The sequence below is a fragment of the Gallintestinimicrobium propionicum genome (genome assembly GCF_025567525.1).
Taxonomy (GTDB): domain Bacteria; phylum Bacillota; class Clostridia; order Lachnospirales; family Lachnospiraceae; genus Gallintestinimicrobium; species Gallintestinimicrobium propionicum.
Genome location: NZ_JAOQJY010000005.1, coordinates 114,791 through 172,461 on the forward strand (window position 1 = coordinate 114,791; position 57,671 = coordinate 172,461).

Below are 57,671 nucleotides of genomic sequence, written 5' to 3' on the forward strand. Positions count from 1 at the left end.
TTACAGCCTGATCGACACAGAGGAAAAGTTTGCCGCCTGTGTCAACGAACAGGCGCGGCTTTCGTTTTATGCGGACTTTCTGTATCCACTGGCGTCGGATTCCACCCTGGAGCAGTATTATCAAGAGACGCCCGAGGGTGAGTTTACACCGGAGCTGAGAGCCTGCCGGGAAAAAATCTGGGCGGCGCTGCATCCCTATCAGATGAAGCTGATCCGGATGTCACCGGCGGCATTTATCCATTTTGGGACGACCCGGGAGCTGCTGCATCTGATGACGGAGGGGATGGAGCAATTTACGCATCTGGGCTGGCAGGCGCGGATCAACACCAACAGTCAGGAAAAAAGCTATGGGGCTGGAAACAGCTATATCAGTCTGCGCGCAAACGTTGGCGCGGGAAGCTATATCGAGGACAGCTATTTGCATCATGGTACGGTTGTCGGGGAGCGCTGCGTGATCTCCGGCGTGACGCTGGACGGACAGAGCGTTCCGGCGGATACGGTACTGCATGGGCTAAAGCTGCAGGACGGCAGGTTTGTTGTCCGGATGTACGGTGTATGCGACAATCCGAAGGAAGCGGCATTATTTGGAAAAAAGATCGGCGAACCGTTGTGGACGGCGGCAGTTTATCCGATTCGAAATACGATTCAGGAAGCAGTATCTGCGACACTGCGTGCATATGAAGATGGTTTTCCAACACTGGAAGACGGGATTTCTTTAAAAGACAGCTTCAACCAGGCGGATGTAACGGCGATTCTGCCCTGGCAGGATAAGCTGGAGGATAAGGTAAAAATCGAATCCCTGTTGGAGGCCATCGATAAAAAGGATAACCTCCATGAGGCGGTGAAGGTGTTCAACGGGGAGATCAATGCGCGCGTAATCCGGCAGCTTTGCGGTCTGGCGGAAAAGCTGGACGAACAGGAGCTGTTCGAATTTTCCCGGAAAATCCGGATTTATTATGCGTTGTCCTGTCTGACGAAGCAGGATAAGTATCTTGACCTGTGCCTGGATACGATCCGAAACGCGATTCTTGTCGGGGCGGTGGCAGGGCTTTCCTACGATCCGACGGCAAAAATGGAGCAGGAGGAAGTGGTGGTACGCCTGCCCGTGCGCGTCAACTGGGGCGGCGGCTGGAGCGATACGCCTCCATATTGCATGGAGCACGGCGGAACGGTGCTGAATGCGGCGGTGAAGCTGGATGGACAGAATCCTGTCGAGGCAGTTGTGAAAAAGATTCCGGGCAATCAGATCGTGCTGGCCAGCGCGGACAGCGGTGCAGAGCAGGCATTTTCTGAAATCAGTCAGCTGCAGGATTCCAGCAATCCTTACGATCCCTTTGCCCTGCATAAGGCGGCGTTGATCGCCTGCGGCATCATTCCGTACCGGGAGCAGATTTCTGTCGAAGAGGTGACGAAAAATCTCGGCAGCGGGCTCTATTTGTCCACACAGGTGATTCATATCCCGAGAGGCAGCGGCCTCGGTACGTCCTCGATTCTTGCGGGCGCATGTGTCAAGGCGATTTACCGGATGCTCGGAAAGGAGCTGTCCCAGGAGGAGCTGTACAACCGGGTCCTGTGCATGGAGCAGATTATGTCCACGGGCGGCGGCTGGCAGGACCAGGTGGGCGGGCTTGCGCCCGGAATCAAAATGGTGACCAGCGATGCAGCGATTGTACAGGAAATCGGCTGCAGTCCATGCAGCATCAGCACAGAGACGCTGCAGGAGTTAAACGAGCGATTCTGCCTGATTTATTCCGGACAGCGCAGGCTTGCAAGAAACCTGCTGCGCGATATTGTAAGCCGCTATGTGAGCGGTAACCCGGATACGGTGGAGGTGCTTTATGAGATCCAGCGGATAGCGGTTTTGATGCGCTTTGAGCTGGAAAAGGGAAATGTAGACGGCTTTGCACAGCTCCTGAACCAGCACTGGGAGCTTTCCAGACGGCTGGATGGCGGCTGTACCAATACCTGTATTGATATGATCTTTAGTTCCGTGGAGGATCTGATCGACGGAAAGATGATCTGCGGCGCAGGCGGCGGAGGCTTTTTACAGGTTATCCTGAAAAAAGGCGTGACTGCGGAACAGGTGCAGAAGCGTCTGAGAGAGGTATTCCAGGACAGCGGCGTGGAGGTATGGCGCTGCAGCCTGGTGTGATGACAGCGCGTGCGGCGAAAATACGGCGTAGCAGGCGCGCTGCTGCAGAATAAGTTTAAGGGGATATTCGATATGTTGAAGGGAATTTCACCACTGATTTCACCGGAGCTGTTAAAGGTTCTTGATGAAATGGGACACGGAGACGAGATCGTGCTGGCGGATGCGAACTTTCCGTCCAGCAGCATCGGACAACGGGTGATCCGGGCGGATGGAATCGGTACGGCAGAGCTTTTGGCGGCGATTTTGCCTTTGTTTCCGCTGGATCAGTACGATCCCGAGCATTTCGTCCTGATGGAGGTCGTGCCGGGAGATACGGTTGTACCGGTGATCTGGGAGGCTTATAAGGCTCTCCTGAACTATTATGAGCCGGACACAGAGGTGCATAAGATCGAGCGGTTTGCCTATTACGAGCGCGCCAAAAAGGCGTACTGCGTGGTAGCGACCGGAGAAAAAGCTCAGTATGCCAACATTATTTTGAAAAAAGGTGTTGTGAAGTAGGGGCTGGAAAAAGGTTGGCGGGGCAGGCAGATACATAAGAAAAAGATTCAAATATAATATTTTTATAAATACGATAAAATCTGTACATTATTACGATTTGCCTATATTAGAAAGGAGGAAGGTGAATGAGGCGAAAACATTATTTTGTATGGATGCTCACAACAGCGCTTACGGCTGCTTCGGTTATGCCGATGACGGTGTATGCACAGCCTGCTTTTGCAAGTGGCGGCGAAGTGAAGGTCGTAGAGGGAGATGTAAACGGAGAGCTGCAGGGAGGCGTGATGTCGCCGGGAGCCATGGCGATCGAAGGCTCTGATCTGAAGGTGAACGGAAACGTTTCGGGCGGTCTGGTTTCAGACGGTTCTACGGTAACCGTAAACGGAAATGTGACAGGAAACGGAATCGATACGGTTATTGCGAAAAAAGGGACTGTGACGGTAAACGGAACGGTAACAGCAACGGATTTAAGCGAGAAGACGGGTGTTCTGGCGTCAAACGGCAGCAACCTGACGGTCGGGGATACGGAGGTTGGCGGAAAAGAATCGACCGGCGTGATTGCAGAAAGCGGGTCGAAAGCGACAGCCGGAAATGTGAAAGTTTCCGGGGAGTACATGACAGGAACTTCGGCATACGGAGACAGCACGGTTCATGTAAAAGGTAACGTGACTGCGGATGGAAACGGTATGACGGGAGTAAGTGTACACGACGGAGATAAGTCATCGCTGATCGTGGATGGAGATGTGACTGCAACCGGTGAAAACTCGGTCGGCATTTATGGAGAAACCGGCATAATAAAAATCGGAGGCGATGTCTCAGGGAGAGAAGCGGTCATTACAAAAGGAAAGGCTGACGTAACGGTAGGCGGTTCCGTAAGCGAAACGCTTGTTGGCATTGTAGCGGGTGGAAACGCAGCGGTAAGCGTGAAAGGAGATGCAGGGACGAAGACCGGCGCCGGCATGTTTGCGCAAGAAAATGCAACGGTTACCGTCGATGGAAATGTGACAGGCGGAACGTTCTACGGAGAACTGGAGGACTTTGAAGACGTGTATCCCGCTATTATTGCAGGGACCGGCGCGACTGTCATCGTAAAAGGGACGGTATCGACAGCAGAAGGAAACGGTGTTGCCGTGGGCATCAATTGTAAGGATATCGGAAGCCAGAAGGGAACGTTGATCATTGAGAAAGCGAAAGCCGGCGGAGAGGCGAGCGCGATTTATGTGGATACAATCCCGGGCGTTTCACAGGAGTATATTCTGAACAGTCTGCCGGATATCGTGGTGGGAGAGCTGGCTGCAAAGAATGAAAATTTTATCTGGAACAGTTATGACAACGATCTGTATCAGAACAATCCGGAGGATGAAACAATCGGGGAGCTGAATGAAAAGATTTATGCTGCGATCCGGTATATGATCCGGTGGAACAATTCGGAGGGCGGCAGCTTTTCGGTAGACGGAACCTCCAAATACGGGGAGTATGATGTCGCGCAGGAAAATCAGGAGCTTGGGATTACGATTCAGATTGCAGAAGGGTACGAGCTGGAATCCATTTCCGGAGGAAAAGCACAGGTCCTTCAACGGCCAGATGGAACCTGGTCGGTGATCGTTCCGCGTGGCGGCGGTGTGAATCTGTCCGCAGTGCTGAGACGGATCATAAAGGAAGAAATGAAAAACAGCCGCGTTTCTAATCCGGGTGCTTCCGGTTCGGAAGAGCAGACGACAGTACAGAAAAGCTCCGGCTATGTCGAGTTCCAGAAAGCGGTGCGCAGACAGATCAAAAATGCAGCACCCGGAGCAGTTCTGGAAGTGGACGGAAAGAACTGGATGAGCTTTGACCGCAGCACGATGGAGGAGCTGAGCAAACGAAATGACCTGACGGTTGTTGTGCGTTTTCGGTATCTTGGAAAGCGTTGGAGAGTAGTAGTTCCGGCTGGCTATGCGGTGCAGACGCTGCTGAATCAGGAGGGATACACTGGATTTTTATACCTGAGCGCAGTTTTCGGTGCAGTGCCGGAAGAAGCATAATGGATGGAAAAAGTCGCCCAGGGCGGCAGCTGCCACCGTCCTGCGGCGGTTTGTGGAGATCGTCATCGACCCGCAGACCGCAAGGGAATTGGCACAGAAGAACAGCGGGAAACAATAGAATGCACGCTCTGTGAGCATTCTATTGTCATGAATAAAAATAAGTAAAAAAGAGCTCCTGTTGGAATCATACCACGAAAGCAAGTGTGGTTTCCAACAGGAGCTTTTTGCTCGATAGGAAATAGATGCTATTTTTAGTTCCAGATATGCGCTGTAAGCGCGTTAGTTTGCATTTCCATCATCGACAGGGACATTGTCGGCTGCGCTGCCGTCGGAAGACGGTGCAGCTGCGGCAGACTGTGTCTGGACAGAGGTTTGTGCGGCATTTAACTGATTGATCTGTGCGTTGAGGCTGTCGATGCGGCTCTGTGCCTCGTCAACAGCGCTCTGTGCAGCCGCTTTTGCATTGTCATCGGCAGCCGCTGCAAGCGCTTGATCTGCAATCGCCTTATCCTCTACTGCGGTCTGGAGCTGCTGCTGCAGGCTTACGAGCAGAGCTTCGTACTGTGCAGAGTTGCTGCGCAGCTGAAGCTCGAGCCGTTCCTGCTCGATGATCTGATCTGCACCGGGGGTTGTCATGAAGACGGAGCTGTGCTCGCAGACCCTCTGGGAATCCTCGGAGGTCACCTGACCGGTCAGGATACGTTCGTTTTCCGGAAGCATTTCCAGAGTACCCTCTGTTGCAAAGGGGCAGGCATCTGCTGCGGGAAGACCGCTGTAGGCGCAGACACTACCCTGATAGTGTACGTCACAGGTTTCGGTCGGAACCGTATCTGCAGCAAAATATTCTGTCTTTAAGGTTTCACCGCAGAGTGCGGTCGGCAGCTTACCAGACTGCGCGCAGACAGTCTGAGCGACGATATCGGCAGGCTGGGAGAAGGATTTGTTTTCCAGACCTTCATGCACCTGACTCATGACTGCTTTCCAGAGCTTCTTTGCAAGGCTTCGTTCTTCGCCCTTGCGCAGCTTTGTGTTGTTGTCATAACCTGTCCAGGTCGTACAGGTGTAGTACGGTGTGTAGCCGGAGAACCAGATATCGTTATAATCGGACGTCGTACCGGTTTTACCGGCGATGGACATGCCGCCGAAGTTGACAGCAGTACCGGTACCGGAGGTGACAACATCCTGCATTGCGCTCGTTAAGAGGAATGCGGTGGAGGGCTTGATGACCTGCGTACCCTCGGTGCTGGTGTTATCCAAAATAACGTTGCCGTCGTGATCTTTTACAATCGTATACAGCTTGGGCCTGATATACTGCCCGCCGTTTGCGATGGTGGCATAGGAGGCGTTTAATTCGATGTTTTTTACACCATATGTGATACCTCCAAGGGCGAGGGCCTGCTGGACGTCGGAGAAAATCTTGCCGTTTTTCTCTACGCCGTCTACCAGCGTGGTAAAGCCGAATTTCTGTAAATATTCATAGCCCAGACGGGGGGTGATTTGCGTCAGGACCTTTACCGTAACGATATTTAAGGAGTCCCGGATACCATCCCGCAGGGAACAGATGCCGCGGTAGCCGCTGGAATACCAGTTGGATACCGGTCTGCCATTGTCATAGTTGAAGGGACCGTCGACCTCGACATCCGCGAGAGTCATGCCGGCGCTGTCCAGAGCGGGCGCATAGGTGGAGACGATCTTAAAGGTGGAACCCGGCTGACGAACCGCATCGGTGGAGCGGTTCAGGGTCAGGTTTCCTTCCTTGGTGCCGCGGCCGCCGATCATGGCAACGACATAGCCCGTGGACTGATCCTCGATCGTTAAGGAAATCTGGGGCTGGGGCGACAGGGTGATGGATTCGCCGATAATTTCCGCACTGTCGGGAATCGTAGCAGCCTTATAAGCCTCGATCGCTTCATTCGCCTCTTCCTGAGAGCTGTACAGGAGGTTGAAGTTTTTGTCGCCGTTTTCCTGATAATAGGATTTGTACTTTTCCGAGCTGATGTTGACGATGCCGCCTTCCTCCTCAGAATCAGGATCGCGGTAGGTCAGCTGGTAGCTTAACAGCCAGCGCGTGCCGTCCGGATAGAGGGATTCGTCAGAAGCAACGGAGTCACAGATCGCCTGAATATCGGGATCCATGGCGGAGAAAATGCTCAGACCGCCGGAATAAACCATGACGTAAGCCTGGGTTTCGGTATAGCCGGCTGCGATCAGGTCTTCGGTTACGGCTTCTTTGACTGCATCCGCATAGTAAGAGTCTACGGAAGAATCTCCGCCGACTTCGAGGTTGGCGGTCTGGATTCTGCGGTATAAGCTGTCAGTATCCGCTTCCGCCTCATCGTACTGCGCCTGTGTGATATAGCCCTGCTCAAGCATGTTGGTCAGCACCTTTTCACGGCGATCCTGGTTTTTGTCAGGATGGGTCAGCGGATTATACTTGGACGGGTTCTGGGTGATTCCGGCGATGGTCGCGCATTCGGAAAGGCTTAACTCCCAGACGTTTTTGTTGAAATAACGCTTGGAGGCAGCCTGTACGCCCAGCGTGTTCTGTCCCAGGTTGATCGTGTTCATGTATTGTTCCAGGATCTTGGATTTGTCGTTGGTATCTTTTTCCAGCTGAATCGCAAGATACTGCTCCTGAACTTTTCGCTTGATTCGTTCGCCCAGCGTCTTTTCCTGAGTCCAGGTCGTCAGGACGGTATTTTTGATCAGCTGCTGGGTGATGGTGCTGGCACCCTCCTGCCGTTTGAAGCCGGTCTTTACAGCGGTTACGCCGGCACGGAGAATCCCCATGATGTCGATACCGTTGTGCTGGTAAAAACGCTCATCCTCGATGGCGACAAAGGCGTTTGCCAGATCGGTGGGAATCTGATCCATCGTAACGGGGACACGGTTGGAGTCCTCGGCGATCAGCTTCGCCATCTGGTTTCCCTTGCTGTCATAAATAAAGGAAGAGTATCGGGTGGGAGTTGCATCCTCCAGTGTGATGGTAGGTGCAGAATCTATAATCCCCTTGAAAACCCCCAGTCCGGCGCAGATGCCGATAATCCCGATTGCAATGACGCATAAAAGCAGCACCTTGGAAAAGGTGAGCAGGCATTTGCGTCCGAGCTTCGAAGATGTGGACTGGAGTGCTTTCTTTTTCTGTTTTACACTCTTTTTGCCATAATTCATGCAATGAAACCTCCTTGGTTTTGGACATTACCTCCCCTGATTATAGCAAAATCGGGCAGGTAAATAAAGGTTTTTCTGCCATATTAAGATATTGTTCACAAAAAGAAATGCTGTTATACTGGTTGGGAAGCGGGAAACGCCTGTCAGGGGACAGATGAGAAACCGCAGGGCAGCTGTAGAATGGAGAATTTTTATGGAAGAAAAAGAAACGGTCAGGGAGCCTTACCGGATGGTGCTGGAGGGCGGTCAGGCAGAGCTGGTGGAAAAAAAATCGCGCTTTATCGCAAACGTCCGTCCGGTCGAATCCGAAGCAGAGGCGGTTGCGTTTATTGATGAGATGAAGAAAAAATACTGGGACGCCCGGCATAATTGCTCGGCGTTTGTCATCGGCACGAAAGCGGAGCTGACGCGCTGCAGCGACGATGGCGAGCCCTCCGGGACGGCGGGACGTCCGATGCTGGAGGTGCTTTTAGGCGAGGGCGTAAGAAACGTCGCAGTCGTTGTGACACGGTATTTCGGCGGCGTGCTGCTGGGCACCGGCGGACTGGTGCGCGCCTATTCCGGCGCAGTAAAAGAAGGAATTGCCGCGTCCAAAATCGGGACGATGCGTTACGGCGTCCGTTTAAAAATCTACACAGACTATAATGGAATCGGAAGGATTCAGTACATCCTGCGCCAAAACGGTCTGGAAGCGGAGGACACGGTTTACACGGATCAGGTGGAGCTGACGGTGCTGCTTGCGGCAGAGTGTGTGCCCGGATTGAAAAAAGTAATTATAGAGGCAACCGCAGCGAAGGCTGGCATCGAAGAGGTGGAGAAGCTGTATTTCGTGGCACCGGATGCGTAAACAGTTGGGCGGCTGAACATAGTTGTAATAGAAATGGAGAATTGGGATGAAATTGATTTCATGGAATGTGAATGGGCTTCGCGCCTGTATGACAAAGGGCTTTATGGATTTTTTCAACGAGGCGGACGCCGATATTTTCTGTTTGCAGGAGACGAAGCTTCAGGCGGGGCAGATCGAGATGAAGCTGCCGGGCTATGAACAGTTCTGGAATTATGCGGAGAAAAAGGGCTATTCCGGGACGGCGATTTTTACAAAGCAGAAACCTCTGTCGGTCGCATACGGCATCGGAATTGAGGAACACGATCACGAGGGCAGAGTAATCACGCTGGAATACCCGGACTATTATGTGGTTACAGTGTATACACCCAATTCCCAGGACGGTCTGGCTCGGCTGGATTATCGGATGAAATGGGAGGACGACTTTTTCGCGTATTTGAAGAAGCTGGAAGAGAACAAGCCGGTGATTTTCTGCGGAGATTTGAATGTTGCGCACAAGGAGATTGATTTAAAGAACCCGAAAACCAACCGTAAAAACGCGGGCTTTACGGATGAAGAGCGCGCAAAGATGACAAAGCTGCAGGAGAATGGCTTTATCGATACGTTCCGGTATTTTTATCCGGATCAGGAGGGCATCTATTCCTGGTGGTCGTACCGCTTCCAGGCGCGCAGCAAAAATGCTGGATGGAGAATTGATTATTTTATGACGTCAGAAAGTTTGAAAGACAGACTGGAGGATGCGAAGATCGACACAACGGTTCTGGGATCGGATCACTGCCCGGTGGAGCTGATTTTGAAGGATTAAAAAATTTCTGCTGGGGATAAAAATATGAAAAATTTTGGAATCAGTTGATATTCCAGGATGTTTTGTGTATAATATAAATACCAAGAGAAAACTCTCTTCCTGGAAACAGGACACGAAGCATAAGGTGTTTGCTTCCGTTGCACTGGCAACGTTAAAACTTTGCATTTACTCTTCAGCCAGAGAATAATAAGGTCGGACGGGTGAAAGGCTCGTAAAGTGGTGGCAAAGCACCGGAACGAAACCAGTTTTGCAGGTAAAATGGAGAAACCTTTGTATCAAAGGTTTCTCTTTTACGTTAAGGAGAATAATGAAATACGGCATAAAAAACGAAAAAATATTGACGTCGGAAGAGGTGTTGGCGATCCTGCATCGCAGTGCCGTCCGATATTCCGAATATGCTGATACGACACTGCTATTTCTGTTTCGGGAAAAGAAAACGGAAGGTTATAATTTTTATGAGGTCAGATTTGGAAAGCATAATTTCATGCACCTGGCGGGAATGAAAAGTGAAATGTTCAATGCGGTCGAATTTTATGAAGCATGTCTGAATGGAATGGTGACACAAAAGGCATGCACTCCGCGGAGAGACAGGAAAACGATGTATTCCAAGCTGGCTGTTTTGGAGCAGATGTTGGATTTACGAAACAGCAAATGTTATAAAATTGGAGAAAAAGATTTAGTAACACGCGAGAATGATTTTGAAATGGCTACCGGAAATGCGAACGGAGTCATTGGGTATGATGCGCGCATAAAAATAAAAGGAAGCGATAAAGTGGACAGAGCCAAAGCGGCGATTCCGACCACTTTACTGAACGCTCCGATCACAGCATATTGCTCCAGACCAGACAAGATTATGTTTATTCTGCAAAAATCAGATAGGGAAAATACATATAGCAGATTGTTTTATGAAATCAAAAAAGGGCTGTTTCAAACCGAAAAGGAAAGAATTAAGGAACAGTTAAAGATAGATTTATAGTAGTAAAAAAGGAACTTTTAGAAATAGCGCCCTAAAAATAGAACCTTTCAAATTTCCTTATGGAAATTTGAAAGTAGCGCAAAAAAGGGAACCCACCATGAGGTTCCCTTTTTTGCGCTACTTGTTCTGGATTGCAGCACGCTTGCGCATGGTGTGATCCAGGATTTTTTTACGGATTCTGAGAGACTTGGGAGTTACCTCCAGAAGCTCGTCTGTGTCGATGAAGTCCAGTGCCTGCTCCAGGCTTAAAATGCGCGGAGGGGAAAGGCGCAGGGCATCGTCGGCGCTGGAAGAACGGGTGTTAGTCAGCTTCTTGGTCTTGCAGACATTGACTTCGATGTCTTCACTGCGACCGGTCTGACCGATAACCATTCCGGCGTAAACCTTTTCACCGGCTCCGATAAACAGTGTGCCGCGCTCCTGTGCATTGAACAGACCGTAGGTGATGGCATCGCCTGCCTCGAATGCGATCAGGGAGCCCTGCTTGCGGTACTGGATATCGCCCTTGTAAGGCGCATAGCTGTCAAATATAGCGTTCATGATACCGTTGCCCTTGGTGTCGGTCATGAACTCACCACGGTAGCCGATCAGACCGCGGGAAGGAATCATGAATTCCAGGCGGGTCGTGCCGCTGTGGCCGGGGGTCATGTTGACCAGTTCGCCCTTTCTCTGACCGAGCTTTTCGATAACGTTTCCGGCAAACTCTTCCGGAACATCGATATATACCTGTTCCATAGGCTCGAGCTTGTGCCCCTTTTCATCATAATGGTACAGAACTTCCGCCTTGCTGACTGCAAACTCATAGCCCTCACGGCGCATGTTCTCGATCAGGACGGACAGATGCAGCTCGCCGCGTCCGGATACCTTAAAGCTATCGGTGGAATCTGTTTCTTCCACGCGAAGGGAAACGTCAGTATTTAATTCGCGGAACAGACGCTCTCTCAAATGACGGCTGGTGATGAATTTTCCTTCTTTGCCGGCAAGGGGAGAGTCGTTTACCATGAAGTACATTGCAATGGTAGGCTCGGAAATTTTCTGGAACGGAATTGCGTTGGGCGCATCGGGAGAGCAGAGCGTGTCTCCGATGTGCAGGTCTGCAATACCGGAAATTGCAACGATGGAGCCGATACCCGCCTCGCGGACTTCTACTTTATTCAAACCGTCAAACTCATAAAGCTTGCTGACCTTTACGCGCTTGGTGGAGTCGGGATCGTGATGGTTGACGATGACAACCTCCTGATTGACGGAAACCTTGCCATTATCCACTTTGCCGACGCCGATTCTGCCGACGTATTCGTTGTAGTCAATGGTACTGATCAACAGCTGCAGACCAGCATCCGGGTCGCCCTCAGGAGCAGGGATGTAGTCCAGGATCGTGTCGAACAGAGGCTTCATATCCTTATTCTTAACGGTCAGGTTCGTCGTCGCACTGCCGTTTTTCGCGGATGCGTAAACAAAGGGGCAATCCAGCTGCTCGTCAGTAGCATCCAGCTCTAAGAACAGCTCCAGAACTTCATCCTGTACTTCCAGCGGACGCGCTTCGGGACGGTCGCACTTGTTGATGCAGACGATAACGGGAAGCTGCAGCTCCAGAGCCTTGCGCAGAACGAAACGGGTCTGCGGCATGGGACCTTCGAATGCGTCTACAACGAGGATAACGCCGTTTACCATTTTCAGGACACGTTCTACCTCGCCGCCGAAATCGGCATGTCCGGGAGTGTCGATGATATTGATCTTTGTGCCGTTGTAGGTAACGGCTGTATTTTTAGAAAGGATGGTGATACCGCGTTCGCGCTCAATGGCATTGGAGTCCATCACGCGTTCTGCCACTTCCTGATTGGCACGGAACACACCGCTTTGTTTTAACAGCTCATCAACCAGCGTGGTTTTGCCGTGATCGACATGGGCGATAATGGCAACGTTTCTCACGTCTTCTCTTTTCTGTCTCATTTTTTCCTCACATTCCGCCGCCAAAGCGGCTTGTACTGCGGCATTCCGGCCGCGTATTTCATCATTTCCGGGTTTAAACGGTACAAGTATAGCACCGCTTTTTTTCTGATGCAACCATTAAAACGCCCAAAGAGCTGTTTTTCGACACAAAAATAAGGAAAAAACTGCCGGAAGCGGGTGCAGATGTCGGGAAAAGGAGAATTGTGCGCCTCCGTATATTCATAAATTAGGAAGAAACCCCATAAAATGGAATTACATGACAGGAAAAAATTCTTGTAACAAGAAGGGAGAACTTTAAAATGACAGATAAGGTAATTGAAAACAACCAGGCAGCAGTAATGGGCAAAATTATCAGCGGATTTACGTTTAGCCATGAGATTTTCGGTGAAGGCTTTTACATGATGGATGTGGAAGTCGCGCGGCTGAGCGAATCCTATGATATCATCCCGGTTATGGTATCGGAGCGCCTGATCGACGTGGATGCGAATTACGAGGGGGAATATGTAAGCATTTACGGACAGTTCCGTTCGTATAACCGCCATGAAGAACGCAGGAATAAGCTGATTTTATCTGTGTTTGCAAGGGAGATCACATTCGTGGATGAGTTGGAGGAAAGTGCGCGGACAAACCAGATTTATCTGGACGGTTATATCTGTAAGGAGCCGGTTTACCGTAAGACGCCGCTGGGGCGGGAGATCGCGGATGTGCTGCTGGCGGTCAACAGACCTTACGGAAAATCGGATTACATTCCCTGCATCTGTTGGGGCAGGAATGCCAGATATGCAGGCAGCTTTGAGGTTGGCGCCCATTGTGCGGTATGGGGACGGATCCAGAGCCGGGAATATATGAAAAAGCTTTCCGAGGATCAGCTGGAAAAGCGTATCGCTTATGAGGTATCAGTCAGCAAGCTGGAGCGGATGGACTGATATAGTTGCAGATTAGGGTAAGGTATGCTAAAATATCGACATCATATGATATATCTGCGGCATCAAATGTTTACGAAAAGACAAATCGGGAAAGGAATTCCGACTATGGGCAGAGTTCAGATTTTTACAGGGGACGGCTATGGAAAAACGATGGCGGCACTCGGGGAAGCGTTGATTGCTGCCGCATCCGGCAAACGTGTAGTAGTGATTCAGTTTTTGAAGGGGAGAGGCCTGACGGATTCTACATTTGAGCGGCAGCTGGAACCGGAGATCAAAATCTTCCGGTTTGAGAAATCGGATGCTGACTTTTTATCTCTTCCGGAAGATAAACAGAGGGAAGAAGCACAGAATATTCGAAATGGTATCTGCTTTGCGAGAAAGGTGCTGACCACTGGTCAATGCGACCTGTTGGTACTGGATGAGGTGCTGGGGCTTGTGGACTGCGGGATCGTGCAGGAGCAGGAGTTGAGAGAACTGATCTTTCTGCGCGGTGCAGATACGGATGTGACATTGACTGGAATTCGGATGTGTGACAGCCTTTTGGGAATCGCTGACCATGTATCTGATATCGAACAAATTAAATAAAAACAGACCCGCGCTGGATGGAGCTTCTCTACAGCGCGGGTTTTGTTTTTCCCTGTTGATTGACAGTCAAGGCGCAGGGTGCTATGATAATTCTATATAAAATCTGTTAGAAAGCAAGGCGGCCGGACGGCTCGCAAGGAGGTTTATATGGCAATTTTTGAAGGTGCCGGAGTAGCGATTATCACCCCGTTTCATACGGATGGTTCGATTGATTATGATAAATTTGGCGAAGTGATTGAACAGCAGATCGCAAATCAGACAGACGCGATCATTGTGTGCGGCACAACCGGTGAATCTGCGACGATGACGCATGAGGAGCATCTGGATGTGATCCGCTATTGTGTGGAGAAGGTGGCACATCGGATTCCTGTTGTGGCAGGAACCGGCTCTAACTGCACGGAGACGGCGGTTTATCTTTCCCAGGAAGCGGAGAAGATCGGTGCAGACGGGCTGCTTGTTGTAACTCCTTACTACAATAAAGCGACTCAGAATGGTCTGTATCAGCATTTTAAGATGGTTGCGGATTCTGTAAAGCTGCCGATCCTGTTATATAACGTTCCGTCCCGCACCGGTACGACGCTGCAGCCGGAGACGATCGTGCGCCTGTGCAGAGATGTGGAAAATATCGTCGGTGTCAAGGATGCAACGGGGAATATCAGCCAGACAGCTCATCTCATGAGCATCGCAGATGGCTGTGTGGATCTCTATTCCGGTGAGGATGCGATTATTGTTCCGATGCTTTCTCTGGGAGCAAAGGGCGTGATTTCTGTTTTGTCAAATGTTGCGCCGCAGGAAACACACCAGATCTGTAGCCTTTATTTTGAAGGAAAGGTAAAAGAAAGCTGTGAGTTGCAATTAAAGGCAGTTCCCCTTGTAGAAGCGCTTTTCTGTGAAGTGAATCCGATCCCGGTCAAGAAGGCGATGCAGTTAAAGGGCATGTGCACCGGAACCCTGCGGATGCCGCTGACAGAGATGGAAGAGGCAGATGCGGCAAGACTGGAACGTGAAATGAAAAAATTTGGTGTATTATAAGGGCTTTTTGACAGGCCGGGACATAAAGTGCTCCGGTCTGTTTTACATTTCAGGATTGCGAGGGTTACAGCAGAGCAATCCACAGAGAAAAAATCCAGGTTCAGAACAAGGAGGATAACATGGTCAGAGTAATTATGCACGGCTGCAATGGCCGCATGGGACAGGTCATTACGGAGATGATCGCAAAGGAAGCAGAGATGGAGATCGTTGCGGGGGTGGATGTGAGTGATTCTGTCCATAATACCTATCCGGTATTTAAAACCCTGAAGGACTGCGATGTAGAAGCGGACGTTGTGATCGATTTTGCAAATGCAAAAGCAGTGGACGGGCTGCTGGATACCTGCGTCGCAAAAAGTCTTCCCTGTGTTTTATGTACGACCGGACTTTCGGAAGAACAGCTTGCGCATGTCAAAGAGGCTTCCGGCAAGGTTGCGATCCTGCGCTCTGCAAATATGTCCATGGGCATCAACCTTTTGATGAAGCTGTTAAAGGATGCGGTTCCGGTGCTGGCAGCGGCTGGCTATGATATGGAAATCGTGGAAAAGCATCATAACCAGAAGCTGGATGCTCCCAGCGGCACGGCGATTGCGCTGGCGGACGTCATGAATCAGGCGGCTGGCGGCGATTACGAATATGTTTACGACAGATCGACCCGCAGGGAGAAGCGCCCGGAAAAGGAAATCGGTATTTCTGCAGTGCGCGGCGGGACGATTGTCGGCGACCATGACGTGATTTTTGCAGGTCAGGATGAGGTCATTACCTTTTCCCATATGGCATATTCCAGAAAGCTGTTTGCGACAGGCGCAGTTTCTGCGGCAAAGTTCCTGGCAGGTAAGCCTGCAGGTATGTACGATATGAGCCGCGTGATCGAGGGAAAATAAGACAGAAAGCAACTGTTGACGGTGAAACCGGGGGAGCCGCCAGGCGGCAGATAGAGAGGGTATATGGATAATAATTTTGAGTACAGGGTTTATTTGAAAAGCTTGTCGAAGCAGTTTCCGACCATTGCGGACGCTGCGACGGAGATTATCAACCTGCAGGCGATTTTGAGTCTGCCCAAAGGCACGGAGCATTTTCTGACAGATATTCACGGAGAATACGAGCAGTTTAACCATGTGTTGAAAAACGGCTCCGGATCCGTGCGCAGAAAGATCGACGAGGAGTTCGGCAACACGCTGAGTGTCAAGGACAAAAGAAGCCTTGCGACGCTGATTTATTATCCTCAGGAAAAGCTGGAGCTGGTCTGTCAGGAGGAAGAGGATCAGGATGTGCTGGAGGATTGGTTCAAGATCACGATTCACCGGCTGGTGCAGATGACCAAACGCGTTTCTTCCAAATATACCCGCTCCAAGGTGCGCAAGGCGCTGCCCCACGATTTTTCCTATGTCATCGAAGAGCTGATTACCGAAAAAGAAGAAATTCAGGACAAAGAGCTTTACTATAACGAAATTATCAATACGATTATCCGGATCGGCAGGGCACCGGAATGTATTATCGCACTCTGCAATCTGATTCAGCGCCTTGTCATCGACCACCTGCATATCGTCGGCGATATCTATGACCGCGGCAAGGGACCTCATGTCATCATGGATACCCTGAGTGCATATCATTCTGTGGATATCCAGTGGGGAAATCACGATATTGTGTGGATGGGTGCAGCCAGCGGGCAGACGGCATGTATGGCGACGGTACTGCGGATTTCCGCTCGTTACGGCAATCTGGACACGCTGGAAGAGGGCTATGGTATTAACCTGATCCCCCTGGCGACCTTTGCACTAAAGACCTATGAAAATTCGGACTGCAGCGTATTTTCCATCAAATACGGGGCAGATTACGATGTCAAGGACTTAAAGCTCGACATGATGATGCACAAGGCGATCGCCATCATTCAGTTCAAGCTGGAGGGACAGCTGATCCTGGCACATCCGGAATATCACATGGATGACCGGCTGCTGCTGGATAAGATCGACTTTGAAAAAGGAACTGTCCGCATCGGAGATAAGGAATATGAAATGCTGGATTCTGATTTCCCGACTGTCGATCCGAAGGATCCGTATCGTCTGACGGCAGAGGAGGAGCAGGTAGTAGAGCGCCTGCGGCATGCCTTTGTTCATTGCGAGAAGCTCCAGAAGCATGTGCGCTTCCTGTTTGCCAAGGGCAGCATGTATAAGATCTTTAATTCCAATCTGCTCTATCATGGCTGTGTGCCGATGGACGAGGACGGAAATTTCGAACAGATCAATGTGTACGGCAAGCTCTGCAGCGGCAAAAAGCTTTACGAGGTGCTGGAAACCTATGCCCGCAAGGGATATTACTCTCAGGATAAGGAAGAACGCAGAAAAGGGCGTGATACCCTCTGGTATATCTGGGCGGGTCCGAAGTCTCCGGTATTCGGCAAGGATAAAATGGCGACCTTTGAACGATATTTCATCGCAGATAAGGAAACACATAAGGAAACGAAAAACGCTTATTATCGCCTGTATGATAACGAGGAGATTTTAAATAAGATCCTGCGGGAATTTGGACTGGATGAGCATCGTTCCCATATTATTAACGGTCATGTTCCGGTGGAGATCAAGCGTGGGGAGACGCCGATCAAATGTAACGGAAAGTTACTGATTATCGATGGCGGCTTTTCCAAGGCTTATCAGGGAAAAACTGGAATCGCAGGCTATACCCTTGTTGCCAATTCTCACGGCATGAATCTGGTGGAGCACAGGCCCTTCGTTTCCGCAGAGGATGCGATCCGAAACGAAACGGACATGGTATCGGACAATATCCTGATCGAAACGGCAAAACGAAGAATTCTTGTGGCAGATACGGATATCGGACGCGAGCTAAAGGAGAGTATCGGGCATCTGGAAAAGCTTCTGAACGCTTATCGGGATGGTATTCTGATCGAAAAAGGAATCTGACCGGACAGACGCCATATCGTCCGGGTGTTTGGTGGACTTTTCGCTCTGACAGGAGGAAGCCTGCAGAATGATGCCTGTAAGCAGCAACAGGAGGATGGGACGGATGGGATAATTGCGTTTCATGAAATTCCTCGTTTCTGGGTGGATGTTAGTTTGAAACATAAGCGTGGTCACTTATGCTTCTCACAGCTATGGATCGCACGCGGTTTTTTTGGCACAAAGCGCCTGCGGAATAGGGATTAAAATGCGGGACGCAGCGGCAGTGCCTGTATGCAGTATCTGCATGAAGACGGATTTTATACCCGGCGCGAAGCAAAACGTCCGGTCGGTTGGAGCATGAACAGCGCCGCAGACAGCGGCAGAATGGGAGTATCATGGAATTAAGACCCTGTATTGACATTCATAACGGCAAGGTAAAGCAGCTGGTGGGCGGCAGCATTCAGGATCAGGGAGACTCTGCGCAGGAGAATTATATTTCCAGCCAGGATGCGGCGTGGTACGCACGCCTGTTTCAGGAAAAGGGCTTGAAAAATGGTCATGTCATCCTGTTAAACAGCAAAGACAGCGCTTATTACGAGCAGACCAGGCAGCAGGCACTTTCTGCGCTGCAGGCATATCCGGGCGGACTGCAGGTCGGCGGCGGGATCACCGCAGAAAATGCCCGGGAGTATTTGGATGCAGGTGCATCCCATGTCATTGTGACATCCTATGTATTTCGAAATGGTGATATTTCATTTGAAAATCTGAACCGCATGATGGATGCTGTCGGCAAAAAGCGTCTGGTTCTGGATCTGAGCTGCCGCAAGAAAGACGGGAAGTATTATATCGTGACGGATCGCTGGCAAACTTATACGAGGGTCGCGCTTTCGGAAGAAATTCTGACGATGCTGTCTTCTTTCTGCGATGAATTTCTGATTCACGGAGTGGATGTGGAGGGGAAACGCAGCGGAATCGAGCAGGAGCTGATCGGGTTGCTGGGAAGATGGAACCGGATTCCGATCACCTACGCCGGAGGTATCCGCAGTCTGGAAGATATCGAACAGATTCGAAAAGCCGGACAGAATAAAATTCATGTCACAGTCGGCAGCGCTCTGGACTTGTACGGCGGAGACCTGCTGTTTGAAAAAGTGCTGGCGGCGTGTGAACAGTAATGATGTAGAGACGCAGTTCGCCTGCGCCATTTGCAAAATCCCGTCTTGGATGCTTCCCGCTGTGCTGCAGGAGGAAATTGGAAAAATTTCAAACTGGGGATTGACTTTTTGACTGTAGTGAGGTACAGTATAGAAAACAAAGAGAAACCGATGAGAAAGAGGAGTACTCAGAGTCGCGAACATTACAGAGAGCTGCAGGCGGTGGGATTGCAGTATGGGAACATTTGAGGAATGGACTTTCGAGGCTGGCCCCGAACCAACAGTAGGTGCCGGCGGGATCCGGACCCGTTATCCGACCGGCGCATATGATAGTATGTGAACAGAGTGGACTGAAACAGTCAATTTGAGTGGCACCGCGATAATGAAACATTACCGTCTCAAGCAAAATGCTTGAGACGGTTTTCGTTTGTCTGGGAATAAATTCCCAGACAAACGAAGCCCTCTGGGCGGGAAGCTTCTCAAGCCACCACACTCGCATCCCCTTCCTTTTCTTCTTTGTTTCAATCATCGTTTTTTTAGAAAAGGAGAACAACACAATGAAAAAGAAAGCAATGGCACTTACCGTAGCAGCAATGATGGCAGCAGCAATGATCACAGGATGCGGACAGACCGCAGCAACCACTGTTGAGACCGCAGCAGACACAACCGTACAGACAGAAGAGAGCACCGCTGATACGGAAAGCACAGCAGCAGATACAGCGGCGGCAGACGGCGAAAGCTACACAATCGGTATTTCCCAGTTCGCAGAGCACGGTTCTCTGGACAACTGCAGAACCGGTTTTCTGGAAGGCTTAAAAGAAGCGGGCATCGAAGAGGGCGTGAACCTGACTGTTTTGTTTGACAATGCGCAGGCAGACACAGCGACAGCGAGCATGATTTCCGATAACTACGTTTCTCAGAAAGTGGATCTGATCTGTGCGATCGCAACTCCGTCCGCAATGAGCGCATACAATTCCTGCCTGGACAGCGATATTCCTGTTATTTACACCGCTGTATCCGATCCGGTCAGCGCAGGACTTGCAAAAGAAGATAAGACACCGGAGGGCAACATCACCGGTACTGCAGATACGCTTCCGGTAGAAGCACAGCTGAAAATGATCCGCGAGGTGCTTCCGGATGCAACAAAGATCGGTATCCTGTATACAACAAGCGAAGCAAACTCTCTGAGCACGATTGAAACCTACAAAGAGCTGGCTGACGATTACGGCTTTGAAATCGTAGAATCCGGCATCAATACACTGGCAGACGTCGATATGGCAGCGGCTGACCTCGCAGCAAAGGTAGACTGCATTTCCAACCTGACAGATAATACCGTAGTACAGGGTCTGCAGACCGTTCTGGCAAAAGCGAGCGCAGCGGGCATCCCGGTATTTGGTTCTGAAGTAGAACAGGTAAAGAACGGTTGCCTGGCAGCAGAAGGTATCGACTATGTAGCACTTGGCAAACAGACCGGAGCGATGGCAGCAAAGGTATTAAAGGGCGAGGCAGAGGCTTCCGACATGCCTTATGAAGCATGCGAGGGTGCAAACCTTTATATTAACACAGAAGTAGCAAGTGATCTTGGCATCACTTTCCCGGAAAACTACGAAGCGGACGCTGCAGAGGTTTTTGAAACCGTTACAGTAGAATAGAAGGACAGAAAGAAAAAGCAGGAGGTTCTGACATGGAACTGGTCATCAGTACACTCGAACAGGGTATGATCTACGGGATCATGGCGCTGGGAGTATATATCACTTATAAAATACTGGATTTCCCGGATCTGACGGTAGACGGCAGCTTTCCGATGGGAGCAGCGATTACGGCAGTCATGATTACAAATGGGGTTCCTGCAATTCTTACGCTTCCGGTGTGTTTCCTTGTAGGAGCGCTGGCAGGTGTACTGACTGGTCTGATCCATGTAAAACTCAAGGTAAGAGACCTGCTGAGCGGCATCATTATGATGACCGCTCTTTACACCGTCAATTTGCGGATCGCAGGCAGGGCGAACCTTCCGTTTTATAAAGAAGTAACTGTATTTGATAATAGTCTGGTCAACGGAATCTGCCAGGGAGCACTGGCGTCCTGGAAAATCGTACTCGTGATGGTTGTCATTACAGTTGCGGTAAAAGTGCTTTTAGACGCTTATCTAAAAACCGGATCCGGCTTTCTGCTCCGCGCAGTTGGCGATAACGCGTCGATTGTAACGGCGATGGGACGTGACCGTGGTAAAGTAAAAATTCTCGGACTTGCAATTGCAAACGGTCTGGTTACGTTGAGCGGATGCCTGTTTGCACAGCAGCAGCGCTGCTTTGAAATTTCGGTCGGAACCGGAACTGTAGTGGTCGGACTTGCGAGTGTAATTATCGGAACGAGTCTGTATCAGAAGTTAGAAGGAATCGGATCGATTTCCAAGGCGCTTCACAACGTGCGGGTTGGCATGGTAACGTTCAGCGTTGTGATCGGATCAATCCTTTACAAAGCCTGCGTTGCGATTGCACTTCGCATGGGATTAAAATCTACAGACTTAAAGCTGATTACGGCGGTACTGTTTTTAGTCATTCTGGTTGTCAGCATGGAACGAAAGGGGCGGAAAAATGCTTGAACTTTCCCATATCGATAAATATTATAATCCGGGCTCAGTCAATGAAATGTGCCTGTTTCAGGATTTTAACCTGACGATTCCAGACAGCCAGTTCGTGTCGGTGGTCGGCAGCAACGGCTCCGGCAAAACCTCCATGCTGAACCTGATCTGCGGCAGCATTTCGGCGGACGCAGGAAAGGTCATCGTAAACGGAACTGATATCACCGGTCAGAAAGAATATATGCGCCACCGCAAAATCGGCAGAGTATACCAGAACCCTTCTGCCGGGACGTGCCCGAATATGACGGTGCTGGAAAATATGGCGGTTGCGGATCTGAAAGAAAAAGGTTACGGATTGAACCGCTGTGTCAGAAAGAGCCGGGAAAATGCGTACCGCGAGATGCTTTCCGGTCTTGGACTTGGGCTGGAAGACAAGCTGGAAACAAAGGTCGGTTCCCTTTCCGGCGGACAGCGTCAGGTACTGGCGCTTCTGATGGCGACGATGACACCGATTGATTTCCTGATTCTGGATGAGCATACGGCGGCACTGGATCCCAGAACAGCGGAAATTGTCATGAAGCTGACGGATCAGATCGTCCGGGAAAAGAAAATGACGACGGTTATGGTAACGCACAACCTGCGCTATGCATTGGAATATGGGGACCGTATCCTGATGATGCATCAGGGAAAAATCGTTCTGGATAAAGTTGGGGAAGAAAAGAATCAGCTCAACACGGACGAGATCATGGGTATTTTCAACCGAATTAGCGTAGAGTGCGGAAACTGAGGCTGTTCGGATCAAAAAAAGGCAGGACAATGAGAGGCAATATCAAAAACTCATTGTCCCGCCTTTTTTTATGGCAATAGATTGTTTACAGAGTTTGCATTCGTATTACTACCGTATTTTTCACCGTTGACGGCGCATGCGCGGGACGATATAATACGGATATCGAAAGGTTTTTGGGCGTTCTATACAATAGCGTGTACCCTTGGCGGACATTCTATTGTCCTGTATAATCGCTGGCGGCGTTCTGTCGCAGGCTGCGGATATTCTGACCGCAGGGAAATTCAAAGAGCAATCATTGTTCCGGTCTTTGGAGAGAGACGGGAGGACGGATGGCGTATATCACGTCGTGGTATTGGAATAAAGGAGATTTTCGCAAGGTAAATGAGGATTCTTTTACGCTGCAGCGAGTTCGTGCACGCAAAAAGGAGCTCATATTTGCTGCGGTTTGCGACGGAATCGGCGGACTGCGGGCAGGAGAATGCGCGAGCGGTCTGGTTGCAGAGCAGCTGACGGAATGGTTTTACCGGGAAGGTTTTTGGAAAATGCGCTCTCTTTTCTGGACAAAACGGATGAAAAAGCGGGCACTCGACGCGCTTTTAGACATGCAGGAAAAGCTGGAGCGCTGCGAGCGGGAGGAAAAAATCTGCAGCGGAACGACAGTAACGATGGTGTTTGTTCGCGGACGCAGATTTGTACTGGTGCATCTCGGGGACAGCAGGGCGTATCAGCTTTGCCGCAAACGCTGCTTAAATCGGGAAAAACAGACCGGAACCAGGCAGCTTTCACAGGATCATGAAGAGGGCGGCGTGCTGCGCCGCTGCGTCGGGGCGTTTGGGCTGGAAGTGCCGCAATTGTATACAGGAACGCTGGACGACGGGGACATGCTGTTGTTGTGTACGGACGGATTTTATAAAAAAGCGCCTCCGGATTTTTTCCGAATCTGCCTGTACGAGGAACGGGAAGCAGGGCAACTGTATCGGCGGCTGAAAGGAATTGGGAGCTTTTTGACGGCCCAGGGGGAAAAGGACAATATGACAGCGGTACTGATCGGATATGAAAAGGAGGAATCTGTCTGGAAAAAGAACGAAAAATCGGTGAAAAATACATTTTAAAAGGAGAAACAGCGAGCGGGGGAACCGGAACCGTTTACCGGGCGTATGATCTGCGCCTGCAAAAGATTTGGGCGGCAAAAAAGGTCGGACGGGATTTTCCGATCCGGGAAGAATTTACGATGGGAAAGCTGGCAGATTCGGCGTTTCCGGGGATTGTGGATGTAGTAGAACAAGAGGAAGAGCGCTTTTTAATTATGGAATGGATTGAGGGGGAAACGCTGGCGGCGCAGATGGAACGAGACGGCGCCTTTGCAGAAGAAACGGTGATCGAGATCGGGATCTGTCTGGCAAAAGCGATTCAGAAGCTTCACCAGATGCAGCCACCGCTTTTGTATTTGGACTGCAAGCCGTCAAATGTGATGAAGGATTCCGATGGAAAAATCAGGCTGATCGATTTTGGCAGCGCGCTGGAAGCGCATACACCCGTGACAAAAGGCATTTCCGCGAGTCCTGGCTATGCGGCACCGGAGCAGCTGAGCCGGGAAATCGAAAAGCGCTGTGTGGATGTCCGGACAGATGTGTTCGGTCTGGGACGGACACTGTATGCGCTTTTGTGCGGGGCAGACCTTTCCAGACCGCCTTATGCGTTTGCGTCCCTGAAAAGCCGCTGTCCGCAGGTTGGCGATGAGCTGGAACAGATTATCATGCGTGCCACAGCCAGGGAGCCGGAAGCACGGTTTCAGACGATGGAGGCTTTTTTGCAGGTGCTTTTGGCGTTGCAGGAGGCTTGCACGGTAGATGATACAGGAAAGAAAGCACCGTTTTGGCAAAAAGTGCGTCGGAAGAAGACGGCGGACTGTGAAGTGCTGCAGAGCGTTCTCAGGACGGCAAAACCGCCGGGGAGGTGGATGTTTGCACTGCTGGCGGCGGTTCTGATGCTGCAGGGGGCGACCGTAGCTGCGAAGGCGGCAGGCGTAGATCGTGCAGCCGGTAAAATTCCGATCACCCTGCGGGATAGCAGTCTGCGAAAGCTCCTGATAAAAGAAAATGCCGCACTGTATACAGAAAAGCCGGTGTTTCTGGAATTAAACCCAAACACCCTTGGATGCGGGGACGAGGTGCGGGTTATGCTGAGTCTGTACAGTAGAAACGAAAAAATCGGAGAGTATGAGCTTGTGATGGGGCAGAAGCGCTGATGCGAAAAAGGTGCAGGGGCTTCCTTAAACCGGATGCATTTCGGGTGATGCACAGCTGTAGCGAGACGGCATTTTCGGGAGAAGTCTGCACGTCGGGCAGCAAAATTCGTTCGCCGGAAACCGATTGCACTGCCTGTGGGGAAGTGTTAAAATAAAAATAACTGGGCTTTTGAACAAAAAGAACGCGGAAGCGATAAAACGGAGGGCATTATGTACAGAGATCATACCAAAGTCGTAAAAATTGGAAACCGTGTAATCGGAGGCGGCAATCCGATCTTGATTCAGTCGATGACCAACACGCCGACCGAGGATGTGGCGGCGACGGTTGCGCAGATTCACAGACTGGAAGAGGTTGGTTGTGAAATTATCCGCTGCACCGTACCGACGCTGGAAGCTGCGAAAGCGATTTCTGAGATCAGAAAGCAGATTTCCATTCCGTTGGTTGCAGACATTCATTTCGATTATAAGATGGCAATCGCCGCGATGGAAAACGGAGCGGATAAAATCCGGATCAATCCCGGAAACATCGGCGGTGCAGACCGTGTAGCGGAAGTAGTGCGTGTTGCAAGGGAACGCAATATTCCGATCCGTGTCGGCGTAAACAGCGGTTCCCTCGAAAAAGATCTTGTAGAAAAATATCATGGCGTAACGGCAGAGGGGATTGTAGAGAGTGCGCTGGATAAGGTGCATATGATCGAAGACCTTGGCTATGACAACCTGGTTATCAGCATCAAGTCCTCCGATGTTATGATGTGCGTGCATGCGCATGAGCTGCTGGCAGGAAAGACACCTTATCCGCTGCATGTCGGCATTACGGAATCCGGTACGGTTCTTTCCGGTAATATCAAGTCTGCGATTGGTCTGGGACTGATTTTAAATCAGGGAATCGGCGATACGATCCGTGTATCCCTGACAGGGGACGTTGTAGAAGAGATCAAATCTGCGAAGCTGATTTTGCGGACGCTTGGACTGCGCAAAGGCGGTATTGAGGTTGTCAGCTGTCCGACCTGCGGACGCACGAAGATCGACCAGATCAGCCTCGCGAATCAGGTAGAAGCGCTTGCAGCGCAGTTCCCGAACCTGGATATCAAGGTTGCAGTCATGGGCTGTGTCGTAAACGGACCCGGCGAAGCAAAGGAAGCGGACCTGGGTATTGCAGGCGGCATCGGGGAAGGTCTGCTGATCAAAAAAGGGCAGATCATCCGCAAGATTCCGGAGGCAGAATTTATTCCGACTCTGCGGTATGAACTGGAGCACTGGAACGAACAGTAATCGTTTTTGGTGTAAAAGTATTTACGAAAATGGAGAGTAAAATGACCAAAGGTTTCATGGAAGTATTTCCGGAGCTTGTTCTGGAACAGGAAGTACGGGCATTGTTTGAAAAAGTAAAGGTAGAACGGGTGACGACCACGCGGCAAAAGGATCTGATCAGGGTGTATATCAGCTGCGGACGCCTGATCCCCAAAACAGTTATTTTCCGGGTAGAGGAAGAGATTGCAAGGCAGCTGTTTCCGAACTGCAATATCACGATCAAAATTCAGGAAAAATTTCAGCTGTCCGCCCAGTACAACCTAAAGAGCCTGCTGGAAACCTATCAGGAGAGCATTTTACTGGAATTAAAGGAATGCAGCCCGGTGGAATACAGTCTGTTCAAATCAGCCAATATTTCCTTCCCGGATGAGGGGAAGCTGGTGTTGGAAGTGCCGGATACGGTAATCGCGCATGAACGCTGTCCCGAGCTTGTCCGTATTCTGGAAAAAATTTGCTGTGAACGGTGCGGAATCCCGATGGAGGCGGTCGCACATTACTGTCAGCCGAAGGAAAATCCGAGAAAAGCGGAGGAAGAGATTGCACTGGCAAGAAAAGTGGCGATGATTGCCGCGAAAGCGGGTGCTCGTCCGGCTGCGACGGACTATGGCATGAGCCAGGAGCAGTTCGCCAGCGTAATGAGCGGCGGATACAGCGCGTCCGGTAACGATGGGCAGCCGCAGTATGCAGGCGGACAGGATGGCACCGCATGCAATGCTGCACAGAACGCAGACGGAAACGCAGCGCAGTATGGTGCAGCGGGGATCGCAGGGCAAAATGGTGCGATGCCGGGTGACAGGGCAGAAGGCAGCATGCAGGCTGGCGGTATGGATGCCGGCTATGAAGCATACCTTGCGTCCATGGGCGCAGCTGCGCAGGAAGCTCCGTTTGAGGGCGGAACGATGGTTCCTGCGGAGGCAGCGGCAGCAGCGAATCGGATGCGCCCGGATGCACCGGCAGCAGGGCAGAGTGCTCCGGCAATGGGACAGACGGCAGCTTTTGCGGCAGGCACGAACGGTACCGCATCGGCTGGCGGCAGAAATGCGGGCGGACAGAGCAAATACGGCAAAGGCAAATTCAACCGGGAGGGGCGTGGCGATTATCGCCGCGGCGTTAAAAAAAGTGACAATCCGGATGTGCTTTACGGACGGGATTTTGACGAAGAAGCAATCCCGATCGAGGAGATCATCGGTGAGATGGGAGAGGTTGTTATCCGCGGCAAAATCATCGCAATGGATCAGCGTGAAATTCGCAACGAGCGGACAATCCTGATTTTTGACGTGACGGATTTTACTGACACGATGACCATCAAAATTTTTACCTTAAATGAACAGCTGGCAGAGGTAAAAGAGGGGATCAAGCCCGGCGCTTTTGTCAAAATCAAGGGTCTGACGATGGTGGACAAGTTTGACGGCGAGCTGACGGTCGGTTCGATTGTCGGGGTAAAAAAGATTTCGGATTTTACCACGTCGAGAATGGATCATTCCGTGCGCAAGCGTGTGGAACTGCACTGCCACACAAAAATGAGCGATATGGACGGTGTATCCGAGGTAAAGGATATTGTCAAGAGGGCGTATCAGTGGGGACATCCGGCGATCGCAATCACGGATCACGGCGTCGTACAGTCATTTCCGGATGCAAACCATCTGTTGGATGACCTCTGGAAAGCGGAGAAAGAAAAGCGTAAGGCTGCAGGAGACGAAAATCCGGACAGAAATGATTTCTTTAAAGTAATTTATGGATGTGAAGCGTATCTGGTGGATGATTTGAAGGAAATCGTAACCGGAGATAAGGGTCAGGTATTACGGGATTCCTATGTGGTATTTGATATCGAGACAACCGGCTTTTCGCCGGTTAAAAACCGGATTATCGAGATCGGTGCGGTCAAGGTGGTGGAAGGAAAGATTGTGGACAGGTTTTCCACCTTTGTCAATCCACGTGTGCCGATTCCGTTTCGAATTGAGCAGCTGACAAGTATTAACGATGAAATGGTCATGGATGCGCCGGGGATTGAAGAAGTGCTGCCGGAGTTCTTGAAATTCTGCGAGGGTACGATTTTTGTCGCCCACAATGCGAATTTCGATATGAGCTTTATTATGGAAAATGCGGCGCAGTTAAATATCGAGCTGCATCCTACCTATGTGGATACAGTCGGCATTGCGCGCGTGCTTTTGCCGCATCAGGCGAAGCATACGCTTGATGCGGTCGCAAAAACGATGGGTGTTTCCCTGGAAAATCATCACCGCGCAGTGGACGATGCGGAAGCAACGGCGGAAATTTTCGTAAAATTTATTCCGCTTCTGGAGCAGCGCAACTGTCACACCCTTGCGGATGTGAACCATTTGGGAGATTCCAGTCCGGATATTGTAAAGAGACTGTTTTCCTACCATGCGATTATCCTTGCGAAAAACGATGTGGGGCGGGTAAATCTGTACCGGCTGGTATCGGAGTCTCATCTGACTTACTTTCATAAGACACCGCGAATTCCGAAGAGCTTGCTGATGAAGTACCGGGAGGGACTGATTCTGGGCAGTGCGTGTGAGGCAGGCGAGTTGTACCGTGCCCTGCTGGATGAAAAGTCGGATGCGGAAATTGCGCGGATCGTGAAATTTTATGATTATCTGGAAATCCAGCCGACCGGCAACAACATGTTCATGATCCATTCCGACAAGATTGAAAATGTCAACTCGGTGGAGGACATTCAGAACATGAACCGAAAAATCGTCAGGCTGGGCGAGCAGTTCAATAAACCGGTTGTAGCAACCTGCGACGTGCATTTTCTGGATCCCGCAGACGAGGTATACCGTCGGATTATCATGGCGGGAAAGGGCTTTAAGGATGCGGACGACCAGGCACCGCTATATCTGCGCACGACGGAAGAAATGCTGGAGGAGTTTCAGTATCTCGGCAGTGAAAAGGCAGAGGAGGTTGTCATTACCAACACCAATCGGATTGCGGATCAGATAGAGACGATTTCTCCGGTGCGCCCGGATAAGTGTCCGCCGGTTATTCCGGACAGCGATAAAACCTTGACGGAAATCTGTTACCGCAAGGCGCATGAGCTTTATGGGGAAGAGCTGCCGCAGATCGTTGTGGACCGTCTGGAAAAGGAACTGAACTCTATTATCAAAAACGGATTCGCCGTAATGTATATCATTGCGCAGAAGCTGGTTTGGAAATCGGTGGAGGACGGCTATCTGGTTGGCTCCAGAGGTTCTGTCGGTTCTTCACTGGTGGCGTTCATGGCGGGGATTACGGAGGTAAATTCCCTGAGCGCCCATTATCGGTGCCCGAAATGCCATTATTACGATTTTGATTCTCCGGAGGTCAAAGCCTTTGCCGGAAACGGCGGCTGCGATATGCCGGATAAAATGTGCCCGGTTTGCGGAGAGCCGCTGATTAAGGACGGTTTCGATATTCCGTTTGAAACGTTCCTTGGATTTAAGGGGGATAAGGAGCCGGATATCGACTTGAACTTTTCCGGCGAATATCAGAGTAAGGCGCATAAATATACGGAAGTTATTTTCGGCGCAGGACAGACGTTCCGTGCCGGTACGATCGGCACACTGGCGGATAAGACGGCGTTTGGTTATGTGAAAAATTATTTTGAAGAACGCGGAAGCAAGAAACGAAACTGCGAAATCAACCGGATTGTACAGGGCTGTACGGGCGTGCGCCGAAGCACGGGACAGCATCCCGGCGGTATCGTCGTTTTGCCGGTGGGAGAGGACATCAACTCCTTTACGCCGGTGCAGCATCCCGCAAACGATATGACAACAGATACGGTTACGACCCATTTCGATTACCATTCCATCGACCACAACCTGCTGAAGCTCGATATCCTCGGACACGATGATCCGACGATGATTCGTATGCTGCAGGATCTGACTGGGGTTGACCCGACGAAGATCCCGCTGGACGATCCGCAGGTTATGAGCCTGTTTCAGAATACGTCGGCTCTCGGAATCACACCCGATCAGATTGACGGCTGCCCGGTTGGTTCTCTGGGCATCCCGGAGTTTGGTACAGATTTCGTTATCCAGATGCTTCTGGACACCAAGCCGCAGTGCTTTTCCGACCTGATTCGAATCGCCGGATTAGGACATGGTACGGATGTGTGGCTGGGCAACGCACAGACGCTGATTCAGGAAGGCAAGGCGACGATTTCCACGGCGATCTGTTGTCGAGACGATATCATGATTTATCTGATCAACATGGGCATGGACCCGAGCCTTTCCTTCACGACGATGGAGAGTGTGCGGAAGGGGAAAGGCTTAAAGCCGGAAATGGAAGAAGCGATGAAGGCGGTCGGTGTGCCGGACTGGTATATCTGGTCGTGTAAAAAGATCAAGTACATGTTCCCGAAAGCCCATGCGGCGGCTTACGTTATGATGGCGTGGCGAATCGCTTACTGTAAGGTAAATTATCCGCTGGCTTATTATGCGGCGTATTTTTCGATTCGTGCATCCGCCTTTTCCTATGAAATCATGTGTCAGGGACAACAGCATCTGGAAGCGGTCATGGCGGATTACAAGAAGCGTTCGGACAGCCTTTCCCAGAAAGAGCAGGCGTCGTTAAAGGATATGAAGCTCGTGCAGGAAATGTATGCGCGCGGTTTTGAATTTTTGCCCATCGATTTGTTTAAAGCACATTCCCGAAATTTCCAGATCATGGACGGTAAAATCATGCCGTCGTTAAACAGCATTGACGGTCTGGGCGAAAAGGCGGCGGACGCCATCGTGGAAGCGGCGAAAAAAGGTCCGTTTTTGAGCAAGGATGATTTCCGGGAACGTTCCAAGGCGAGTAAGACGATTGTGGAGCTTCTGGATACGCTGGGCATTCTTGGGGATCTGCCGGAGTCCAACCAGATCAGTCTGTTTGATTTTATGGTTGGCTGACGGAAGCTGGAAGAATGAAAATGGAAGAATATATCAGAGGAATCCCGTCCGGGCTGCTGACTGCACAGCTTGGGGAGCGGGAAATTCAGGTGGTCGGGATTTCGGAAAACGGATTTGAGTTTCGACTGGAAAAAAAGGCGGCAAGGCAGCTTTTGACAGATGCTGTGCCGGCACAGCACCAGGTTTTGCGAGATGCCGCACCGCCGCAGCACTGCATAGTGACACCGTTTTGTAAGGTGTGCTTTTACGATCTGGAGCAGGCACTCTGGCAGGAACTTGTGCTGACAGAGTATGGGCTGGAAAAAGCACCCGCTTTGTCACAGCAAGGGCACAGGGAGAAGCTGTGCGCTGCCTCCTTTTATCAGCTTTATCGGGTCTGCGTAACTTCGCCGGAGTTTCGGATTGCTGTGCAGAAGCTTCTTTTGCAATATACCCGCTACATCCATCTGAAGCTGGAAGAGGATGACGCTAGGCTTGCAGAGGCAACGGTTGGTTATCCGGTGGAATTAGAGGATTGCTTTGCCGACAGCCTGGAAGAACAGAAACGAAAATGGTTTGCGCAGACGGACTGGGAGGCGGTTTTGCGGCCGTATCCGTCTTACGCGCTGGAGCTGGACAGACCGGAATGGTATGAGACATATTTAAAAGAAAGCCTGTCGGATTTTATGGCAGATTACTGGAAGGAAAACAACGTTGCCAGCGCGTTTTACGCAAAACGCCTGCCGGATCGGATTTACCTTGGAAATCAATTCTGCCGTCTGCTCTTTCCAAAGAAAGAAATCCTGTTTGCCCTGCTCGAAAAGGCGCGGAGCGAGAGGCTTGGCGTGACAGTTTCGTTTGCATGCCAGCCGGAGGTTAGTTTAAAGGAAGCGGAACGGCTTCTGGAAAGCCTGCGAAGCTGGTGTCAGAAAAACGGATCGATCGAGATCGTCGTCAATGACTGGGGGATGGCGCAGCTTGTAGGCAGATATCCGGAGCAGTTTGAGCTGTGCATGGGAACACTTCTCAATAAACGGAAAAAAGATCCGCGGCTTTCCTATTTAAAAAGCCGCCTGCCGGACAAGGACACCGGACTTTTGGCAGAGAACAGCCTGAATGCAGATTTTTATCAAAAGGCACTGGAAAAAAGCCTTGGATTTGTGCGCTATGAATGGGAAAGCTGTGGGTATCCGCAAAGATTCCCGGAAGGAAAAAACAGCCTGCATCTTCCGTTTTATCAAACGAACACATCGCAATACTGTACCCTTTATGCGCAGTGCAGGGAGCACAACAGGGGACGGCAGTATCTACAGACGGAATGTCCCGGATACTGTCAGACGAAAACGTTTTTATACCCGGAGCATCTGCATATGACAGGAAGATACAATTCGTTGTTTTCGCTGGATCAGACGGTTTTGCTGGCGCTGGAGACGGGCAGTGTGGAAAACGCAGTGTTTGGGGAAGCAGAACAGGAGGTGCAGCCTGACCGCGCGGTGCTGAATCTGCTTTGAGTGCAGTGCGCGGCATGGAGGTCACACATGGAACTTACAGCGGGGCTTGGCTCGGTTGACGATTATATCCGATATATCGAAGCGGGAGCGGACGAATGCTTCTGCGGTTACATTCCCTATGCGTGGGACAGAAAGTACGGGACGGTTCTGTCCTTAAACCGCAGGGAGGTGCGATGCTGCAGCGTGCAGCTGGGTGCATTTTCGGAGCTGGAAATTCTGGCGGCGATGGTGCGGGCGTATCAAAAGCCCGTGCAGCTGACGTTTAATTCGCTGTACTATCTTCCACAGCAGTATCCGGAAATCGCAGAGATAATTCAAAAATGTATGAAAATTGGTTTTGAGGATTATATTATCGCAGACCCGGCGCTGATTTTATATCTTCGGCAGCAAAAGATCGGCTGTCGGATTTCGTTAAGCGGCGAGGTTGGAGAAATCAACAGCGCGATGACAGGATTGTTTGAGCAGATGGAAATCAGCAGAATCATCTTTCCAAGGAAGATGCGACCGAAGGATATGGCGGTTGTGGCGCAGGCATGTGCCAAAAGAAGTCCCGGATTGGAAAACATGAAATATGAAGCGTTTGCATTAAATGAGCTGTGTCAGTTTTCCGGGGCATTCTGCAATTCCCTGCACTGTGACGAGATGGGATATTTGTGCCGCGTGCCGTATCGGGTCGGTGTAGGGAAGAGCCAGCGGAAGGACAGCATCCTTATCGATCACAAAGAATGGGACGATACCGCGTCTTCAAGGGAATATACCTCAGAGGCCAGACAGTGCGGCGGCACATGGGATTCACCGGAATCAGATTTCGATGCTCCAATCCTGGGCGAAAGTGGCTGTGGGCTGTGTGCGCTCTATGATCTGGGTCAGGCGGGAATTACCCATCTGAAAATTGTAGGCAGAGGAAACCACCCGGACCGGATGGTGGAAGACATCCGGGCGATGAAGCGTGCGTTGGAGATCCTGGATGCCTCCAAAGACCGGGAAACCTATCAAAAACGGATGAAGCAGGAGTTGTTTTTAAGCGGCTGCAGCAAAAACTGTTACTATCTACCAGCAAATTTATAAAATTTGCAAAAAACACTTGCATTTTGGAAAAAAGTATTGTATAGTAATCAAGCGTCAGTTAAGTGACACAAAAGAATGGCTAGTTGGTCAAGCGGTTAAGACGTCGCCCTCTCACGGCGAAAACAGGGGTTCGATTCCCCTACTAGCTGTTTGCAGAAACGGATTTCTGCAAAGGATAAAGATTTCCTGAGCTTCAGGAAGAACAGGATAACAGTTATGGCTAGTTGGTCAAGCGGTTAAGACGTCGCCCTCTCACGGCGAAAACAGGGGTTCGATTCCCCTACTAGCTGTTTTCGAGAACCGGAATTCGTAAAGGATTCCGGTTTTTGCGTTACAGTTCCCTCGAAAATTCCTGTGCATAGATTTGTGCTTGCACAAACATCTATGTGTGGGTGAACTGCAACATTTTTGCCGGAACCCCTTGCATTCCAGTCGGGAACATGTTAGAGTAAAGAGGATGATACATGTTACTGGAGCAAGAGTGGGCAAAAACCCACTCTTGTTTGTTATCGCGACGAGGAAAATATCCATCGTGCTTGCACGAATGGATATTTGACGACCGCTAATCAGCGCGAGCTCCGCGAAGCGAACCGCGCGCTGGTATAACACAGACAACTGAATAAGGAAGGTGAAGGAATGTCAAAAAGAGAAACATACGAAGCGAAGACAGAAGAAATTCTGCTTCCGATCGCGGAGGAAAACGGCGTGGAAATCTACGACGTGGAGTATGTGAAAGAAGGCAGCGACTGGTATCTGCGTGCCTACATCGACAAACCGGACGGCGTCAACATCGGTGACTGCGAGGCAGTAAGCCGCGCGTTGTCCGACAAACTGGATGAAGCCGATTTTATCGAGGACGCCTATATTTTGGAAGTGAGCTCACCGGGGCTGGGCAGGACGCTGAAAAAGGATAAGCATCTGGAAAAGAGCCTGGGCGAAGAAGTAGAAATCAGATTGTATAAGCCGGTGGATAAATGCCGGGAATTTACAGGCGTATTAAAAAGCTACGATGCGGACAGCATTACGATTGATACAGCAGAAAAGGAAATGACATTTGCCAGAAAAGAGATTGCACTGATCCGTCTGGCGCTGGATTTTTAAACAGACGACAAAGCAGCGGAATGGAGGATGAAATGAATAAGGAATTAAAGGAAGCGTTGGATGTACTGGAGAAAGAGAAAGAGATCAGCAAAGAGACTCTGTTCGAAGCGATCGAAAACTCTCTGCTCACAGCCTGCAAACAGCATTTCGGCAAAGCGGATAATGTAAAGGTGGAAATCGACCGGGATACCTGCGATTTTCTCTGCTATGCGGAGAAAGAGGTTGTTCCGACACAGGACGACGTGGAGGATGAATGCCTGCAGATCGCTCTGGAGGATGCAAAGCAGATTTCCCACAGAGCGCAGGTTGGAGACATAATCCATGTGGAGATTAAGTCTAAAGAATTCGGCCGTATTGCAACACAGAATGCGAAAAATGTCATTCTGCAGAAGATCCGGGAAGAAGAGAGAAGCGTTGTATACAATCAGTATTTCGAAAAGGAAAAAGACGTCGTAACCGGCGTTGTACAGCGTTATCTGGGCCGCAACATCAGCATCAACCTGGGCAAGGCGGACGCAATCTTAAACGAGAGTGAGCAGGTAAAGGGCGAAGTGTTCAAGCCGACCGAGAGAATTAAGGTTTATATTCTTGAAGTAAAGAACACTCCCAAGGGACCTCGTATTTTAGTCAGCCGTACCCATCCGGAGCTTGTAAAACGTCTGTTTGAAGAAGAAGTAACAGAAATCCGCGACGGCGTTGTAGAGATCAAGAGCATCGCCCGTGAGGCTGGCAGCCGTACCAAGATCGCAGTATGGTCGAACAATCCGAACGTAGACGCAGTCGGCGCCTGTGTCGGTATGAACGGTTCCCGTGTCAATGCGATTGTAGATGAGCTGCGCGGCGAAAAGATCGATATCGTAAACTGGGATGAAAACCCCGGCAACCTGATCCAGAACGCACTGTCCCCTGCAAAGATCGTTGCAGTATTTGCAGATCCCGACGAGCGCACCGCAAAGGTAGTCGTACCGGATTATCAGCTGTCCCTGGCGATCGGCAAAGAAGGACAGAACGCACGTCTGGCAGCGCGTCTGACCGGCTACAAGATCGATATCAAGAGCGAGACACAGGCAAAGGATGCTCCTGGCTTCCGTTACGAGGATTATCTGGATGACGGATATGACGACGAGGAAGAAGAGTACGAGGACGATTACGAAGAAGGCGCTGAGGAAGCACTGGAAGATACACAAGAGCCTGCAGCAGCCGAGGAAGACGGCGAGGGCAGCGATGAATAAAAAGATCCCCATGAGACAGTGCGTGGGCTGCGGCGAAATGAAAAACAAGCGCGAAATGATGCGCGTGCTCAAGACGCCGGAGGGACCGATCGTGCTGGATGCGACGGGAAGGAAGAACGGACGCGGTGCCTATCTGTGCAAAAGTCTGGACTGCCTGAAAAAGGCGAGAAAGAACCGCGGACTGGAGCGTTCCTTCCAGATGAGTATTCCGGATGAGGTTTACGACAGCCTGGAAAAGGAGTTTGGTGAGAGTGAAACCGAATAAGGTATTTTCCCTGCTGGGGCTTGCGACGAGAGCAGGACGGACGGCAAGCGGGGAGTTCATGACAGAAAAATCTGTCAAGAACAAAACCGCAGCGCTGGTGATCGTCGGCACAGACGCTTCAGCGAATACAAAGAAAAATTTCCGGGACATGTGCAGCTTTTATCATGTACCGTATTATGAATACGGGACGAAGGAAGAGCTGGGACATGCGATGGGAAAAGAAATGCGTGCATCCCTGGCGGTAACAGACGCCGGGTTTGCCAAAACCTTAAACCGGTATCTGGAAACGGAAATGAAGGAGACGGAGGGAAATGAATGGCAAAAATAAAGGTGCACGAGCTCGCAAAGGAGCTTGAAATAAAGAGCAAAGACGTCATTACCTTTTTACAGGAAAAGGGCGTGGACGTTAAGGCAGCGCAGAGCTCAATCGAGGGCGATGCGGTAGAATGGGTAAAAAAGAAGTTCGCAGCTGCAAATAAGGAGCCGTCCGATCAAAAGGACAGCAGCAGGATAGGGCAGGCAGCGCAGACAGAAAGGAAGGCGCAGGTGGAGAAAGCGGAAACGGCAGAAAAGACGACGCAGACTGCGGCAGTACAGGCTGAGGGCCGGGAGGAACAGACAACGGATAAACAGGATATGAACAAAGAAGTTGCAGGACAGGACAGTCAGGCAAAGGCACATAAAAAAGCAAAGACGATCATTGTAGTGAACAATCCCCAGAATAGCCGGATGAAGAACGGCAATTCCGGAAACAATGACAGAAGAAATAATAATGGAAACGGTGCAAAAAATGACGGGCGCAGAAATGATGGAAACAGAGGAAGCCAGAACCGTCAGGGTAACAGAAACAACAACGGCATGCGTATGGAAAGCAGACCGCTGATCAAGCCCCTGACTAAGCCTTCCCAGCCCGTTATGCCGGATGAGAAGCTTTTGAGCAGAGAGCGTGCGGCCAAGGAAGCGGCAGCAAAGGCTGCAGCAGAAGCAGAACGTGCAGCAAAGGCTGCTGAAATCGAAGCACAGAAAAAAGAAGAGGCTGCGGCAAAGGAACGTCTGGAGAAGAGCATGGAACGCCCTCAGAGAACCGAGCAGCGCGACAACCGCACTGAAAGAACAGACCGCACCGAAAGAACAGACCGTTCCGATAACAGAAATTCCGGAAACAGAAACGGAGACAGACCCGGTTACAACCGTGACAACAGAAACGGAGACAGACCTGGCTACAACCGCGACAACAGAAATGGAGACAGACCTGGCTACAACCGTGACAACAGAAACGGAGACAGACCCGGTTACAACCGTGATAACAGAAACGGTGACAGAAACCAGTCCGGCCGCAGAGATGGTCAGGGTCAGGAAAGGACATCCGGTTATGGAGCAAGAAGAGACCAGAACCGTCCGGGTAATAACGGCGGTGCAAGAGATAATCAGGGCTATAATCGCCCTGCAGGCGGTGGCCGCCCTGGTGCGGGCAATAACCGTCCTGGTTCAAATGGCGGACGCCCTCAGAACGGCGATGGACGGCAGGACAATCGATTCCGCAAGCCGGCAGCAGGCAAAGGCTTTGCAGCAGAAGCTCCGGCAAAGGATACGGAAAAGCGCAGAGACGATCGCCGTCTTAACCAGCAGGAGCGCGACAAGAAATCGAGAAGAGACGCGATTTACGAAGAAGACGGCGCAGCAGCACTGAAAAATGCAAAGAAGGCAGGCCGCTTTATCAAGCCCGAACCCAAGCCGGTTGAACCGGAAGAGACCATCAAGGTAATCACCGTCGGCGACAACATCACGATCAAAGAGCTGGCGGAAAAGATGAAGATGCAGCCTGCAGCCATCATCAAGAAGCTGTTCCTGGAGGGCAAGATTGTAACTGTGAACCAGGAAATCTCCTATGAAGACGCGGAAAACATCGCAATCGACTACGACATCATCTGCGAGAAGGAAGTCAAGGTTGACGTCATTGAAGAGCTGTTAAAAGAGGATGAGGAAGCAGACGAGGATATGGTTTCCAGACCGCCTGTCATCTGTGTTATGGGTCACGTTGACCACGGTAAAACCTCCCTGCTGGATGCGATCCGTAAGACGAACGTAACAGACCGCGAGGCAGGAGGCATCACGCAGCATATCGGTGCGTACACCGTACAGATCAATGGTCAGGCGATTACCTTCCTGGATACACCCGGACATGAAGCGTTCACTGCAATGCGTATGCGCGGCGCGAATGCGACCGATATTGCAGTTTTGGTTGTTGCGGCAGACGACGGCGTAATGCCCCAGACGGTAGAAGCAATCAACCATGCAAAAGCTGCCGGAATTGAAATTATCGTTGCAGTCAACAAGATCGATAAGCCCAATGCAAACGTGGACCGCGTAAAGCAGGAGCTGACGGAGTACGAGCTGGTTGCAGAAGACTGGGGCGGCAGCACGGTATTTGTACCGGTATCCGCAAAGACCGGCGAAGGGATCCAGCAGCTGCTTGAGATGATCCTTCTGACTGCTGAGGTGATGGAATTAAAGGCAAATCCGAACCGTATGGCGAGAGGCATTGTACTGGAGGCTCAGCTGGATAAGGGACGCGGCCCTGTGGCAAGCGTGCTGGTTCAGAAAGGTACGCTGCATGTCGGCGATTTCGTTTCCGCAGGTTCTTCGAGCGGCAAGGTCCGCGCGATGGTAGACGACAAGGGACGCCGTGTCAAAGAAGCCGGTCCGTCCATGCCTGTCGAAATCCTCGGTCTGTCCGACGTGCCGGAAGCAGGCGACGTATTCCTGGCACATGAAAGCGATAAGGAAGCAAAATCCTACGCAGAGGCATTTATCGAACAGAACAAGGAAAAGAAACTGGAAGAGACCAAATCCAGAATGTCCCTGGACGATCTGTTCAACCAGATCCAGGAAGGCAATTTAAAGGAATTGAACCTGATTGTCAAAGCGGATGTACAGGGCAGCGTGGAAGCAGTCAAGCAGAGCCTGACGAAGCTTTCCAACGAGGAAATCGTTGTCAAATGTATCCACGGCGGCGTAGGCGCGATCAACGAGTCCGACGTTACGCTGGCGAGCGCTTCCAACGCGATCATCATCGGCTTCAACGTGCGTCCGGATGCGACAGCAAAGGCGACTGCGGAGACGGAAGGGGTAGATATCCGTCTGTATAAGGTTATTTACCAGGCGATCGAAGACGTGGAAGCTGCCATGAAGGGTATGCTGGATCCCGTTTACGAAGAAAAGATCATCGGTCATGCCGAGGTACGTCAGATCTTCAAGGCATCCGCAATCGGAAATATCGCCGGTTCCTATGTCCTGGACGGCGTATTTACCAGAGGCTGTAAGGTGCGTATTACCAGAGAAGGTGAGCTGATCTACGAAGGCGCGCTGGCATCCTTAAAACGTTTCAAGGACGATGTGAAGGAAGTAAAAGCCGGATTCGAGTGCGGCCTTGTATTCGAAGGCTTTGACAAGATGAAGGAGTTTGACGTAGTAGAAGCCTATATAATGGTAGAAGTGCCGAGATAGGCTTTCAGAAGGGGGAATCTGTCAGGATTTCCCCGCAATATAGGAGCATTCATGAGAAAGAACAGTGTAAAAAACAGCAGGATTAACGGCGAGGTGCAGCGTGTTCTGGCAGAAGTGATCCGGGGAGAAATCAAAGATCCCCGGATTGCGCCCATGACGAGTGTTGTGGATGTCGAGGTTGCACCGGACTTAAAAACCTGCCGTGCATATATCAGCGTTCTGGGCAGCGAGGAAGAGGCTGCCGCGACGCTGGAGGGATTAAAGAGCGCAGAGGGTTTTATCCGCGGACGTCTTGCAAAGGAAATCAATTTGCGCAATACACCCGAGATTCATTTTATTATGGATCAGTCCATTGCGTATGGTGTCAACATGTCGCATAAGATCGACATGGTAATGGCAGACCAGCGCGCCAAAAAAGGAGAGGAAGAGGATGCGTAAAATCCTGGAAGAGCTGGGAAGCAGGGATACAATCGCCATCGGCGGACATGTACGTCCGGACGGCGACTGTGTCGGCTCCTGTATGGGCATGTACCTGTATCTGAAAAAAGCGCTGCCGGATGCACAGATTGATGTGTATCTGGAAAAGCCTGCAGATATTTTTGACTGCATTCATGGAATCGAAGATGTCCGTACAGACTGCAGCAAGGATTGCGTCTATGACGTTTTCATCGTTCTGGATACCTCAAAGGAACGGCTCGGGGATGCGGAAAAGTATTTCCGGACCGCGAAAAAGACGATCAATGTGGATCATCATATCAGCAATGCGTCCGGCTGTGGCGACGTTAATTACTGCAAACCGGATGCAAGCTCCGCCTCCGAGCTCGTCTATGAGCTTCTGGAGGAAAAGTATATGGATGCAGAGATTGCAAAGGCACTGTATCTTGGCATCGTGCATGACACCGGTGTATTCCAGTATTCGAATACGACGCCGAATACATTGCGTATCGCTGCAAAGCTGCTGGCATACGGATTCGATTTTTCAAAGCTGATCGATGAGACGTTTTTTGAAAAGACCTATGTGCAGAATCAGGTGCTGGGGCGCGCACTTTTGGAGAGCGTCCGGTTTATGGACGGCAGGTGTATTTTCAGTTCCATCGATTTAAAGACGATGGAGTTTTACAAGGTTGTGCCCAAAGATCTGGATGGCATTGTGAGCCAGCTGCGCATCACGAAAGGCGTGGAGTGTGCGATCTTTTTGTATCAGACGAAGACACTCGAATATAAAGTCAGCCTCCGCTCGAACGGAAAGGTGGACGTGGCGGCAATCGCGTCCTATTTCGGGGGCGGCGGCCATGTCAGGGCAGCAGGATGCACCATGCAGGGAACCGTGCATGACTGCGTCAACAATCTGTCGGAGCAGATTGAAAAGCAGCTGATAAAAGCAGAATAACAAAGGAGAATACATGAACGGAATTCTCAATGTATACAAAGAGCCGGGCTTTACCTCCCACGATGTGGTTGCGAAGCTGCGCGGCATCTGCAAACAGAAAAAAATCGGCCATACAGGTACCCTGGACCCGGAAGCGTCCGGGGTACTGCCCGTCTGTCTGGGAAATGCGACGAAGCTGTGCGACCTTTTAACAGACAAAGATAAAGAATACCGGGCGGTTCTGCTGCTCGGCGTGGAGACGGACACACAGGATACGACGGGACAGATTCTGGCAGAAAAGGAAGTAAATGCAGGCGAGGAGGATGTGCGCAGCGCGATCCTTTCGTTTGTCGGTCCGTATGACCAGATTCCGCCGATGTATTCGGCGTTAAAGGTCAATGGTCAGAAGCTGTGTGACCTCGCCAGAAAAGGACAGGTTGTAGAGAGAAAGAGCAGGCGAATTACGATCCATTCGATCGAAATCGAGGACATTTCACTGCCTCGCGTAACGATGCGCGTGGCGTGCTCCCGCGGCACTTATATCCGGACGCTCTGTCACGATATCGGACAGAAGCTGGGCTGTGGCGGAGCGATGGAGCGGCTGGAACGGACACGCTCCGGCAATTTCAAAGCTGAGGATGCCTATCGGCTTTCCGAGCTGGAAGTGTTTGCAAAAGAAGGCAGCCTGGAAGAAAAGCTTCTTCCGGTGGAGTGTGTGTTTGAACAGCTGGATGCATATCAGGTGCAGGGCGACGGACAGAAGCTTTTAGAAAACGGCAACTGGCTTTACGCAGATTTGGTGATACCTTATAAGAAAGAAAAAACGGCGGCAGCATGCGAAAGAGGTATGTTTGAACCCGAACAGCAGCTGCGCATTTATGATACAGACGGGCAGTTTACGGGGATTTATGCCTGGAAGCAGGAAGAAAAGCGCTTAAAGCCCGTGAAAATGTTTTTGGGAAAGGAACAATAGGAAAAAATGCAGATCATTTCCGGAACGACAGATTTTTTGCTGCAGGGGGCGTCCGCAGTGGCAATTGGCAAATTCGACGGGATGCACCGCGGGCACAAGGCGCTGCTTTCCGAAATACTGGAAGCAAAAAAGCGCGGACTGCAGGCGGTCGTATTTACATTTGATCCTCCCCCGGCTGTTCTTTTTTCCGGAAAAGCAGTCAAAGGGCTGACGACGCGGGAAGAAAAGAGACGGCTGTTTCGACAGATCGGAATCGATGTGCTGATCGAGTTTCCTCTGACTTTTCAGACTGCGGCGATTTCTCCGGAGGATTTTTTGCGTGTGATCGTGCAGGAACAGATCAGGGCCAAGCTCGTGGCTGCGGGAACCGATTTGTCCTTTGGCGACCGGGGATTAGGGGACTGCAAGCTGTTAAAGGCGCGCGCAGAAGCGTACGGCTACGAGGTAAAGATCATCGACAAGGTGCTTGAGGACGGGGAAGAAATCAGTTCAACCCGTGTCCGTCAGGCAGTGGAAGCAGGAAAGATGCAAGAGGCAGCAAGACTGCTCGGCGCGCCCTATGCGGTGATGGGAACGGTTGTGCACGGCAGACAGTTAGGGCGTACAATAGGATTTCCTACCGTCAACCTGATGCCTCCTGCAGACAAGCTTTTGCCGCCAAACGGCGTGTACCGCTCGGAGGTGGAATGCAGCAGTGGTGTTTTTAAAGGGCTGACCAATGTCGGCGTCAAACCGACCGTGGAGCATGGCGACCACCCGCCGATGAGCGTGGAAACCTATATCTATGATTTTTCAGAGGATATTTACGACAGCTTTATCACGGTGCGCCTGTTGACCTTTGAGCGCTCGGAACAAAAATTTGCTGACGTGGAGGAATTAAAGGAGCAGCTGCAGAGGGATATCGTAGCGGGCGCGCGGTAAAGCTAGAGCAGCACGCCTGGCGCTGCCGGGCAGTAGTGTCGGCGCGCAGATGCAGACGTTTTTGCACCTGCGTCGTCAGAATACGAAGGAGGATTTGAATGCAGATTTGGAAAAAACTTGGACTGACTGTTGTGCTCTGTGTATTGTCTGCAGGGATGACAGTGAATGCAGGTTTTACAGGGAGCAACGTTCACTCCGCAGGGCAGTCTATGGGCGTCGGCGGGCTTCTGGAGGAATCCATGGATCCGGAAGCGTGCCTTGAGGCGGCGCAGAATGCCAAAGAGACGCGCAAAAAGATTTACGGCTATGAAAATCTTGGCGTTGCGAAGGTCAATGACTATCTGAATATCCGTAAAGATCCGTCTGAAAACGGGGAGCTGGTGGGTAAGCTTCCAAAAAACGGCGGCGCGGACGTGCTTTCCGAAGAAAATGGCTGGTATAAGATCAAATCCGGTAAAGTGACGGGGTATGTCAAGGCGGATTATATGGTGACCGGAGAGGAAGCAAGAAATCTTGCGGACAAAGAGGCGACGAACATGGCGGTCTGCAATTCCGGAGGCTTACGCGTGCGGGAAGAGGGAAGTCTGGATGCGCCGGTCATTACACTGGTAGCGGAGGGAGAAGAGCTTGAGGTTGTGGACATTCAGGACGATTGGGTTAAGATCATGCTGGATGATGAAGCAGCGTATGTTTCCACAGATTATGTGGATATCGCAAAGAAGCTGGAAAAAGCGGTCAGCCTGACAGAATTGAAATACGGTCAGGGCGTTTCTGACATCCGGGTCGATCTCGTCAACTACGCGAAGCAGTTTCTTGGAAACCCTTACGTCTGGGGCGGCACGAGCCTGACAAAGGGTGCGGACTGCTCGGGCTTTGTCCTGAGTATTATGAAGAAATATGGTGTGAGCCTGCCGCATCATTCCGGAAGCCAGGCACAGTGCGGCAAGAAGGTCAGCCTTTCGGAAGCACAGCCGGGCGATCTGGTATTTTATGCGAAAAATGGCAAAATCAACCACGTCGCAATCTATATCGGCGGCGGACAGGTTATCCACGCCAGCAACCCCAGAACGGGCATTAAAATTTCAAACGTATCCTATCGGACACCTTACTCCGTCAGACGGGTGCTGTCGTAAAAAGGGGCTGTTTTGTGGCAGCGTGATACAGTCACAATCTGAATAAATTCCGGAAAATAGTATTTACAGCCCCATTTTTTTATGATATAGTCATTAGGTATGAATTCAGCCGGTGCTCAGGCTTGGGACACTCCGACCCATATCTTAGTACCAGGCGGTTAACATTTAAAGGAGGATTTACCCATGATTTCCAAAGAGAAGAAAGCAGCAATCATCAAAGAGTATGCAAGAACCGAAGGCGACACAGGTTCACCGGAAGTTCAGGTTGCAGTCCTGACAGCAAGAATCCAGGAGCTGACCGAGCACTTAAAGAGCAACCCGAAGGATCATCATTCCAGACGTGGTCTGCTGCAGATGGTAGGTCAGAGACGTGGTCTGCTGGACTATCTGAAGAAGAATGACATCGAGAGATATCGTTCCCTGATCGAGAGACTGGGCATCAGAAAGTAAGACTTGGAGACAGGGCGGAAGCCGTACAGCTTTCTGCCCTGTTTTTCGTGCGATATGCTGCAGCTGCAAAAGAACCCGATGGCAAAAGGTGTTTTGCCGGGGCTGTTGCAAGCAGACAGGGTGTTGCACACGATGCAAAAAGCGGATACCGGAGCAATTCCGAGACCACTGACAAGCGCATTGAAGCCAGTGTGTTTTTCAGTAGTTTCGGCAGCTTTGTCTTTCGCTTTTTCCATCATCCGAAGCGTTTTCGGAACAATTTCCAACAACAAGGTAAAAGAAAAGGAGAGACAGAATGTACAAGACATTTTCCATGGAACTGGCCGGACGTACGTTAAGCGTAGACGTAGGCCGTGTAGCGGCACAGGCAAATGGCGCTGCATTTATGCACTATGGCGAGACAACCGTGCTTTCCACTGCAACTGCAAGTGAGAAGCCCAGAGAGGGAATCGATTTCTTCCCCCTGTCCGTTGAATTTGAAGAGAAGCTGTATGCGGTAGGCAAAATCCCCGGCGGCTTCAACAAGAGAGAAGGCAAGGCGAGCGAGAACTCCGTTCTGACCAGCCGTGTTATCGACCGTCCGATGCGTCCTCTGTTCCCGAAGGATTACAGAAACGACGTTACCTTAAATAACCTGGTTCTGTCCGTAGATCCCGAGTGTCGTCCTGAGCTGGTGGCAATGATCGGTTCTGCGATTGCAACCTGCATTTCCGATATTCCGTTTGCCGGTCCCTGCGCAATGACACAGGTTGGCATGATCGACGGGGAGTTTATTATCAACCCTACTCAGGAACAGTGGAAAAAGGGCGATTTGCAGCTGACTGTCGCTTCCACAAGCGAAAAGGTTATCATGATCGAGGCCGGTGCAAACGAAGTTCCGGAAGCTGTCATGATCGATGCAATCTACAAAGCCCATGACGTAAACCAGACCCTGATTGAGTTCATCAACAAGATCGTTGCAGAAGTAGGCAAGCCGAAGCATTCCTACACCAGCTGCGCAGTTCCGCAGGAGCTGTTCGATGCGATGAAAGAGATCGTTCCTCCCGAAGAGATGGAACAGGCAGTCTTTACCGACGTAAAGCAGGTTCGTGAGGAGAATATCCGTCAGATTACAGCACGTCTGGAAGAGGCTTTTGCGGATAGAGAAGAATGGCTGGCTGTTTTAGGTGAGGCTGTTTATCAGTACCAGAAAAAGACCGTCCGCAAGATGATCTTAAAGGACCACAAGCGTCCTGACGGCCGTGCAATCACACAGATCCGTCCTCTGGCTGCAGAAGTAGATATCATTCCGAGAGTACACGGTTCCGCAATGTTTACCCGTGGACAGACTCAGATCTGCAACATCTGTACGCTGGCTCCTCTGTCTGAGGTTCAGAAGCTGGATGGTCTGGATGAAAACGAAGTATCGAAGCGTTACATGCATCATTATAACTTCCCGTCCTACTCTGTAGGCGAGACAAAGCCCTCCAGAGGTCCCGGACGTCGTGAAATCGGTCATGGTGCACTGGCTGAGAAGGCTCTGTGCCCGGTAATTCCTTCGGAAGAGGAATTCCCTTATGCAATCCGTACCGTATCCGAGACCTTCGAATCCAACGGTTCTACCTCCCAGGCTTCTGTCTGCGCATCTACACTGTCTCTGATGGCAGCGGGCGTTCCGATCAAGAAGCAGGTTGCTGGTATTTCCTGTGGTCTGGTTACCGGCGATACCGATGATGATTATATCGTCCTGACCGATATCCAGGGCCTGGAAGACTTCTTCGGCGATATGGACTTCAAGGTAGCAGGTACCCATGACGGTATCACCGCAATTCAGATGGATATCAAGATCCACGGCCTGACAAGACCGATTGTAGAAGAGGCGATTGCAAGAACCAAAGAAGCAAGAGAATATATCATCAACGAGATCATGACTCCCTGCATCGCACATCCGAGAGCAGAGGTTGGTAAATATGCACCGAAGATCATTTCCATCAAGATCGATCCTGAGAAGATCGGTGATGTTGTTGGTCAGAGAGGCAAGACCATTAACGAGATCATTGCCCGCACCGGTGTAAAGATCGATATCACAGATGACGGCAGCGTTTCCGTATGCGGTACTGATAAGGAAATGATGGACAAAGCCATCGAGATGATCAAAATCATCACCACCGAGTTCCAGGCTGGGCAGATCTTCAAGGGCAAGGTTGTCAGCATCAAGGAGTTCGGCGCATTCGTTGAGTTCGCACCTGGCAAGGAAGGCATGGTTCACATCTCCAAGATCGCAAAAGAGCGCATCGACCGCGTGGAAGATGTCCTGACTCTGGGCGACCAGGTTACCGTTGTCTGCCTCGGCAAGGACAAGATGGGCAGAATGAGCTTCTCCATGAAGGACGTTGCCCAGGTTTGAGAAAATGAACCGCAGCTGAGCAGGCAAGGCACTTCGAAGCCTGAACACGAAGCATAGTAAAAAAACGCTGGTTTCAGCGTTGAAAAATAGGAAGAAAAGGCTCCTGCCTGCAGTATTGTGCTGCGGGCGGGAGCCTTTTTTCATTTCATAGGAAAATGCGTCCTATGAAATAAAAACGCTCCGCTTAGGATGTTGGACGCGTGCGACGCTCAGATTGCTTCCAGCAGGAGCGCGTGGGCGATGCCTGGGACGCTCTGCCCCTCGTTGTAGCTCGTTTTGGAAAGCAGCGCACCGGTGGGAACGAATAGAATCCGCTTCCACTTTTTTTCGGAAAGCTGTTTTAACAAAAATGCAGACAGAACGGACGCGCTGCAGCCGCAGCCGGAGCCGCCCGCGTGCGTGTCCTGCTTTTTGCAGTCGTAAATTTCGATGCCGCAGTCCATATGGCGCTCCCCAAGGTCGATACCGGAGGTCTGTAAAAGGTCTAAGAGGACGCGCTGTCCGACTTTTCCGAGATCACCGGTCACAATTTTGTCATAATCGTTCGGTGCGGTGCCGAAATCTTCGAAATGCTGCCGGATGGTGTCCGCGGCGGCGGGAGCCATGCAGGCGCCCATGTTCATGGAATCCCGCAGACCGTAATCGACAATTTTTCCGGGAGTAAGGCCTGTGATCATCGCGCGATCATGCCCAGATGGAGCGTTTGCGAGGATGAACGCACCGCTTCCGGTCACAGTCCAGGAGGCGGAAAGCGGCCGCTGATTGCCGTAGCCGAGCGGAAAACGGAATTCCTTTTCTGCGCTGGCGAAATGGCTGCTTGTGACGCAGGCGGCAAAATCCGCAAAGCTGCCGGAAACGGCGAGGCTCGCGAGTGTGAGCGACAGCCCGCAGGTGGAGCAGGCGCCGTAGAGCCCGAAAAGCGGGCGTTCATACTGCATCAGCCCAAAGCTTGTGGCGATACTCTGTCCGAGCAGGTCACCTGCAAAAAGATATCGGATATCCGTAGAATGCAGTCCAGCCTTTTGGAGCGCCAGATGCAGGGCGTCGCGCTGCAGACTGCTTTCCGCATCCTCCCAGGTATCGCAGCCAAACAGGTCGTCTTCTCCTGCAAAGTCAAACAGCTCCCCGAGCGGTCCCTGCTTTTCTCGGCTGCCGACGACAGAGGCGCTGGAGCGGATATAGACCGGGACAGGAAGACGGATGCTCTGCCTGCCGCAGGCAAACAGTGCTGCAGGGCGGGAACAGAAAGAAGTTTCAGTCGTTTTATTCATGGTAATTTTCTAATCTCCCTTTCGAAAACGTTTCTGAGAACAGTATTGGTTCATTTATGAATTTCATACCAAAAAAGAACTGTACAAACAGGAAAACCTACTATACAATAAGGGCTGATTAGATGCCGGGATGCGTAGGTGAAAAAATCCGTAAGGCATCTTTTGATACCTTATAACAGGAGCAAAAGAAGATGGCAAAGGATAGGACAAAAGATTTGACCCAGGGAACTCCCTGGAAGGTGATTGCCGGGTTTTCACTGCCGGTAATCGGTGGAAATCTGTTCCAACTGTTCTATACGCTGGCAGACAGTATGATTGTCGGAAGGACGCTGGGGGCGGATGCGCTGGCTGCGGTCGGGGCTACGGCGACGATCGTATATTTTGTGCTGTGCTTCATTCAGGGACTGACCGGCGGATGTGGAATTTTACTGGGACAGGCATTCGGCGCGGGAAATGAAAAACAGGTACGCGAATCCGTATCGGCGTCTGTATGGATCAGCGCGCTGTTTACAATCGTATTGACGGTTCTGTGCTGTAGCATGGTGCATCCGATTCTGCGGATGTTAAACACGCCGGTGGATATTTACGACCGGACGTATACCTACCTGTTTATTATCTTTCTGGGAAACGGCGCTACGGTCTTTTATAATATGATTTCCAATATTCTGCGCGCGTTGGGAGATTCCCGGACACCGCTGTATTTTCTGATTTTTTCTTCGGTGTTAAATGTTGTGCTGGACGTGGTATTTATCGTTCCGTTCGGCATGGACGTGGCGGGAGCTGCATGGGCGACCGTGCTGGCGCAGGCAATTTCCGCGGCATTGTGCATTGTGTTTGCGCTGAAACGTTTTACAATCCTGCATTTTTCTGCGAGAGAATGGTGGTTTTCTGCAGAGGCGGCATGGCGTCATTTAAAAGTCGGATTCCCGATGGGATTCCAGATGTCCGTCATGTGTATCGGTCAACTTGCGATGCAGGCGGCGGTCAACCGGATCGGTACGAGTGCGATTGCAGGCTATACGGCGGCAAACAAGGTGGATCAGCTCTCCGTTTTAGTGGATAACGCGGTCGGAATCGGCATCGCCAACTATGTTGCGCAAAACTATGGTGCAGGCAAAATGGACCGGATCAAAAAAGGTGTATGGCATTGCTTTTTAATGCTGACGGCGATGAATTTTGCGATGGGAGCGCTGCTTTTACTGGGACAGAACTTCGTTGTCCCGATGTTTGTCACAAACCCGACGGCGGAAATCATGCAGTATTCCAAAGATTATCTGTTCACGGTTGTGCCGTTTTATTTCTTTCTGGGGGCGCTGCTTGTTTACCGCACCGCGATCCAGAGCGTGGGCAATACCTGGGCACCGTTTGCAGCCTGCGTGATTGAGCTGGCTGCGAGAATTCTGTGTGCGTCTGTGTTGTCCGTTCCGTTTGGCTACCGTGCCGTCTGCTTTGCAACTCCATTTGCATGGCTGACCGCCCTTTCCTTACTGATTCCGGTTTATATCGTCCTGATCCGGAAGCTGGATGGTGGACAAAGCACCCAAACAAAAACCTGAACAGGAGGTATCAATGCAAAAAGCAATATTAGTAGGGGTTAATCTAAACGAAAATCTGGATTTTGACCATTCGATGGAGGAGCTGGAAAACCTTGCGGAGGCGTGTGAGATCGAAGCAGCGGCGCAGGTTGTGCAGAATCTTCCGATGGTCAATAATGCCTTTTATATCGGGACAGGAAAGGTGGAAGAGGTCAAAAATCTGGTTTCCATGCTGGATGCAGACTGCGTGATTTTTGACAACTCCCTGACACCGTCCCAACAGAGAAACCTGCAGAATCAGCTGGAGGTTCCGGTCTGGGATCGGACGAACCTGATTCTGGAAATTTTTGACAGGCGCGCTCGGACAAAAGAAGCCCGTCTGCAGGTCGAAAGTGCGAATCTTCAGTATCTTCTGCCGCGTCTGGTCGGAATGCGGGATGCGCTTTCCAGACAGGGCGGCGGCGCCGGAGCGGGCGGCGGTGCCGGTGCCGGCGGTGGTCTTTCCAACAAGGGTGCCGGTGAAAAGAAGCTGGAGCTCGACCGCAGAAGGATTGAAAAGCGTATCAGCGAGCTGAACCGGGAATTAAAGGTCATGGAAAAGGACCGGGAGACACAGCGCAAGCGCCGGAAAGAAAGCGAACTGCCGTCGGTGGCTCTGGTAGGCTATACAAACGCGGGTAAGTCGACGCTGATGAACAAAATGTTGGACATCTGGATGGGCGACACGGAGAAAAAGGTTCTGGAAAAGGATATGCTGTTCGCCACGCTGGATACGACGGTGCGCAGAATCAGCCCCGGAGATAACCGGGATTTTCTGCTGTCGGATACGGTAGGGTTTATCAGCCAGCTGCCGCATACGCTGGTCAAGGCATTCCGCTCCACACTGGAAGAAGCATGCACGGCAGATCTGCTGCTGCAGGTGGTCGATTTTTCCGATCCGCATCACCGAGAGCAGATGGAGGTGACACAAGAGACGTTAAAAGAGCTGCAGGCGGGACAGATTCCCTGTCTGTATGTGATGAATAAAGCCGATCTTGTGATGGAAGAAAGCGAGCTTCCCAAAGTTTTAGGCGATCGGATTTATCTGTCTGCGAAGCAGGGAATTGGGCTTGCCGAATTGCTGGAGCTGATTCAGAAGAAGCTGTTTGGCGATTACCGGGAATGCACGTTTTTGATTCCGTATACGGATGGTGCGGCGGTTTCGAGGCTGCAGGAGCAGGCGCTTGTGCGCAGCATTTCCTATGAGGCAGACGGCGTGCTGATTTCCGTGTCGTGTAAAGAAAGCGACGCCGGGCGGTATGCAGCGTATGCGGTAAGTACCTCGGACGATGCGGAAACGGCGTTTGAAAGGGAAGGCGCGTAGGGGGCGGCTGGCAGCTCATGACATGAGGCATGTGTGGATGGAAAGTGTGCAGCCATTGTGTTTCGAAAGCAGGCTTGCACAGAAAGAAGGCAAAGTATGGGTGTCAGAATGATGGAGTTTAAAATGGAGCGCCCGGGTCTGTTAAAAGAGGGCGACCATGTGACCGTGACGGAGGGCGTACTTCCGAGCAATTATTATTATACGATCGATCCGTCCCTTGCGATGTCGGGCAATTATCCGTTCCGGGAGCGTTTGCTTGCGAGGGAGGGCGATGTGACGAGCGTTGTAGAAAATCCAAGGGGATTTTATGTGACTGTGGCATTTTCGGAGTGACAGTACAGGAAAAAGCGTGCTATACTAAAAAACGAAAGCCCCGAAGCGGGACGTACCCAGAGGAGGAAAAAGACATGTTTAAAGTAATTTCAACTGTGAAAGCACCGGCTGCAATCGGCCCTTATTCTCAGGCGATCGTTGCAGGAGATTTCTTATTTGCATCCGGACAGATTCCGATCAACCCGGCAAACGGAGCGATCGAAGCGGAAGGCATCGAGGCGCAGACAGAGCAGGTCATGAAAAATATCGGCGCAATTTTGACTGAGGCCGGAACCAACTATACCCATGTGGTAAAGACAACCTGCTTTTTGGATGATATGGGCGATTTCGCTGCATTTAACGCAGTATACGAAAAATATTTTACCGGAAAGCCCGCAAGAAGCTGTGTTGCAGTGAAAAAGCTTCCCAAGGATGTTTTATGTGAAGTAGAAGTAGTCGCTTATTTAGGAGAATAATCCTATGAAAAATCTGATACTGATTGGCATGCCCGGCGCAGGAAAAAGCACGGTCGGTGTCGTGCTTGCAAAGCAGCAGGGATATCATTTCGTGGATTCCGATCTGGTCATTCAGGAGCAAACCGGACTTTTACTGCATGAGATCATAGAACAGCAGGGCGACGACGGTTTCCGGCAGGTGGAAAACCGGATCAATGCGGATCTGGCAGTCAAGCATTCTGTCATTGCGACCGGCGGCAGCGTGATTTATGGGCGGGAAGCCATGCAGCATCTGAAAAAAATCGGTGTTGTAATCTATCTGAAGCTGTCGTGCGAATCGATCGCAGCGCGTCTGGGCGATCTGCGCAAACGCGGCATTACGCTGCGGGAGGGACAGACGCTGCAGCAGCTTTACGATGAGCGTGTCCCGCTATACGAGCGTTATGCGGACATTACAGTGGACTGTGAAAACAAAAGTATTCGGGAGATTGTTGCAGAGATTGTGGCAAGACTGCCGAAGTGACAACAGGGGACAAGACAAATGAAACAGCAGTTTGAATCTGTACGGAGCGGCTTTTTGCTGCTTCTTGCCGCATTTATCTGGGGCATTGCCTTTGTGGCGCAGAGTGTTGGAATGGATTACATGGGGCCGTGTACGTTTAATGCATCTCGGTTTTTAATTGGCGGCGTTGTGCTCCTGCCGGTGATCTGGACAAAAGAACGGATGGAAGCAAAAAAAGGCGCAACAGGAGCTCCTGCGAAAAAAAATAAATCCGGTGCGCTTTTGCCTGGCGGCGTATGCTGCGGTATCGCGCTGTGTGCGGCAAGCCTTCTGCAGCAGTTTGGTATCCGGTATACGTCAGTGGGAAAAGCAGGATTCCTGACGACGCTCTATATCGTTATCGTGCCGCTGCTCGGGATTTTTGTGCGCCGCATTCCAGGTGTGAAGGTATGGTGCAGCGTTGTGGTTGCGTTAATCGGAATGTATCTTCTATGTATTTCCGGAAGCGTTCGGATCGGACTGGGGGATGCGCTGGTGATTGGCTGCGCGTTAGTATTTTCTATTCATATTCTGGTGGTGGATCATTTCGCAGAGCAGGTGGATGGCGTAAAGCTTTCGTGTCTGCAGTTTCTGACGAGCGGTGTCATCTGTCTGGTGCTTGCGTTTTTGACGGAGCATCCGTCCTGGGATGCATTGTTTGCCGGAATCGTGCCGGTTTTATACGCGGGCGTTCTGTCCAGCGGCGTTGGGTATACGCTTCAGGTTGTTGGACAGAAAAAAGTGGAGCCAACAGCGGCATCCCTGCTTTTGAGCATGGAATCTGTTTTTTCCGTGCTGGCAGGCTGGGTGATTCTGGGACAGAAGCTTTCGGCGCGGGAGCTTTTTGGCTGCGCGCTCGTGTTTGCGGCGGTGATCTGTGTACAGCTTCCGGATAAAAAGAAAGCAAAACAGGTGGAAACAGCCTGAAAAGTGGCGTGTATTGCACGAAAAGATGTATACTTCAGAAGGGAGAAGATGGGGATGAAGGAACTTTCAAAAGAAGTAAGGGAGATTATGAAAGAATACATCGGCGACAACAGTGTAGCGGGTGTGACAGTGCTGGCGGTGAAGGATGGAAAAGAAATCTGCGACTGTCAGGAAGGCATGGCGGATATCGAAAATGGACGTGCGATGAAGCGCGATACGATTTTTCGGTTATATTCCCAGACGAAACCGGTTACCGGAGCGGCTGCGATGATTTTGATGGAGCGCGGAAAGCTGGATCTGTATCAGCCGGTTGCAGAATATCTGCCTGCATTCCGCGAACAAAAAATCTGGCGCAACGGCAGATGCGAAGCACTTTTGCCTGGAGAACGGGAGATGCTGGTTGTCGATCTTTTACGGATGACGTCGGGGCTGATTTATGGCGATACGACGACGGAGCCGGGGCGGATGTATGAGCACGTTTTCGAAGAGGGAAAGGAACGGATGCATACGCTGGAGGCGATGACGACAAGGAATGTGGCGGATGCACTGGCAAAGTGCCCGCTGCTTTATGCGCCCGGGCAGGGCTGGCAGTACGGTTCCTCTGCAGATGTGCTCGGTGCGATTATTGAAGCTGCGTCCGGCAAACGGTTCGGGGAATTTTTGCAAGAAGAAATTTTCGAGCCGCTTGGAATGAAGGATACGGCGTTTTGGGTACCGGAGGAAAAGCAGGACCGGCTGGCGGCAGTATACCAGACTGAAATTGACCAAAATGGTCAAAACGTACTGAAGCGCTATACGCAGGATCATCTGGTCGTTGCAAACCGGATGGAAAAGTCCCCTGCCTTTGAGTCGGGCGGAGCGGGACTTGCTTCGACGCTGGATGATTATATGAAATTTGCGCAGATGCTGATGCAGGGCGGAAGCTTAAACGGCGTGCGGGTGCTGAGCGAAAAGACGACGAAGTATTTTACCAGTCCGGAGCTGATGCCGGTTTCTCAGAAGGTATTTTCTGAATGGGTCGGACTGGATGGCTACAGCTACGGCAACCTGATGCGCGTCTGCAAAAATCCGGCGCAGTGCGGTTATCTTGCAATGCAGGATGAATATGGTTGGGACGGCTGGCTGGGTGTTTACTTTGCAAACCTGCCTAATGAAAAGACGACCATTCTGATGGGGATGCAGAAGGTGGACGCAGGCACGTTTTCCATGACCCGCAAAATCCGCAATCGGATTGTGAGCAAGCTGTAAAGAAAATAGAAAATTCCGCTTCGCCGGGAAATTGCTGCCTACCAGAAAACACAGAAAAAGAGCGTATGAAGGAGCCCTTTTTTTTAATTCCAACCCGGAGAAATCTGGTTTTCTGAAGTTTATTGCTGCCGGAAAAGTACGTTTTCACGGAATTGCATTGCAGTTTAAAACCGTGTAGAATATATAACTAGCTTTTACAATCAAATGGAAGGACTGTAAAAATGTATCAGAGAAGATCGAATCTGCAGAATCTGATGATTTTGCTGCTGGACTGTCTGACGATTGTCGTGAGCCTGATTCTGGCAAACTATATTCGAAATGGTCGGTTGTTTGAGAGCGATGATGCCCGGATGGATTTCGGCCTTTTGCTCGGAGCAGTGCTTGTCGTTTTTCTGGCAATGAACCTGTTTGGCAGCCTGTACCGGAACATGATGCTGCGGGGACCGCTGCATGAATGCATGTGTGTGATTCGCAATAATGCAATCAGTTTTGCGGGCGCGGCGGTTGTACTGTATTTTATGGGACTGCTGGATGCTTACTCGCGTCTGGTGTTCTTCTATTTTCTTCTGATTGACTGTATCCTGATGCTGATTGTGCACCAGCTCTGGAAAAAATGTCTGCCGTCTTTGTATCGGATTTTTCGGGAGAGCAGGAAGACGCTGTTGGTTGCGGACGATGTGTTCGCAGTGCCGCTCGTCATGGATATGAAAAATTTTAAGGATTACAGCTATGAGTTCTGCGGATTGGCATTTCTGGGCGAGAAACCGGAAAATGGCGAGGTCGGCGGAATGTCGGTCGTAGCTGGGGCAGATGATCTGATCGATTACTGTAAAAGCGCGTCTCTGGATGAAGTGATCGTTGCAGTTGCGGATACCCAGAGCAAAGAGATGAAGCATGTTTTGGAAACGCTGGCAGAAATGGGACTGACGATTCATTACCGGATTCCTGTTCCGGAGCTGTCCGGTGCGAGCCAGAAAGCTCTGACGCAGTTTGGGCGCTTTTATACGATTACCTATGCGAATCGTTTTGTACCGGTTGGGCAGCTGGCGATGAAGCGGCTGCTGGATCTGGTCGGAGCGCTGGTCGGCTGTGTATTTTTAGGAATATTGACGGTGATCGTCGGGCCGATGATCAAGCTGGAGTCTCCTGGACCGATTTTCTTTGCACAGAAACGGGTTGGACGGAACGGCAGAATTTTTAAAATGTACAAATTCCGTTCCATGTATGCGGATGCGGAAGAGCGCAAAAAAGAACTGATGGCGCAGAATGAAATGAACGGCCTGATGTTCAAGATGGAAAATGATCCGCGGATTACAAAGACGGGGGCTTTCTTACGGAAGACGAGCCTGGATGAATTTCCGCAGTTTATCAATATTTTAAAGGGCGATATGAGCCTTGTGGGAACCCGTCCGCCGACGTTGGATGAGTTTGCACAGTACAGCCCATATCATAAGAAACGCTTGAGCTTTCGTCCCGGTCTGACCGGAATGTGGCAGGTGAGCGGGCGCAGCGACATAACGGATTTCGAAGAAATTGTAAAGCTGGATGTAGAGTATATTGATAACTGGTCTTTCTGGCTGGACATTAAGATTTTATTGAAAACTTTCCTGGAGGTCTTTACACAAAAGGGCGCCAGATAAAAGACAGTTTTAATGATTCATAACAATAGAGTGTTCCCAAAGTGTACATTTTATTCATGACAATAGAATGCTCGCAGAGCGTGCATTCTATTGTTGCCTGGGTATTTGGCTGCGTATTGCGGCAGAATGTGAGGAGAATTTGAAAAAAAGAAAACCGGCAGCCTGTAACGGGCTGTTGAGAGGAATTCTGACAGGCATCTGTGTTTTTGGAGTAACGCTGTCCGGATGCAGCTCTTCGAATCCGGAGACGGCGGATACGACAGGCGCTGAGACAATAACGCAGAGCAGCTCTGCAGAGGAAACTTCTATCGAAGAAGCAGAGGCAGCAGTGGATGCAGCACAGGTGGAAGCGGTTCTGCAGTCGGATGCAGAAATTCCTTTGAAATTGAATGAGCTCTGCGCGCTGAATGCAGATGCATATGCGTGGCTGGAAATTCCTGGAACGGGCATCAGCCAGCCAATTCTGCAGAGCAGCATAGACGATGAATATTATCTAACCCATAACGTTGCAAAGGAAGAGGCGGAAGATGGGGCAATTTATACAGAGACAGCCAACGATATAGATTTTTCTGATGGCAATACCGTGATTTACGGACATAACACCTTGGATCGTTTTGGAAAGCTTCATGAGTATCAGGATCGTACTTTTTTTGATGAAAATCGGGAAGTGCGGATTTATCTGCCGGAGAAGATGCTTGTCTACCGCATTTTTGCAGCATATCCGTATGACGACAGGCATCTGATTGCCGCATATGATTTTTCAGATCCGATTATTTTCCGCAATTATCTGGAAGAAGTCTTTTCCATTCGTCAGATCGATGCTTTTATCGATGATACGATGGATGTGACGGAAGATGACAAGCTGATTACGCTGGAAACCGGTGTGAGCGACGAGCCGGATCAGAGGTATCTGGTGCAGGCAGTTTTGGTTGAGGAACAGTAATGGAGCAGGAAAAGAGAAAACGCAGGAAAAAAAGGACGAAAAAGCGTTCCGCAATTTCAAAAGTTGGTCTTTTTTTCTTGATTTTGTTACTTGTGCTTCTGTTACTTGGAATTACTGTATCGGCAGGGTGGCTGTGGATGAACTACAGCGGTCAGAGCAGGCTTTCCAAAAAACAGGAAGCGATACCGGAGCTGATGCAGCAGGCTGAATCGGAAGCGGAAAGCGAGATGATGCTGGAGGCGGGAAGCATCCGGTATCATGGAAAGGTTTATACCTACAAAAAGGATATTCTGACCTTTTTGTTTTTAGGAATTGATAAAAATGGAGAAGTAAAGGCTTCTTCCAATCTCTTTAAGGGCGGCCAGGCGGATGCACTGTTTCTGGCTGTACTCGACCCGGGAGAGAAAAAGATCAGCGTGATCGGAATCAACCGCGATACCATGGCTTCTATGAATGTGTATGATAAGAACGGGAGATATTCCGGAAGACAGACTGCACAGATTGCACTTTCCCACGCTTACGGGGACGGTCTGGAAGAAAGCTGCGAAAACAGCCTGGATGCAGTTTCCAATCTGTTCTATGGTCTTCCGATCCACGGTTACTGCGCACTGAACATGTCGGTTGTATCGAAGTTAAACGATGCGGTCGGCGGTGTGGACGTCGTGATTCCGGAATCTGCAAACGGACTGGAAAAGGGCTGGACAACCGGAGCCG

General features: G+C 50.8%; 47 protein-coding genes, 2 tRNA genes and 1 other annotated feature (2 of these 50 running past the window's edge). Of the genes, 46 read left to right on the plus strand and 3 right to left on the minus strand.

The window, feature by feature from the left end; all coding sequences use genetic code 11:
* From OCV62_RS05545 to OCV62_RS05560, 4 genes are all read left to right on the plus strand, one after another.
* Nucleotides 1-2,152, plus strand: the 3' portion of a protein-coding gene (locus OCV62_RS05545) for a fucose pyrophosphorylase domain-containing protein (RefSeq protein WP_262585533.1). 848 nt of this gene lie to the left of the window's left edge; the window shows 2,152 of its 3,000 coding nt (coding positions 849-3,000); its start codon lies beyond the left edge, outside the window; it ends in the stop codon at nt 2,150-2,152.
* A 72-nt stretch (nt 2,153-2,224) separates the two neighbouring features.
* Nucleotides 2,225-2,650 carry an L-fucose mutarotase gene (gene fucU / locus OCV62_RS05550; RefSeq protein ID WP_021916371.1) on the plus strand — a complete coding sequence of 142 codons (426 nt, stop codon included), beginning with the start codon at nt 2,225-2,227 and terminating at the stop codon, nt 2,648-2,650.
* Nucleotides 2,651-2,775: 125 nt separating this feature from the next.
* Nucleotides 2,776-4,671: an autotransporter outer membrane beta-barrel domain-containing protein gene (locus tag OCV62_RS05555; protein ID WP_262585534.1), complete on the plus strand. Its 1,896-nt coding sequence runs from the start codon at nt 2,776-2,778 to the stop codon at nt 4,669-4,671.
* Nucleotides 4,672-4,674: 3 nt separating this feature from the next.
* A complete protein-coding gene (locus OCV62_RS05560) occupies nt 4,675-4,836 on the plus strand; it encodes a hypothetical protein (RefSeq protein WP_262585535.1) in 162 nt (53 codons plus the stop codon).
* Nucleotides 4,837-4,950: 114 nt separating this feature from the next.
* Here OCV62_RS05560 and OCV62_RS05565 read toward each other — a convergent pair whose 3' ends face one another.
* On the minus strand, nt 4,951-7,842 hold the full coding sequence (locus OCV62_RS05565) for a transglycosylase domain-containing protein (protein ID WP_262585536.1): 2,892 nt from the start codon (nt 7,840-7,842) through the stop codon (nt 4,951-4,953).
* A gap of 193 nt (nt 7,843-8,035) precedes the next feature.
* Between OCV62_RS05565 and OCV62_RS05570 the strand changes: the two genes are divergently transcribed.
* From OCV62_RS05570 to OCV62_RS05580, 3 genes are all read left to right on the plus strand, one after another.
* Nucleotides 8,036-8,689 (plus strand): YigZ family protein, encoded by a 654-nt coding sequence (locus OCV62_RS05570; protein ID WP_262585537.1) that lies wholly within the window; start codon nt 8,036-8,038, stop codon nt 8,687-8,689.
* Nucleotides 8,690-8,735: 46 nt separating this feature from the next.
* Nucleotides 8,736-9,491 carry an exodeoxyribonuclease III gene (locus OCV62_RS05575; protein WP_262585538.1) on the plus strand — a complete coding sequence of 252 codons (756 nt, stop codon included), beginning with the start codon at nt 8,736-8,738 and terminating at the stop codon, nt 9,489-9,491.
* A gap of 307 nt (nt 9,492-9,798) precedes the next feature.
* The gene (locus tag OCV62_RS05580) at nt 9,799-10,467 is read left to right on the plus strand and encodes a PBECR4 domain-containing protein (RefSeq protein ID WP_021916366.1); all 669 of its coding nucleotides are present in this window, start codon (nt 9,799-9,801) and stop codon (nt 10,465-10,467) included.
* Nucleotides 10,468-10,584: 117 nt separating this feature from the next.
* On the opposite strand, the gene typA is transcribed toward OCV62_RS05580, so the two are convergent.
* Nucleotides 10,585-12,417 carry a translational GTPase TypA gene (gene typA / locus OCV62_RS05585; RefSeq protein WP_021916365.1) on the minus strand — a complete coding sequence of 611 codons (1,833 nt, stop codon included), beginning with the start codon at nt 12,415-12,417 and terminating at the stop codon, nt 10,585-10,587.
* Between the two features lie 299 nt (nt 12,418-12,716).
* Here typA and OCV62_RS05590 point away from each other — a divergent pair, with 299 nt between their 5' ends.
* From OCV62_RS05590 to OCV62_RS05730, 29 genes are all read left to right on the plus strand, one after another.
* Nucleotides 12,717-13,343 carry a single-stranded DNA-binding protein gene (locus tag OCV62_RS05590; RefSeq protein WP_117961044.1) on the plus strand — a complete coding sequence of 209 codons (627 nt, stop codon included), beginning with the start codon at nt 12,717-12,719 and terminating at the stop codon, nt 13,341-13,343.
* A gap of 66 nt (nt 13,344-13,409) precedes the next feature.
* Nucleotides 13,410-13,928, plus strand: a complete 519-nt coding sequence (locus OCV62_RS05595) for a cob(I)yrinic acid a,c-diamide adenosyltransferase (protein WP_262585539.1) — start codon at nt 13,410-13,412, stop codon at nt 13,926-13,928.
* Between the two features lie 147 nt (nt 13,929-14,075).
* The gene (gene dapA, locus OCV62_RS05600; protein ID WP_021916363.1) at nt 14,076-14,960 is read left to right on the plus strand and encodes a 4-hydroxy-tetrahydrodipicolinate synthase; all 885 of its coding nucleotides are present in this window, start codon (nt 14,076-14,078) and stop codon (nt 14,958-14,960) included.
* A 119-nt stretch (nt 14,961-15,079) separates the two neighbouring features.
* Nucleotides 15,080-15,841, plus strand: a complete 762-nt coding sequence (dapB, locus tag OCV62_RS05605) for a 4-hydroxy-tetrahydrodipicolinate reductase (RefSeq protein WP_262585540.1) — start codon at nt 15,080-15,082, stop codon at nt 15,839-15,841.
* Nucleotides 15,842-15,904: 63 nt separating this feature from the next.
* Nucleotides 15,905-17,875 (plus strand): fructose-bisphosphatase class III, encoded by a 1,971-nt coding sequence (locus OCV62_RS05610; protein ID WP_021916361.1) that lies wholly within the window; start codon nt 15,905-15,907, stop codon nt 17,873-17,875.
* 374 nt (nt 17,876-18,249) lie between these two features.
* On the plus strand, nt 18,250-19,026 hold the full coding sequence (gene hisA / locus OCV62_RS05615) for a phosphoribosylformimino-5-aminoimidazole carboxamide ribotide isomerase (protein WP_262585541.1): 777 nt from the start codon (nt 18,250-18,252) through the stop codon (nt 19,024-19,026).
* 141 nt (nt 19,027-19,167) lie between these two features.
* Nucleotides 19,168-19,409: a binding site (T-box leader), on the plus strand.
* 153 nt (nt 19,410-19,562) lie between these two features.
* Nucleotides 19,563-20,657, plus strand: a complete 1,095-nt coding sequence (locus OCV62_RS05620; protein ID WP_021916358.1) for an ABC transporter substrate-binding protein — start codon at nt 19,563-19,565, stop codon at nt 20,655-20,657.
* 32 nt (nt 20,658-20,689) lie between these two features.
* Nucleotides 20,690-21,607, plus strand: a complete 918-nt coding sequence (locus tag OCV62_RS05625; RefSeq protein ID WP_117961056.1) for an ABC transporter permease — start codon at nt 20,690-20,692, stop codon at nt 21,605-21,607.
* Nucleotides 21,600-22,373: an ABC transporter ATP-binding protein gene (locus tag OCV62_RS05630; RefSeq protein WP_262585542.1), complete on the plus strand. Its 774-nt coding sequence runs from the start codon at nt 21,600-21,602 to the stop codon at nt 22,371-22,373. The genes OCV62_RS05625 and OCV62_RS05630 overlap by 8 nt, the downstream gene beginning before the upstream one ends.
* Before the next feature lie 329 nt (nt 22,374-22,702).
* Nucleotides 22,703-23,485, plus strand: coding sequence for a PP2C family protein-serine/threonine phosphatase (locus OCV62_RS05635; RefSeq protein ID WP_262585543.1), 783 nt, complete (start codon nt 22,703-22,705; stop codon nt 23,483-23,485).
* Nucleotides 23,479-24,621, plus strand: coding sequence for a serine/threonine-protein kinase (locus OCV62_RS05640; RefSeq protein ID WP_262585581.1), 1,143 nt, complete (start codon nt 23,479-23,481; stop codon nt 24,619-24,621). Before OCV62_RS05635 ends, OCV62_RS05640 begins: the two co-directional genes overlap by 7 nt.
* Nucleotides 24,622-24,831: 210 nt before the next feature.
* Nucleotides 24,832-25,893 carry a flavodoxin-dependent (E)-4-hydroxy-3-methylbut-2-enyl-diphosphate synthase gene (ispG, locus tag OCV62_RS05645; protein ID WP_021916353.1) on the plus strand — a complete coding sequence of 354 codons (1,062 nt, stop codon included), beginning with the start codon at nt 24,832-24,834 and terminating at the stop codon, nt 25,891-25,893.
* A 41-nt stretch (nt 25,894-25,934) separates the two neighbouring features.
* On the plus strand, nt 25,935-30,827 hold the full coding sequence (locus OCV62_RS05650; protein WP_262585544.1) for a PolC-type DNA polymerase III: 4,893 nt from the start codon (nt 25,935-25,937) through the stop codon (nt 30,825-30,827).
* 20 nt (nt 30,828-30,847) lie between these two features.
* On the plus strand, nt 30,848-32,317 hold the full coding sequence (locus OCV62_RS05655) for a hypothetical protein (protein WP_262585545.1): 1,470 nt from the start codon (nt 30,848-30,850) through the stop codon (nt 32,315-32,317).
* Between the two features lie 27 nt (nt 32,318-32,344).
* A complete protein-coding gene (locus OCV62_RS05660; protein ID WP_262585546.1) occupies nt 32,345-33,385 on the plus strand; it encodes a U32 family peptidase in 1,041 nt (346 codons plus the stop codon).
* A gap of 77 nt (nt 33,386-33,462) precedes the next feature.
* Nucleotides 33,463-33,534 (plus strand) — tRNA-Glu (locus OCV62_RS05665).
* 69 nt (nt 33,535-33,603) lie between these two features.
* Nucleotides 33,604-33,675: transfer RNA gene (locus OCV62_RS05670), tRNA-Glu, on the plus strand.
* A 346-nt stretch (nt 33,676-34,021) separates the two neighbouring features.
* On the plus strand, nt 34,022-34,486 hold the full coding sequence (locus tag OCV62_RS05675) for a ribosome maturation factor RimP (protein ID WP_262585547.1): 465 nt from the start codon (nt 34,022-34,024) through the stop codon (nt 34,484-34,486).
* Nucleotides 34,487-34,518: 32 nt separating this feature from the next.
* Entirely contained in the window at nt 34,519-35,718 is a 1,200-nt protein-coding gene (gene nusA / locus OCV62_RS05680; protein WP_021916348.1) for a transcription termination factor NusA, read from the plus strand.
* Nucleotides 35,711-35,983: an RNase P modulator RnpM gene (rnpM, locus tag OCV62_RS05685; RefSeq protein WP_117961071.1), complete on the plus strand. Its 273-nt coding sequence runs from the start codon at nt 35,711-35,713 to the stop codon at nt 35,981-35,983. The genes nusA and rnpM overlap by 8 nt, the downstream gene beginning before the upstream one ends.
* A complete protein-coding gene (locus tag OCV62_RS05690) occupies nt 35,970-36,311 on the plus strand; it encodes a L7Ae/L30e/S12e/Gadd45 family ribosomal protein (protein ID WP_021916346.1) in 342 nt (113 codons plus the stop codon). The genes rnpM and OCV62_RS05690 overlap by 14 nt, the downstream gene beginning before the upstream one ends.
* Nucleotides 36,299-39,490, plus strand: a complete 3,192-nt coding sequence (infB, locus tag OCV62_RS05695; RefSeq protein ID WP_262585548.1) for a translation initiation factor IF-2 — start codon at nt 36,299-36,301, stop codon at nt 39,488-39,490. The genes OCV62_RS05690 and infB overlap by 13 nt, the downstream gene beginning before the upstream one ends.
* Before the next feature lie 51 nt (nt 39,491-39,541).
* The gene (rbfA, locus tag OCV62_RS05700) at nt 39,542-39,928 is read left to right on the plus strand and encodes a 30S ribosome-binding factor RbfA (RefSeq protein ID WP_021916344.1); all 387 of its coding nucleotides are present in this window, start codon (nt 39,542-39,544) and stop codon (nt 39,926-39,928) included.
* Entirely contained in the window at nt 39,921-40,880 is a 960-nt protein-coding gene (locus OCV62_RS05705) for a DHH family phosphoesterase (RefSeq protein WP_021916343.1), read from the plus strand. Before rbfA ends, OCV62_RS05705 begins: the two co-directional genes overlap by 8 nt.
* Nucleotides 40,881-40,893: 13 nt before the next feature.
* The gene (truB, locus tag OCV62_RS05710) at nt 40,894-41,832 is read left to right on the plus strand and encodes a tRNA pseudouridine(55) synthase TruB (RefSeq protein WP_262585549.1); all 939 of its coding nucleotides are present in this window, start codon (nt 40,894-40,896) and stop codon (nt 41,830-41,832) included.
* Nucleotides 41,833-41,838: 6 nt separating this feature from the next.
* Nucleotides 41,839-42,753 (plus strand): bifunctional riboflavin kinase/FAD synthetase, encoded by a 915-nt coding sequence (locus tag OCV62_RS05715; RefSeq protein ID WP_262585550.1) that lies wholly within the window; start codon nt 41,839-41,841, stop codon nt 42,751-42,753.
* A gap of 98 nt (nt 42,754-42,851) precedes the next feature.
* Nucleotides 42,852-43,886, plus strand: a complete 1,035-nt coding sequence (locus OCV62_RS05720) for a C40 family peptidase (RefSeq protein ID WP_262585551.1) — start codon at nt 42,852-42,854, stop codon at nt 43,884-43,886.
* Between the two features lie 183 nt (nt 43,887-44,069).
* On the plus strand, nt 44,070-44,336 hold the full coding sequence (rpsO, locus tag OCV62_RS05725) for a 30S ribosomal protein S15 (RefSeq protein ID WP_262585552.1): 267 nt from the start codon (nt 44,070-44,072) through the stop codon (nt 44,334-44,336).
* A gap of 295 nt (nt 44,337-44,631) precedes the next feature.
* Nucleotides 44,632-46,722 (plus strand): polyribonucleotide nucleotidyltransferase, encoded by a 2,091-nt coding sequence (locus OCV62_RS05730; protein ID WP_021916338.1) that lies wholly within the window; start codon nt 44,632-44,634, stop codon nt 46,720-46,722.
* 209 nt (nt 46,723-46,931) lie between these two features.
* On the opposite strand, the gene OCV62_RS05735 is transcribed toward OCV62_RS05730, so the two are convergent.
* Nucleotides 46,932-47,993, minus strand: coding sequence for a stage V sporulation protein AD (locus OCV62_RS05735; RefSeq protein WP_262585553.1), 1,062 nt, complete (start codon nt 47,991-47,993; stop codon nt 46,932-46,934).
* 191 nt (nt 47,994-48,184) lie between these two features.
* On the opposite strand from OCV62_RS05735, the gene OCV62_RS05740 reads away from it, so the two are divergent.
* The 10 genes from OCV62_RS05740 to OCV62_RS05785 form a co-directional block, all read left to right on the plus strand.
* A complete protein-coding gene (locus OCV62_RS05740; RefSeq protein ID WP_262585554.1) occupies nt 48,185-49,549 on the plus strand; it encodes an MATE family efflux transporter in 1,365 nt (454 codons plus the stop codon).
* A 13-nt stretch (nt 49,550-49,562) separates the two neighbouring features.
* Nucleotides 49,563-50,891, plus strand: a complete 1,329-nt coding sequence (gene hflX / locus OCV62_RS05745) for a GTPase HflX (RefSeq protein WP_262585555.1) — start codon at nt 49,563-49,565, stop codon at nt 50,889-50,891.
* 111 nt (nt 50,892-51,002) lie between these two features.
* Entirely contained in the window at nt 51,003-51,224 is a 222-nt protein-coding gene (locus OCV62_RS05750; protein ID WP_117961141.1) for a hypothetical protein, read from the plus strand.
* A gap of 74 nt (nt 51,225-51,298) precedes the next feature.
* On the plus strand, nt 51,299-51,679 hold the full coding sequence (locus OCV62_RS05755) for a RidA family protein (protein ID WP_262585556.1): 381 nt from the start codon (nt 51,299-51,301) through the stop codon (nt 51,677-51,679).
* Nucleotides 51,680-51,683: 4 nt separating this feature from the next.
* A complete protein-coding gene (locus OCV62_RS05760) occupies nt 51,684-52,181 on the plus strand; it encodes a shikimate kinase (protein WP_117961091.1) in 498 nt (165 codons plus the stop codon).
* 18 nt (nt 52,182-52,199) lie between these two features.
* Nucleotides 52,200-53,126: a DMT family transporter gene (locus tag OCV62_RS05765; RefSeq protein ID WP_262585557.1), complete on the plus strand. Its 927-nt coding sequence runs from the start codon at nt 52,200-52,202 to the stop codon at nt 53,124-53,126.
* A 54-nt stretch (nt 53,127-53,180) separates the two neighbouring features.
* The gene (locus OCV62_RS05770; RefSeq protein WP_262585558.1) at nt 53,181-54,374 is read left to right on the plus strand and encodes a serine hydrolase domain-containing protein; all 1,194 of its coding nucleotides are present in this window, start codon (nt 53,181-53,183) and stop codon (nt 54,372-54,374) included.
* 221 nt (nt 54,375-54,595) lie between these two features.
* Entirely contained in the window at nt 54,596-56,014 is a 1,419-nt protein-coding gene (locus tag OCV62_RS05775) for a sugar transferase (RefSeq protein ID WP_262585559.1), read from the plus strand.
* Between the two features lie 139 nt (nt 56,015-56,153).
* Nucleotides 56,154-56,957: a class B sortase gene (locus OCV62_RS05780; protein ID WP_262585560.1), complete on the plus strand. Its 804-nt coding sequence runs from the start codon at nt 56,154-56,156 to the stop codon at nt 56,955-56,957.
* 77 nt (nt 56,958-57,034) lie between these two features.
* A protein-coding gene (locus tag OCV62_RS05785) for an LCP family protein (protein WP_262585561.1) crosses the window boundary here: on the plus strand, nt 57,035-57,671 show its 5' portion. The gene runs 383 nt beyond the window's last position; 637 of the gene's 1,020 nt are visible here — the first part of the coding sequence; its start codon is at nt 57,035-57,037; its stop codon lies off the right edge, out of view.

What these genes read in the sequence shown, in the direction of transcription:
- fucU (WP_021916371.1), top strand. Translation starts at nt 2,225, where the DNA reads ATGTTGAAGGGAATTTCACCACTGATTTCACCGGAGCTGTTAAAGGTT.
- OCV62_RS05555 (WP_262585534.1), top strand. Translation starts at nt 2,776, where the DNA reads ATGAGGCGAAAACATTATTTTGTATGGATGCTCACAACAGCGCTTACG.
- OCV62_RS05560 (WP_262585535.1), top strand. Translation starts at nt 4,675, where the DNA reads ATGGAAAAAGTCGCCCAGGGCGGCAGCTGCCACCGTCCTGCGGCGGTT.
- OCV62_RS05565 (WP_262585536.1), bottom strand. Translation starts at nt 7,842, where the DNA reads ATGAATTATGGCAAAAAGAGTGTAAAACAGAAAAAGAAAGCACTCCAG.
- OCV62_RS05570 (WP_262585537.1), top strand. Translation starts at nt 8,036, where the DNA reads ATGGAAGAAAAAGAAACGGTCAGGGAGCCTTACCGGATGGTGCTGGAG.
- OCV62_RS05575 (WP_262585538.1), top strand. Translation starts at nt 8,736, where the DNA reads ATGAAATTGATTTCATGGAATGTGAATGGGCTTCGCGCCTGTATGACA.
- OCV62_RS05580 (WP_021916366.1), top strand. Translation starts at nt 9,799, where the DNA reads ATGAAATACGGCATAAAAAACGAAAAAATATTGACGTCGGAAGAGGTG.
- typA (WP_021916365.1), bottom strand. Translation starts at nt 12,417, where the DNA reads ATGAGACAGAAAAGAGAAGACGTGAGAAACGTTGCCATTATCGCCCAT.
- OCV62_RS05590 (WP_117961044.1), top strand. Translation starts at nt 12,717, where the DNA reads ATGACAGATAAGGTAATTGAAAACAACCAGGCAGCAGTAATGGGCAAA.
- OCV62_RS05595 (WP_262585539.1), top strand. Translation starts at nt 13,410, where the DNA reads ATGTTTACGAAAAGACAAATCGGGAAAGGAATTCCGACTATGGGCAGA.
- dapA (WP_021916363.1), top strand. Translation starts at nt 14,076, where the DNA reads ATGGCAATTTTTGAAGGTGCCGGAGTAGCGATTATCACCCCGTTTCAT.
- dapB (WP_262585540.1), top strand. Translation starts at nt 15,080, where the DNA reads ATGGTCAGAGTAATTATGCACGGCTGCAATGGCCGCATGGGACAGGTC.
- OCV62_RS05610 (WP_021916361.1), top strand. Translation starts at nt 15,905, where the DNA reads ATGGATAATAATTTTGAGTACAGGGTTTATTTGAAAAGCTTGTCGAAG.
- hisA (WP_262585541.1), top strand. Translation starts at nt 18,250, where the DNA reads ATGGAATTAAGACCCTGTATTGACATTCATAACGGCAAGGTAAAGCAG.
- OCV62_RS05620 (WP_021916358.1), top strand. Translation starts at nt 19,563, where the DNA reads ATGAAAAAGAAAGCAATGGCACTTACCGTAGCAGCAATGATGGCAGCA.
- OCV62_RS05625 (WP_117961056.1), top strand. Translation starts at nt 20,690, where the DNA reads ATGGAACTGGTCATCAGTACACTCGAACAGGGTATGATCTACGGGATC.
- OCV62_RS05630 (WP_262585542.1), top strand. Translation starts at nt 21,600, where the DNA reads ATGCTTGAACTTTCCCATATCGATAAATATTATAATCCGGGCTCAGTC.
- OCV62_RS05635 (WP_262585543.1), top strand. Translation starts at nt 22,703, where the DNA reads ATGGCGTATATCACGTCGTGGTATTGGAATAAAGGAGATTTTCGCAAG.
- ispG (WP_021916353.1), top strand. Translation starts at nt 24,832, where the DNA reads ATGTACAGAGATCATACCAAAGTCGTAAAAATTGGAAACCGTGTAATC.
- OCV62_RS05650 (WP_262585544.1), top strand. Translation starts at nt 25,935, where the DNA reads ATGACCAAAGGTTTCATGGAAGTATTTCCGGAGCTTGTTCTGGAACAG.
- OCV62_RS05655 (WP_262585545.1), top strand. Translation starts at nt 30,848, where the DNA reads ATGGAAGAATATATCAGAGGAATCCCGTCCGGGCTGCTGACTGCACAG.
- OCV62_RS05660 (WP_262585546.1), top strand. Translation starts at nt 32,345, where the DNA reads ATGGAACTTACAGCGGGGCTTGGCTCGGTTGACGATTATATCCGATAT.
- OCV62_RS05675 (WP_262585547.1), top strand. Translation starts at nt 34,022, where the DNA reads ATGTCAAAAAGAGAAACATACGAAGCGAAGACAGAAGAAATTCTGCTT.
- nusA (WP_021916348.1), top strand. Translation starts at nt 34,519, where the DNA reads ATGAATAAGGAATTAAAGGAAGCGTTGGATGTACTGGAGAAAGAGAAA.
- rnpM (WP_117961071.1), top strand. Translation starts at nt 35,711, where the DNA reads ATGAATAAAAAGATCCCCATGAGACAGTGCGTGGGCTGCGGCGAAATG.
- infB (WP_262585548.1), top strand. Translation starts at nt 36,299, where the DNA reads ATGGCAAAAATAAAGGTGCACGAGCTCGCAAAGGAGCTTGAAATAAAG.
- rbfA (WP_021916344.1), top strand. Translation starts at nt 39,542, where the DNA reads ATGAGAAAGAACAGTGTAAAAAACAGCAGGATTAACGGCGAGGTGCAG.
- OCV62_RS05705 (WP_021916343.1), top strand. Translation starts at nt 39,921, where the DNA reads ATGCGTAAAATCCTGGAAGAGCTGGGAAGCAGGGATACAATCGCCATC.
- truB (WP_262585549.1), top strand. Translation starts at nt 40,894, where the DNA reads ATGAACGGAATTCTCAATGTATACAAAGAGCCGGGCTTTACCTCCCAC.
- OCV62_RS05715 (WP_262585550.1), top strand. Translation starts at nt 41,839, where the DNA reads ATGCAGATCATTTCCGGAACGACAGATTTTTTGCTGCAGGGGGCGTCC.
- OCV62_RS05720 (WP_262585551.1), top strand. Translation starts at nt 42,852, where the DNA reads ATGCAGATTTGGAAAAAACTTGGACTGACTGTTGTGCTCTGTGTATTG.
- rpsO (WP_262585552.1), top strand. Translation starts at nt 44,070, where the DNA reads ATGATTTCCAAAGAGAAGAAAGCAGCAATCATCAAAGAGTATGCAAGA.
- OCV62_RS05730 (WP_021916338.1), top strand. Translation starts at nt 44,632, where the DNA reads ATGTACAAGACATTTTCCATGGAACTGGCCGGACGTACGTTAAGCGTA.
- OCV62_RS05735 (WP_262585553.1), bottom strand. Translation starts at nt 47,993, where the DNA reads ATGAATAAAACGACTGAAACTTCTTTCTGTTCCCGCCCTGCAGCACTG.
- OCV62_RS05740 (WP_262585554.1), top strand. Translation starts at nt 48,185, where the DNA reads ATGGCAAAGGATAGGACAAAAGATTTGACCCAGGGAACTCCCTGGAAG.
- hflX (WP_262585555.1), top strand. Translation starts at nt 49,563, where the DNA reads ATGCAAAAAGCAATATTAGTAGGGGTTAATCTAAACGAAAATCTGGAT.
- OCV62_RS05750 (WP_117961141.1), top strand. Translation starts at nt 51,003, where the DNA reads ATGGAGTTTAAAATGGAGCGCCCGGGTCTGTTAAAAGAGGGCGACCAT.
- OCV62_RS05755 (WP_262585556.1), top strand. Translation starts at nt 51,299, where the DNA reads ATGTTTAAAGTAATTTCAACTGTGAAAGCACCGGCTGCAATCGGCCCT.
- OCV62_RS05760 (WP_117961091.1), top strand. Translation starts at nt 51,684, where the DNA reads ATGAAAAATCTGATACTGATTGGCATGCCCGGCGCAGGAAAAAGCACG.
- OCV62_RS05765 (WP_262585557.1), top strand. Translation starts at nt 52,200, where the DNA reads ATGAAACAGCAGTTTGAATCTGTACGGAGCGGCTTTTTGCTGCTTCTT.
- OCV62_RS05770 (WP_262585558.1), top strand. Translation starts at nt 53,181, where the DNA reads ATGAAGGAACTTTCAAAAGAAGTAAGGGAGATTATGAAAGAATACATC.
- OCV62_RS05775 (WP_262585559.1), top strand. Translation starts at nt 54,596, where the DNA reads ATGTATCAGAGAAGATCGAATCTGCAGAATCTGATGATTTTGCTGCTG.